Raw genomic sequence first — 57,671 nt, forward strand, 5'->3', positions numbered from 1 at the left:
GAGCCCGGTCGCGCGTCACGTCCACCAGAATGAATCCGCGGGATTTCGCTTCCACGTAACGGATATGCGGATTAACTACCGGAATCAGCACGCCAGCCACCTCGGCGGCCCCCTCCGGGAAGCCCGGACTGGTCACGGCCGGCGTCACAAACTCTGCCGCCAAGGGCTTGTCGAAAAGGTCGCCAAGAAGGGAGCCCGGATTACGGTAAATTTCATTGGCCCAGGAGGTATGGATATCACCGGTAAGGATCACCACGTTGTCGATAGCGTTATCGTCGATGTGATTGAGAATGGTCAACCGATCGGCTGCATACCCGTCCCACTGATCCATGTTGATGGCGGACAGATTGCCGCGAAGCTGCGCACTCCGCTCATCCAGACTGGGAATTTCCAAAATATTGAGCTGGGCGAACATTACCTGCTGACCGATAAAGCGCCAGTGGGCATCAGACTGGCTGAGCGCCTCCAGCAGAAAGTCCATTTGCTCGCTGCTGATCAGGTGACGGTCTTCATCATTGCGGGCGGGATCCAACGGCACCGTCAACTGGGCATCACGCCCCTCAAGACGGGTATCAAGCATGGTCAGATCAATCAGATCACCAAAACGGAACTGCCGGTAGATCACATTGTGATTACCCGGCTCGCGGGGACGAATCGGCAGCCATTCGAAATACGCCTGACGGGCAACCCCCTTTCGGGTTTCCCAGTCGCCTTCCGTCAGCGGCTGGTGGTTACTGGCACCATCGCGGTAACTGTTATCCGTGGACTCGTGATCATCCCAGACCGCAATCATCGGGAACTGCTGATGTACCGCCTGCAGATCTTCATCGGTTTTGTACTGGGCATGACGCAAGCGGTAATCCGACAGGCTGACCATCTCATGAGAAGGCTGCGGATCACGCTCGGGGAAGTCGCCGTATTCGCCGGCCCCATACTCATACACGTAATCACCCAGGTGCAGCACAAAATCCAGGTCACCCTGGTTGGCCACGGCCCGGTACACCGAGAAAAAGCCATAGGGAAAATTCGAACAGGAAACGACGGCAAAACGGGCGCGATCGATGAAATCTGCGGCGGCGGGAAAGGTGCGTGTCCGGCCCACCGCTGACTGCGTCTCCCCCACCTGAAACTGGTAGTAATACCAACGCCCGGCAGCCAGCCCGTCGGCATCAATTTTGACGCAGTAATCCGCATCCGCATTGGTAGTAGTCGTATACGAGGTGACAATCTGCTGCATGGCCGGATCACTGGCGACCTTCACCTCCACCGGCACCACCACGCCGGACTGGTCCGGGGTCACACGAGTCCACAGGATCACTCTGTCCGCCAGCGGGTCTCCAGAGGCCACGCCATGCAGAAACGTCACAGATGGCAACGCATCCGGACCGCCGGGCGGCTCAGGATCAGCAGGAACATTTGGCGCGGGATTATTGACCACCGGGGTGGAGGAGCTGCTTCCCCCGCCACAGCCTGCCAATGCCAGTGTGGTGCCAGCCCCGATAGCCTGCACAAGATTACGACGGATTCGATCCATGCCTTACCCCCTGAAAAGCTGTCATCAACAACAGCTTTCCAAGAGTAGGCAGGAAATTGCACGGCAACAGTGAGCCTTGGGTAGTAGCACTGTAGTGCTATGTAGCGACCTGTAACCGCCCAGTTAAACGTGACGAGGGCGTGACATACGCATGTTTAAACGATGGCAAACGCGCCCGGCAAATGCTGGCGAAGGGTCAACAGATTTTCTTCGCGCACGTCCATATCCCCAAAACAATTGGCCATGGTGCCGGCGTACTGCAAGCCGTCCTTTTCAATCGCTTCAGCCGTCAGCAACGCATGACTGATGCAACCCAGCTTCATGCCCACCACCTGAATCACCGGCAACGCCAACTCCTTGGCCAACCCTGACAACATTTCCCGATCATTCAGTGGGACCCGCCAGCCCCCGGCACCCTCGATGAGAATCAGATCGGCTTTGTGCGCATTCAGGGCCCCGCGCACATAACCTGCCAGTCTGGCCAGCGTCACCACCTTGCCTTCCTGCTGCGCGGCAATATGCGGCGCGATGGCTGCTTTGAGGGCGACGGGATTCACTGTCTCATAGGGAAGCTTCACCGAGCTGGCCGCCATTAACTGCAGCGCGTCTTCGTTCTGCCAGCCATCAGCAGTCGCTTCGCAGCCAGCCGCAATCGGCTTGAGACCGTAGCAACTCAGCCCCGCTTCACGGGCACGCTCCAGCAGGCGACAACTGACCCAGGTCTTGCCGACTTCAGTATCGGTGCCAGTGACGAAGAAGATGCCTTTCAGAGCGGGAAGGGGTGGTTTCTGGTTTTCCATGGGGCACCTTTAAATCAGCAGCTTCGTTGTCGTTGTTTTGTAGAAACAGAGCGGTTTACATGCGCTCTGAAATCTCTACCTCGCTGAGACGAGGATCGCCATGCAAGCATAGCTCCCACAGGGGCATCAGATCCTGCCTGTCGCCGAACTCGACGATTGGCAAGGCATTTCCATTAACCAAAAACCCGGGAACCATGTGAGGTTTTCCTATCCCACAAGCGTAGCTTGTAGCTTGTAGCTTGTAGCTTGTAGCTCAGATTTTTTCCGCTTCCAGAAACAGCACATTCCAGGTGAGCGGCAAGCCTTGCGCGGTTCTTTTCGTTTCGTATTCGGCCACCATTGCCTGCCAGGCATTCTTTCCCGTCAGGCCGGTGGCGCCACTGACATGGTCGGCACCGGTTGCCTTCAGGCGGCGGGCGATGGATTTGACGGAGTCGTAGTATTCCACCATCACCTGCTGCTGCAAATTCGCATCGGCAAAACCTGCCTTGAACGCCGCGTTTTGCCAGTCGTTGAATGTCGGCAATGCATTCACATGGGGGCGTTGGTTCACCGCCTGCCAGCTTTGCTGCAGTTCCTGCAACGAACCACCCAACGGCACCGCCAGCAGCACACGCCCAGCTGGCGCCAGCACCCGGGAAATTTCTTGCAACACGGCCTGCGGATCACACCACTGCAGGGCGAAGCAACTGAACACCAGCCCCTGACTGGCCTGCGCCAGCGGCAGCTGTTCCGCATCGGCACACAGAGGCTGATAGCGTTCATTCAGGCGGCCACGCACGGCCGCTTCTGCCAGCATGGCTGGAGACAGATCCACCGCCTGCCAGTGCACATCCGGCAGTGCCTGCTGCTGGGCCCGGGCAAAGGGCGCGGTGGCGCAGCCCAGGTCCAGCGCATGATTCACCGGCAACTGCGCCGGTAAGCGCTGCACCAGCGAGCGCCCCACGGCCAGCTGCAGGATCGCATGCTCATCGTAGCTGCGCGCGGCGCGGCTGAAGTGCTGGCCGACCAGCTGCTTGTCTGCTGTCGCTTGAATGCTCGCGCTCCTTGAAACAAGTCAGACGTCTGAGGTCGGACGTCTGACGACAATAATCAAACCGTCAAATCAGAATAGTTTTGTGTCCGGCGTCAGACATCCGACGTCAGAGCATATTCCCGCCAGAAGTCATAGATGGCCTGGGTAAAGGTGTCCGGTGCTGACAGGAACGGCACATGGGCCACCTGCTCGATCAACGCCGTGCGACCGGTATTGATCAAGGCCTCACAGGCCGCCATGGCGGCCGCAGGAACAATATGATCGTTTTCGCCAAACACCATCAGCACCGGCATTGGCAGCGTCGGCAACACCGCGCGCATATCCGCATCACGAAGAATATCCAGCCCGCCCCGCAAGGCTTTGGGCGCAGGCAATCCGCAGAAATAAAGAATCTCCTTGAGCCGCGCCGTATCGGCGCGCATGGCGGCACTGCCCTTGCAGTTGAGGGCCAGAAAACGCACCAGGGTGCCCTCCTGATCCTCAGCAAACATTTCCGCAAACTTGCCGAGAATTTCCGGCTTCATGGCGGTGTCCCAACCCTCTGTCGAGGTAAAACGAGGAGACGCCGCTACCGTAACCACCGACTGCACCCGCTGCGGCGCCTTGTCCGCCATGGCCAGCGCCACCAGCCCACCCAGCGACCAGCCCAGCACGTGGGCTTTCTCCGGCATAATCTCCAGCATCTGATCCGCCAGAAAATCGAGGGTGTAATCGGCCGCCGGCAGCGGGCTCTGGCCCATGCCGGGCAGATCCACTACCGTCACCCTGAACCGTTCCAGCAACGCCGGCACGATGTCATCAAAGACAATGGCGTGCAGCCCCCAGCCATGAATCAGGACGACATCCTGCGCCTCGGCATCCTCTACGCCAGTGGCCTTGTAGGTGTTGTGGTAGGGAATCAGCTTGGGCATTAAAGATCCTTTAGTCACGGGGCTGACGTCGGAAGTCTGACGGCAGAAGTAAAACAGGCTCGCCTTTTTGGGCGTCAGGCGTCCGACTTCCGACGTCCGACTTCATCAAGCGCTGCCAGCAACGCATCCACATCCGCCAGTTCATGGGCCGCAGACAGGGTCACGCGCAAACGCGCCTCGCCTTCCGGCACGGTGGGCGGGCGGATCGCGCTGATCAGAAAGCCTTTATCCCTGAGCGCAGCACTCAGCGCCATGGCATCGGCATCGCTGCCGATCAGGATCGGCTGGATCGGCGTCTGCGAGTCCATCAGCGTATAGCCCAGCTCACAGGCGCCGGCACGAAAACGCGTTACCAGCTCCGCCAGTTTTTCCCGGCGCCAGTGTTCCTGCTGTGATTTCTTCAGGCTGGTGAGCGTTGCCGCCGCCACTGCCGCCGGCATGGCGGTGGTATAAATAAAAGTGCGGGCGAATTGTATCAGGGTCTCGATCAGTTGCTGGCTTCCGGCGACAAAAGCACCGCCGGTACCCAGCCCCTTGCCCAGGGTGCCCATCAGAACCTGCACGCGATCATTCACGCCCTGGGAAAACAGTGACCCTCGCCCTCGCTCATCCAGTACGCCAATGCCATGGGCATCATCCACCATCAGCCAGGCATCATTGGTCTCGCACACATTCGCCAGCGCCGTCAGCGGTGCTTCGTCGCCATCCATGCTGAACACGCCATCGACCACTGCCAATTTGCGGCGCGCGTCGCTGCGCTGCAACAGGCGCGACAGTGCAGCGGGATCGTTGTGGGCGAAGCGACGAAAACGGGCGCCGCTGAGCAAGCCACCGTCGAGCAGGGACGCATGATTAAGCCGGTCTTCGAAGACGGCATCAGACTTGCCCAGCAGCGCAGACATCACACCCAGATTGGCCATATAGCCCGTGGAAAAAAGCAAAGCGCGTTCACGGCCGGTGTGCGCTGCCAGCGCCTCCTCCAGATCCTGATGGGGACGCTGATGACCACACACCAGATGAGAAGCACCGCTGCCCACCCCCCAGTCACTGGCGGCCTGCTGAAAGGCAGCAATCACCTCCGGGTCATTGGCCAGCCCCAGATAGTCGTTACTGCAGAAATTCAGGTAATCACGCCCTGCCAAGCGCGCAAAGCGACCACAGGGGCCGTCCATAACCAGCGGCTCGCGAAAGCGATGTTGCTGGCGGCGCTTTTCAAGATCGGCGGCGAGATCAAAGGTCATTGCGAAACCCGTAGGGCGGAAATTGGCGTCAGCCAATCTCCGCCGCGACGTAAGCGCCAATCAATGGCTGGAGAAAATGGATACCTGGCATGGTAATCAGCCACCGGTGGAGATCGGCTCACGCCGATTTCCACCCTGCGGAGAATCAATGCTCGGTAGCAGCAGGGCGGCCTGTGTCCTTGTCGAGCACGTGCTTCGCGGAACGTTTGTCCATGGCGTTATAAAAAAGGCCCGCTTCTTCCGCTTCCTGCTCGGCAACCTGCGCCTTGATGGCTTCTTCATGAGCTTCATCGGAAGCCTCATGACGGGGATCCAACGGATGGATGCCCAGGCGCTTGAACAACTGCTGGTCGTGGTTCGCTTCCGGGTTATCGGTGGTCAGCAAACGCTCGCCGTAGAAGATGGAGTTGGCGCCCGCCATGAAACACAGCGCCTGCGCTTCATCATTCATCTCCTGACGACCGGCAGACAGGCGTACATAGGATTCGGGCATCAGGATACGCGCCACCGCCACAGTGCGAACGAACTCGAACGGATCCAGATCATCCACATCCGCCAGCGGGGTACCTTCAATCTTCACCAGCATATTGATCGGCACAGACTCTGGGTGGTGTGGCAGATTGGCCAGTTGCTGCAGCAGGCCGACACGGTCATCACGCTGCTCGCCCATGCCAACAATGCCCCCACAACACACCTTCATGCCGGCATCACGGACATTGGCCAGGGTGCTCAGACGATCATTGTAGGTCCGCGTGGTAATCACCTTGCCGTAATACTCCGGCGAGGTGTCCAGGTTGTGGTTGTAGTAGTCCAGTCCGGCGTCCGCCAGCGCCTCGGCCTGGCCCTGATCCAGCATACCCAGGGTCATGCAGGTTTCCATGCCCAGCCCTTTCACCTGGCGGATCATGTCGAGCACAAACGGCATGTCACGGTCGCGGGGGCTGCGCCAGGCCGCCCCCATGCAGAAACGGGACGCCCCTTTGTCGCGGGCAGCTTTGGCTTCTTCCACCACGCGGGCGACTTCCAGCAGCTTTTCCTTTTCCAGCTCGGTGTTGTAGTGGCCGGACTGGGAGCAATACTTGCAGTCTTCCGGGCAAGCCCCGGTCTTGATCGACAGCAAGGTGCTGACCTGCACCGCATTCGGATCGAAATTGGCCCGATGGATAGCCGCTGCCTGGAACAACAAGTCATTGAACGGCAGAGCAAACAGGGCTTCGATCTCACTACGCTTCCAGTCATGGCGTACAGCCGTTTGCGACTCTGGCGTCTGGGTAATGCTGGCGGTGGCGGGCATGGTGTCTCTCCTGAACGGGAATCAACAGGCTAGGGAGCGACATGCCAGCTGTCAACTGGAAAGCCGCAACAAAAGTTTACTGCGGGTCATTTTTTAATCAATTCTATCCTTGCCTGCTATGCGGGAAGAAGAGCCGCACCCTGCTTTGCCCTCACTGCATGGTACTGCTGACGCCCTTACAGGGCCCGCTCTGCCGGTGCAGCCTGCCCATGCCTGGCGCGGACAACAGCCAGCCCCCGCCGCTGTGCGGTCGCTGTGTTCGCCGGCCACCCCCTTTTGCTGCCAGTCATTCCCCGCTGATCTACAGCCATCCCCTGGATCGCCTGATTCAACGCTACAAGCACCACGGAGACCTGGTTTGCGAAAACGCCCTGGAACAATTGTTGGCAGGCATGCCCTTACCCTGGCCGGACACCGACGTCCTCTGTGCCGTCCCCGCTCACTGGCGGCGCCGCTGGTGGCGCGGCTTTGACCAAAGCCAACGACTTGCCACCCGGCTCTCCCTCCTCTGGCAACGCCCCCTGCTGCCTGCGCTGTTACGCCAACATGCCACGGCAAGCCAGCAGGGGCTGAAACGCACACAGCGGGAACGCAACCTGCGCCGCGCCTTTCAATGCGTCACGCCCGTGACAGGACTCACCATCACGCTCATAGACGATGTCATGACCACCGGCAGTAGCGCCAGAGCCGCAAGCCGCACCCTGATTGACGCAGGCGCCCATCAGGTCCATGTCTGGACGCTGGCACGCACCCTCCCCCACAAGCACACCCTGGACGCTCACAATGGGTGAAACCCGCCCCCAGCCTAGGCATAATGTCGGCTTATTCATGGAGGGAATGGAATGAAAACAATAACAATCTTGCTTGCCGCCTTGCTGGTATTACCCCTGACAGCCCTTGCCGAAGACCGCTACAGCGGCGTCACCATGATTCGTGGCACCGTCATTTCGGTCGGCCGGGTCGACCCCACGGAAAACATCGATACCGGCTTCTTCGTCGATGCCAACTACAGCAGTGTGGCCATCAACGGCGGTATCGCCACCAAAAAATTCGGCGATTCGCCAATTCGCTCCGCGACCATTGACGGTACCTCTGCCGCAGACGGTGAACGGGTCAACAACGCCTATCTGGGCACAGGCTTCGGCCGCTTTATCCAGATCCAGTATGGCCATGGTAACCACGATGGTCTGATCCGCTACCGTTCCGATTTCAACTATCGCGATGTGGTGGATTTCTTCAGCGGCAGACGCACTCCCAAGGACCGCTTCACACTGGGTGACCGGCTGACCTTTACCATTGCCATTGAGCAGTACCTGGAAGACGAAGAAGAAATTTTCGACAACGCCACCTGGGGCATTGGCCTGCTGTTCTAGCCCCCCCTGCGAGCCGAGATGGAAATACACATTGCCCAGGGGCACAACCCGCCCCACAACATCCACGGCATCACGGTTGTGATTGATGTGATCCGTGCGTTCACCACCAGCCACCATGCTTTCCGCAAGGGGCTGCGTTGCATCTGGCCGGTGGCCAGTGCGGAACAGGCTTTTGCCCTGCGCGATGAGCATCTTCCGGATGCCCTGCTGGCCGGCGAAGTGGATGCCCTGCCCATCAAGGGCTTTGACTTCGGCAATTCCCCCTGGGAGATTGATCAGGCAGAGCTGGCCGGTCGGGAGATGATCATGCGTACCACCAACGGGGTCGCCGCCACATTACGTGCCCGCGACAGCCGGGAAGTGCTGGTGGCCAGCCTGGTCAATGCGGAAGCTACCGCCAACTACCTGCGCCAACAGAACCCGCCCACGGTGGTGCTGGTGGCCTCCCACCCCACCGGCGATGAAGACGTGGCCTGCGCCGAGTACATTCGCCATCTGCTGGGCGGAGAGGGCATCACCTACGAACAGGCACGGGATCGCACCCTGAACGCCCACGCCGCCCAGAAGTTTTTCAACGGCACCCACCCTCGCTTGCGGGCTGCCGACATTGAAGCCGCCGCCAGCACCGAGGGCCCTGACGCCTTGGTCATGCGCGTCCGCTTCGACCCCTTCCCCTGCATCACCGCTCATTAAGGAGCCTGCCCCGGGGCGTCAGACCACCAACGTCTGACGTCCGACTGCCCGCCCATTGATCCCGAACGTCAAGATTTCCGTCCGTTATGATCAATGCGGCGCCGGGAAAGATCTTGTTACTGTTGGGGCAACCTAAAACGGACAGGACATCCCCATGATTCAGTGGTCAGAACAACAACAGATGATCCAGAAAATGGTGCGCGACTTCGTGGAAAAGGAAGTGGTGCCGCAGCTGGATGACATCGAGTACAACGGCGTACCGCCCTACGACATCCTTCGCAAACTGATCAAGACGTTTGGCATGGATGTGATGGCCAAGCAGAGTTTTGACAAGCAACTGGCCCGGGAAAAAGCCATCGCCGCCGGCGACGCCGTAGACGACAAGAAAAAGAAAGAGGGCCCTTCCGCCATGGCCGGGGAAGAAGCGGCCATGCGCATGATCCCCATCATCGAAATCTGTCGCCATGCCCAGGGGCTGGTGACCGCCATGGGTGTTTCCATGGGCCTCGCCGGTGGCGCCATCATGAGCAAGGGCACCATTGAACAGAAAGAACGCTGGGCGCTACCGCTGCTGACACTGGAAAAAGTGGGTGCGTGGGCGATCTCTGAACCCAATGCCGGCTCCGACGCCTTCGGCCAGATGAAAACCGTGGCCCGCCGCGACGGCAATGGCGGTTACATCATCAATGGCAGCAAGACCTGGATCACCAACGGTCCCTTTGCCGACACCATCATCCTGATCTGCAAGCTCGACGAGGAAGGCGTGCCGGCCGAGCAACGCAAAATCGTTTCATTCATCCTCGACAGCGGTATGGAGGGTCTGGAACAGTCCAAGCCATTCAAGAAGATGGGCATTGGCTCCTCCCCCACCGGCGAGCTGTTCCTGTCCGACGTGAAAGTCGGAGCAGATCGTCTGCTTGGCGGCAGCGAAGACAGCTACGGCCGCAGCGGCGCCAAGGGCACGTTCATGCAGGAACGCGCCGGCGTTGCTGCCATGGCACTGGGCATGGTGGAGCGCGCCATGGAGCTGTCCGTCCAGTACGCCAACGACCGCAGCCAGTTCGGCCGTCCGATTGGCCAGAACCAGCTGATCCAGCTCAAGCTGGCCAAGATGGAAGTCGCCCGTACCAACCTGCAGAACATGGTATTCCGCTATATCGAGATGACCGCCGAAGGCAAGCAGATGACCCTGGCCGAAGCCTCTGCCATGAAACTCTATGCCGCCCAGACCGCCATGGAGGTCGCCACCGAGGCGGTACAGATTCATGGTGGCTACGGCTACATGCGAGAATCCCGTGTCGAGCAACTGATGCGCGACGCCAAGATCCTGCAGATTTATGCCGGGACCGACGAAATGCAGGTGATCGCTATCGCCCGGGACCTGTTAAGCCGAGCCTGACCTGCTGGCGCCCCACCTGTGGTGGCTGGGGCGCCTTCCAAAATGCAGAATCGCGCATATCCCTGCAGGTACAAGCGTACCCATATTGACCAAGGCGCCCAACCCTCTGGTTAATGTGGTCTTCATCACACTTTGTGATGCCTCTAAACTCACGCCTTCTTCGTAGTGGGCGCCAGACTTCTGGCCCAGGTGAGTGAGATGTTAGTACGCTATAGGGCTGATCGTGCCGCTGTTGCCCTGGTGTTGGCGGTCTTTTTCATTCAATGCATGCTGTTTTTCTTCAGCTCGGGCCTGACTACCTGGCTGGCGGTGCTCGCATTGATGCCGGTGCAAGTCTCTTGTGGCGCCATCTGCCACAACCATCATCACGTGAATACCTTCGTGAAGAAGCCCCTCAACCGCCTGTTTGAATGCATTCTCTACCTGCAAACGGGCACCAGCCCCCTGAGCTGGACCCTGCACCACAACATCGGGCACCACAAACTGTATCTGGACCCGGAGAATGATCCCTCTCCATGGCAAATGGCAGACGGCAGCCTGATGCCACGCTGGCGTTATGTGCTGGTCAACACACTACGCATCTACCCCGAAATCCATCAGATCGGGCAGCAGCACCCTCAGCTATATCAACGCTTTCTGCGATTGTTAGTGCTTGCCAACATCCCACTGATCGCCGCGTTGCTGTATGACCCGCGCAACGCCTTACTGGTCTTTGTGGTCCCCATGGTTTTCATGCTCTTCATGCTGCTGGACAATACCTACGGCCAACACGCAGGCACCGGTTTTGAAGACCATTTCCATGCCTCACGCAATGTGGAACTCAAACGCTACAACCTGCCCTCCTGGAATCTGGGCTATCACACCGCCCATCACATGCTGCCCGGGCTGCACTGGAGCCAGCTGCCCGAGCTGCATGAGCAGATCCGCCACCGGATTCCCGAGCACCTGATTACCGAGAACGTACTGCTACAGTGGGAGCCGGGGCGACAACAGCGCGGAGGACTATCCTCATGAATCGTCGCCACCTTCGGCTGCTACTCACCACTCTGCTGCTGGGCTTCGCGCCTCTCGCACAGGCCGCAGACTGCTACTATTACTGGGTTCATCAGTGCCTCAACGTGATCGATGCCAGCCAGCGCAAGATCGAGCAGTTTGTGCTGATTTCACCCGCGGTTAACTATCTGAACAGTGGCGACAAACAGTGCACCGACGCCGTGAGCGAGCGCCAACAACAACTGCAGGAAGCCTTGCTTGCCCCCTTTAACAAGGCCGCCAGCAAGATAGAGGCCTGTGACACACCACTGACCGACATCCCTGCGAGGGTGTACGACAACCCCCAAAAAGCGACCTGGCATTACAGCCGTAGCCGCCGGGAGTCACCGGGCAAGACCATTGTCCCATTGGCCGATCTGCCCGCACTGTAAGGCGCCACACTGCCACTGGCGGCATGCCGCCCCTGTTATGCTATGATCTTCAGGCTTTTTATCTTCGGGGCGAATAATGAAAATAATCAAAACTGCCGCGTTCCTGCTGTCTACCCTGACCGTAACGCTGCTGGCTGGCTGCCAGGGCATGCAGGGTGACCGTGAAGGGGATTACTACTTCTCACCGGCCGGCGCCTACATTCTTGACCTGAGCATCAATACCTTTCGGGGTGAAGTGGTGCTGGATGAACGCTGTGACCGTAACGGCGGCTCCGCCACCTTCTGGGATGGCAGCGGGCGACTGTTCCGGGTGGACTACCTGAACGTGCAGAACCACCCCATGATCCAGGCTCCGCGCTTCGCCTCGGATCTCACCCTGCTCAACCTGACACTGAACAGTTACCTGCGTGATGTGGTGGCCAAGGCACCGATGATCACCAGCGCCGAAGCGTCCTACCGGGAATTCATCGAAGATGCCGATCCCAAAGCGCTGTTCGCCATCATCGGGATAAACGTGGACGCCGCCCAGGTCAAGGACAGCGACGTGGAAAGCGGCACCTACTACTACGGTTTCCTGCTGTTCAAACGCGGTGACCTGATTTATGTCCTGCAGCACCGTCAACCGGTACTGATGCCCGAGAAAATGAAGGCGGTACTGCTGAATCTGGCCGCAGGAATGGAGATCCCGGGCCGGGTTCGCGATGACACCGACCTGGAAAAGCTGCGCCGCATCCTCAAGAAAATGGCGCCAGGCGGCACCGATGGCGACCCGGTTCGCCTGTGTGAGCCGGCCAATCCTGCCTGATTGATTACCCGCTGTGGATGCATGCACAATGAAACGTGCATGCATCCACGCAAGGTAATGACATTCCCATGAGCACAACCTCACTCAACAGGCAGCAATGTGACGCCTGCCGCGCTGACGCTCCCCAAGTGACCGAGCAGGAACGGGAAACGCTGTTCCCGCAGATCCCGGAGTGGATTCAGGTAGAAGAAGACGGCATCGAGAAACTGCAGCGGCATTTTCCGTTCAGGAATTTCGTACAGGCACTGGCCTTCAGTAACCGGGTCGGCGAACTGGCCGAGCAGGAAGGCCACCACCCAGCCATTCTCACGGAATACGGCAAGGTAACAGTGACCTGGTGGACCCACAAGATCCGTGGCCTGCACCGCAACGACTTTATCTGTGCCGCCAAGACAGACGCCCTGCTCAACGACTGACCGTTTGCGCCAGCCAGCTGAACTAAACGGTTTTCCGGCGCATCCCCCGGCTTTGTTAGCATCCCCGGTAACTGAGGAGAAACTGACATGGCCCTGACCGAAGAACAGAAAACCCTGATCAAAGCTGCCAGCGACAAGACCTTCCCGTTCGTGGAACGTTGCGAAGTGCAGACGCTGGAAGTCGACCGCGGCTACTGCAAGATGCTGATGCCGTTCAAGCCCAACATCAATCACGTGGGCATCATGTATGCCGGCGCTCTGTACACTATCGCCGAGCTACCCGGCGGCACCATCTACCTGACGTCCTTCGACACCAAGAAGTTCTATCCCATCGTCAAGGACATGTCGATCCGCTTCCGTCGCCCCGCGACCACCGACGTCACCGTGGAAGTGACCCTGAGCGAAGAAGAGATCCAGCGCATTGAAAGCACCACGGAAGAAGTGGGCAAATGCGACTTCGAATGGGATGTGGAACTAAAAGACGCCAACGGCGAGGTGGTTGCCATCTCCCACAACGTCTACCAAATGCGCAAGATTGGCGCGTAAGACGCATCAAGCTGCACGCAACAACGCAGGTGATCGCGCAAGCGACTCAAACAAAAGAGGCCGCGCCCAAATGCTGGACGCGGCCTCTTTTTTTAACTCACAGCTCACAGCTGATAGCTGATAGCTGATAGCTGATAGCTGATCATTCCACCTGCTCACAGAAACCTGACGGCCCCATGTTAACCGTCGTGGTGCATTTCCACTCGATTCCTCTGGGCCCCCGGCTATCTACCGGCCAGGTCGTCAGCTCGTGCCCCTCCAAACGCCCTGCCAGCTCCAGTTTGAGCATGCCCTCCTGCAACAAGTACGCCCGCTTCACCCGATCATCAATCAGCTGCTCCTGGGCAACTCCCAAATCAGACAGGCTTTGCGGCCAGCTCCCTGAGCTCAGGTAATACTCGGTCATATACATGCGCAGAGCGGAGACAGTCGAAAAACTCTGCGCCAACTCCGAGCGGTCACGGCTGGCACTGAATAGCTCCCAGGTTTTAGGATCGATACCCGGAGGGACCGGCGCGTTGTCCGGCACCGCCTTGGGCTGCGTCTGCGGCATGGGCACTCGGCGCGCCAGCACATCCACATCGGCACTGTATCGTGCCCGCAGAGAGCATCGCGAACCGCTCCAGCGCTGACCATCCAGTACCGGCGCCTCGCCCATCAGCTGGCTGCGATAGGCATCCTCAAGCAGCGATTCGCTGAGATCTTGCTCCCGGTAAGCCAGCTTGCGCTGCTGATAGGCATCCGTAGCAGCAATCACGCTCAGCAGACTGACCTGCAGCTCTTGCGTCATTTTTTCCAGCGCCCGGGCACAGACTTGCTGCTCGGTTTCCCCCTCTGCGGCACGCTCCACCTTGGCAAGCGCCAGAGACATGGACAACGCTGGAAGCGCCCAGCCCAGCAACAACACAACCATCAACAATCGCATGAGAATCCTTCCCCCTGAACAGCGGCAAGCTTCAAGCTACAACGCGAATCAAGGACCTGTCAGGGCTGGTACCGCCGGAGCCGCGCCGACACCATGGTCGCGACTCCAGTATTCAACACACATCAACCCTTCAAACGCGTTGCCGCTTGTAGCTTGGTTATTTCGTGCTGAACTCGTGCACAGCCTCAATGAATACACGCGCATGTTCAGGGTCCACTTGCGGGGTAATGCCGTGCCCCAGGTTAAAAATATGCCCCGGGTGATCGCCGAAGTCCGTGAGGATACGCTTTACTTCAGCACGAATGGCCTCTGGTGCCGCATACAATACTGCCGGATCCATATTGCCCTGCAGGGCCACCTTGTGACCGACACGGCGACGGGCTTCCCCAATATTGATGGTCCAGTCCAACCCCAGACCATCACAACCAGTCTCGGCCATGGACTCCAGCCACAGCCCGCCGTTTTTGGTAAACAGGATCACAGGAACCTTGCGGCCATCATGATCACGGATCAGCCCGTCGACAATCTGCTTCATGTACTTGAGCGAAAACTGCTGATACGCCTCGGCGGACAAAGCCCCACCCCAGGTATCAAAGATCTGTACTGCCTGGGCTCCGGCACGAATCTGCGCATTGAGGTAACCGGTAACGGACTGCGCCAGTTTGTCGAGCATCGCGTGTGCCAGCTCCGGCTGACTGTAAACCATGGCCTTGAGGTGGCGGAAATCCTTGCTGGAGCCGCCTTCCACCATGTAGGTGGCCAGGGTCCACGGGCTACCGGAAAAGCCGATCAACGGCACTCGGCCATTGAGCGCCCCTCGAATGGTGCTGACGGCCTTCATCACATAGCCGAGATCGGCCTCCGGGTCGGGAATCGGCAAGGCCGCCACATCTGCTTCGGTGCGCACCACCTTCTTGAACTTCGGCCCTTCACCCGTTTCAAAATAAAGCCCCAGCCCCATGGCATCCGGGATGGTAAGAATGTCGGAGAACAGGATCGCCGCGTCCAGCGGATAGCGCTCCAGCGGCTGCAAGGTAACCTCACAGGCAAGATCCGCGTTCATGCACAGATCCATGAACGACCCCGCATGCTCACGGCTGGCACGGTACTCCGGCAAATAACGTCCGGCCTGCCGCATCATCCAGATAGGGGTACGTTCAACATTCTCTCGGTTGAGTGCACGCAGGAAGAGATCATTCTGAAGTGGCGCAAAGCTGGTCATGCAATATCCTGAATCTGACTGGCACACGGTGTGCCGAACGAGTATGAATAGCGAACTTTACCTGATTGGCAACCAATACGCCCCCTCCCTGCACATACAGAAAGGCCCGCATTCGCGGGCCTTTCTGTCAGGATGGGCACATACCGGGATTACACATCCAGGTAGTCCAGAATCCCCTTGGCGGCTTCACGGCCTTCCCAGATGGCGGTCACCACAAGGTCAGAGCCACGCACCATATCCCCACCGGCAAAGATCTTCTCGTTGCTGGTCTGGAAGGGAAACTCCTGCTCTTCCGGCGCAGTCACGCGACCGGAATCATCGGTGTTGATACCTTTGTCAGCGAACCAGTCCGCCGGGCTGGGCCGGAAACCGAAGGCAATGATCACGGCATCCGCAGGCAGGATTTCCTCACTGCCCGGGATCGACTCGGGGCGGCGACGGCCATTGTTATCAGGTTCACCCAGCTTGGTTTCCACCACCTTGATGCCAACCACCTTACCGTCTTCACCCACCACTTCGATGGGCTGGCGGTTAAACAGGAACTGCACGCCCTCTTCCTTGGCGTTAACCACTTCCTTGCGGGAACCCGGCATGTTTTCTTCGTCACGACGGTAGGCACAGGTCACGGTGTCGGCGCCCTGACGAATGGAGGTCCGGTTACAGTCCATGGCGGTATCACCACCACCCAGCACCACCACCCGCTTGCCCTTCATGTCGATGAAGTCAGCGGCAGCCTTTTCCAGGCCCAGGTTACGGTTCACGTTGGAAATCAGGAACGGCAGCGCTTCGTGCACGCCATCCAGATCTTCACCCGGGAAACCGCCTTTCATGTAAGTGTAGGTGCCCATGCCCATGAACACGGCATCGTACTCGGCCAACAGCTCATCGATGCTGATGTCCTTGCCCACATCCACGCCCAGACGGAATTCCACACCCATGCCTTCAAAGACTTCACGGCGCTTGGCCATGACCGGCTTTTCCAGCTTGAACTCGGGGATACCGAACGTCAGCAGGCCACCAATTTCTTCATAACGATCGAAGACAACCGGTTTCACCCCGTTGCGGACCAGCACGTCAGCACAGCCGATCCCGGCCGGGCCCGCCCCGATAACCGCCACTTTCTTGTCAGTCCAGACGACCTTGGACATGTCCGGACGCCAGCCCATGGCCAACGCGGTATCGGTGATGTACTTCTCGGTAGCACCGATGGTCACCGCACCAAAGCCGTCATTGAGGGTACAGGCCCCTTCACACAGACGGTCCTGGGGGCACACACGACCACAGACTTCCGGCAGGGAGTTGGTCTGGTGACTCAACTCCACCGCTTCCATCAAATTCCCTTCGCTGATCAGTTTCAGCCAGTTGGGAATGTAGTTGTGTACCGGACACTTCCACTCACAGTAGGGGTTACCGCAATGCAGGCAGCGGTGCGCCTGATGCTCCACTTCCCGGGTTTCAAACGGGTAGTAGATTTCCTCGTACTTGTGCTTGCGGTCGTCAATGTCCTTTTTCTTGGGATCGTGCCGTGGCACATCCAGAAACTGGAAATTGTTGCTCAAACGTTCAGCCATGTTCTCCCCAACCTCCGTTATGCCGGATTGGCGCGCGTGGTGTTCAGCAGGCTGTCCAGGCTCGCGGCCTTGGGTTTCACCAGCCAGAACTTGCGGCTCATGGCATCAAAATTATCCAGAATGTACTGGCCCCATTCGCTGCCGGTCTCTTCAACATATTCGCTGATCACGCCGCGCAGATGGCTGCGGTGAGACTCGGTGGCTTCGGAACTGATGCGATGCAGTTCGATCAGTTCCGGGTTGATGCGGTCGAAGAAATCATTGTCCTCGTCCAGCACGAAGGCAAAGCCTCCGGTCATGCCGGCACCAAAGTTGTGGCCGGTCCGGCCAAGTACCGTGATGCACCCACCGGTCATGTATTCGCAGCAGTGATCGCCAGCGCCTTCTACCACCGCATGGGCTCCGGAGTTACGCACCCCGAAACGTTCACCGGCGGTACCAGCGGCAAACAGCTTGCCTCCGGTGGCACCGTACAGACAGGTGTTACCAATGATGGCCGTTTCCTGGCTCTTGAACGGGCTGCCCTGGGGCGGACGAATCACCAGCTTGCCGCCGGCCATGCCTTTGCCCACGTAGTCGTTGGCATCCCCTTCAATGTACATGTGCAGGCCGCCGGCGTTGAACACACCGAAGCTCTGCCCTGCTGTACCGGTGAAACGAACCTTGATCGGCGCGCTTTCCATGTCCAGGTTGCCATACTGCTTGGCGATGGCTCCAGAGACCCGGGCACCCACACTACGATCACAGTTGGTGATCGCGTAGTGGAAAGAACCACCGGACTTGTTGTCGATCGCCACCTGCATGTCATTGATCATGGTATCGCTGAGCAACGCCTTGTCGAACGGCTCGTTGCGATCCACCTGACAGTGGGTGGGCTTGTCTGCCGGCACCAGGTCGTTGCGCAGGATCGGAGTGAGATCCAGCTTGCCCTGACGCTCGGTTTCGCCTTCCAGCACTTTCAGCAGGTCGGTACGGCCGATCAGGTCCGGAATGCTCTTCACACCCAGCATGGCCAGCAGCTCACGAACTTCGCGCGCCACGAAGGTGAAGTAGTTGATCAACAGCTCAGGCGCACCGATGTAGTGCTCCTTACGCAGGTCTTCACGCTGGGTCGCCACGCCGGTGGCGCAGTTGTTCAGGTGACAGATCCGCAGGTACTTACAGCCGAGAACGACCATCGGCACGGTACCGAACCCGAAGGATTCCGCCCCCAGAATAGCCGCCTTGATCACGTCCAGACCGGTCTTCAGACCGCCATCGGTCTGCAGGCGGATCTTGTCGCGCAAATCATTGCCACGCAGCGCCTGATGCGCTTCTGCCAGCCCCAGCTCCCACGGAGAGCCCGCATAGCGGATAGAGGTCAACGGACTCGCAGCAGTACCGCCGTCATAGCCGGAGATGGTGATCAGGTCGGCATAAGCCTTGGCCACACCGGAGGCCACCGTGCCTACGCCGGGCTCGGATACCAGCTTCACAGAGACCTGGGCATCCGGGTTAACCTGCTTGAGATCAAAGATCAGCTGGGCCAGATCCTCAATGGAATAGATATCATGGTGCGGCGGCGGTGAAATCAGGGTGACACCGGGCACGGAATGACGCAGCCGCGCAATCAGGGTGTTCACCTTGCCGCCGGGCAACTGGCCGCCTTCACCGGGCTTGGCACCTTGGGCGACCTTGATCTGCAGCACTTCTGCATTCACCAGGTAGTGCGGGGTGACACCGAAGCGACCCGAGGCAATCTGCTTGATCTTGGAGACCCGCTCGGTACCGTAACGGGCCGGGTCTTCACCGCCCTCACCGGAATTGGAGCGCCCGCCAAGACGGTTCATGGCGGTTGCAATGGCTTCATGAGCCTCCGGGCTCAGAGCCCCCAGCGACATGCCCGCAGAGTCAAAGCGCAGCAGGATATTTTCCAGCGGCTCGACCTCATCCACGCTGATGGCATCCACATCATCACGCAAGGCGAACAGATCACGCAGGGTCGCTACCGGACGCTTGTTCACCAACTCCGCGTATTCGCGGTAAGCGTTCCAGTCGTTGTCCTGGGTGGCATGATGCAGAGCATGGATCACGTCCGGGTTGAAGGCGTGATATTCCTTGCCGTGGATAAACTTGAGAACACCGCCGGCATCAATCGGCTTACGCTGCTTCCAGGCATCTTTGACCAGATTCTTCTGGTCCGCCTCGAAGTCGACAAAGCCGGCACCCTGGATGCGGCTCGCCACACCCCGGAAGCACAGGTCCACCACCTCACGGTCAATACCTACCGCTTCAAACAGCTGGGCACCCCGGTAAGAGGTGATGGTGGAGATCCCCATTTTGGAGAGGATCTTCATCAGGCCCTTGTTGATACCCTTGCGGAAGTTCTTCTGCAGCTCTACCGCATCGCCCAGCAGCTCGCCGGAGCGCACCATGTCGGCGATAACGTCATAAGCCAGGTACGGATAGACCGCGGTGGCACCAAAGCCGAACAGCACGGCAAAGTGATGGGAATCGCGAGCCGTCGCGGTTTCCACAATAATGTTGGCGTCAGAGCGCAAACCTTTCTCGGTCAGAGAATGGTGAACGGCACCGGTGGCCATCAGCGCCGGGATGGTCAGGGTATCCTGGCCAATACCGTGATCGGTGAGCACCAGAATGACCTTGCCATCACGTACCGCTTTTTCCGCGGCGTCGCACAGATCCAGTACCGCCTGTTTCAGGCCGGCCTTGGGATCATAATGCAGGCTCAGTTTGGCGTGCTCATAGCCCGGACGCTGGATATTCAGCAGATTGGTGAACTTGGAGTGCGACAACACCGGCGTGGACAGAATTGCCCGGTCCGCATGGTCCGCCGTTTCCTCGAACACGTTCCGCTCAGCACCCACACAGGTTTCCAGGCTCATGACGATCGCTTCACGCAGCGGATCGATGGGCGGGTTGGTCACCTGGGCAAACTGCTGACGGAAATAGTCGTACAGCGGACGCTCACGCTTGGACAGCACCGCCATGGGCGTATCGTCCCCCATGGAACCTGTGGCTTCCTGCCCGGTTTCGGCAAGCGGACGCAGCACCTGATCACGCTCTTCAAAGCTGATCTGGAAGAATTTCTGATAGCTGAGCAGATCCTGCGGATCCACTTCGTCGGTGCGACCCACCTCGTGATCGTAGTCCGCCTCAATACGCAGGGCGTTACCCTTCAGCCAGTCACGGTAGGGGTGACGTACTTTCAACCGGTTATCGATATCCCGGGTATGCAGGACTTCACCGGTTTCCGTGTCCACAGCCAGTATCTGGCCCGGACCGACGCGGCCCTTGGCGACGACATCTTCCGGCTTGTAGCCGTAGACACCGATTTCAGAGGCCAGAGTGATGAAGCCGTTCTTGGTCACAACCCAACGCGCCGGACGCAGACCGTTACGGTCGAGCATACAGACCGCGTAGCGGCCATCGGTCATCACCAGACCCGCCGGGCCATCCCACGGCTCCATGTGCATGGAGTTATATTCGTAGAAGGCACGCAGGTCCGCGTCCATGGTTTCCACGTTCTGCCAGGCCGGCGGGATCATCATGCGCACGGCGCGGAACAGATCCATACCACCGGACAGCAGGATTTCCAGCATGTTATCCATGCTGGAAGAGTCAGAACCGGTACGGTTGACCAGCGGGCTCAGCTCTTCCAGCCCGGGCAACAGTTCGTTGGCGAACTTGCTTTCCCGCGCCAGCGCCCAGTTACGGTTACCCTGAACGGTGTTGATCTCACCGTTGTGAGCCAGGTAGCGGAATGGCTGCGCCAGCGGCCACTGCGGCAGGGTGTTGGTGGAGAAGCGCTGATGGAAGACCACGATGGCGGTTTCCATGGCCTCATCGCCCAGATCCGGGAAGAAGGCCGGCAGATCCACCGGCATCATCAGACCTTTATAGGAAATCACCGACGCCGACAGGGAGCAGACATAGAAATAGCCATCGCTCTCAATCGCTTTTTCGGCATGGCGACGGGCAAAGAACAGGCGACGGTTCAGCTCCTGCTCGGAGTTACCGTCTGCAGCGACCAGCACCTGCCAGAAACCCGGCAGAGAGGCGCGCGCCAGCTCACCCAGGCAGGCGTCATCCGTGGGCACTTCACGCCAGCCCAGCACCTTCACATCCTGCGCTTCAAGAGCAGCATCGATGGCGGCCTTCTGCTTGTCGGCCTCGGCGCTGTCAGGATGGGTAAACACCATCCCCACACCGTAGTTGTCCGGCAAGGCAATAGACGCATCCTGCGCAACCTTGCGGAAGAAAGAATCGGGTTTCTTGAGCAACAGACCGCAGCCGTCACCGGTTTTTCCATCGGCGTTAATACCGCCCCGGTGGGTCATACATGTCAGTGCTTCGATGGCGGTTTGCAAAAGCTCGTGGCTGGCGTTGCCTTCCATATGGGCAATCAGACCAAAACCACAGTTGTCCCGGAATTCTCCGGGCTCAGTGAGCCCCCGCACCAGCGTTGAGTTCTGCTGCATCAAAACCTTTCCTCTTGAAATTCAGAGACTTACAGAAGGCAAATGGCGTCAGGATAGTGGTGACGGCAAAAAAGGGATATGCATTCTACACATTGCGGGGTTGGGCGACAAATTGAACAGTCGCCCAACCCGCTTTTTTTCTTGAAACAGGACCTACAACTCGTTGCGAATGTCGGCCATCTTGCGGGGAAAAGGGCCAGCCTGGCGCAACTTTGCAGGCAACTCCGCCTTTGCGTCAAGCGCCGCCTGACGACTGGAATAATCCCCCGCCAGCACCAGCCAAACGGACTTTCCATTGCGGCGTGCCGCATAATAAGCCCCTTTTCGCGCCAGCTGGTCCAGCACACCGCGGGCATTGGCCTCTTGGCTTGTCACCGTAATCTGCAGAAACCAACGACTGTCATCCAGGGTCGCCAGCCAATCGGCCTGCCGATAACCCGACTCCCCCTCGGATGCCTTCGGCGCCGGCTTGCTGGCCGACATGGCCTCGGAGGCGGTCGCCTCAGCGGCGGGCTTGCTTTGCGACTCGGGCTTCGTCGCCTCGCCCTCATTATTCGCGGCTGGCGCCTGAGTGACCTGCATCTCCTTCTCTCTGGCCGCCGGCGACGACTGCATGACCGGATCGGAAACCGGCGTCAGCACCACACCACTTTCCGGGGCCGAGCGGACTCCTTCTTCACCAGCATCATTCAGGGGAGACTCGTCTGCTCCGCCGTCAGAGGCAGGATTGTCCAGATCCTCCAGCCGGGCCACCGGCTTCATGGTCGGCTGCAGCGGCTGCACCTGCGGCTCAGCTGCCACGGGCTCCCTTTCCGTTTCACCAACCGCTTCCGGCATGGGTAAGGCCAGATCCCGCCGCTCGGGCACCGGATCGACCTCATCGCTACCGGAGAAAACTGCCCACAGCAGCACCACGGCAACCAGAAGACCGCCCACTGCCACCAAATGCCGCCAGGGAGGAGCCGCACGGGTCGCACCTGCCTCTTCCTCTAACGGTTCGTCATACTCTTCGGCATCCTGTCCGGCCTCGGCGTCATCGAAATCGTCGCCCTCTTCCTGACGGGCAGCAAAACGCATGGAAGCCTCCTCCGGCACCTCCTCAACACTGCCAGCCCCAACTCCGACCGCACCGGACGTGGCAACCAACGGCGACTCGCCACTCTCGTGAAGTCGCGCCTTCAGCGCACCCAGATTCCCTGATACCGCCTCAGCATGCGCGCCCGACGCAGCATCATCCAGCTCCATACCGAGCACAAACCAGGCAAAATCCTGCACGTCTTCCGCTGCCAGCGCCGGAAGATCCAGTACATCATCAACAACAAAATCTGCGCCCTTGAGGCTTTCGGCAATACCGGGCAAGCCGCCGAACAGGTAACCCAGACGCGCACCCAGCTTTTGCTTGAGGGCCAGCATAGTGGCAACCGCAGCACTCTCCAGCTGCTCCGCGTTGTCGATAACAACAACAAGGCGCCCCTCAGCCAACGCCGCTTTCAGCACTTCAGGTAACGCTGCACGCTCGATATTGAAGTGCCGCAGCAACGCATCGATCACCGCATTGGCATCATGCTCGTCTGCGCCGTCCAGACGCACGACCTCCATGTCATCCAGCAAGGCCATGACTGCCTGCCCCAACAGGGTGGACACGCCGCTGCCTTCATCCCCCTCGAGCACAGCCACGGAACCCAGTCCGGCATGGGCCGTCAGTGCATCCAGAAAATCTCCACGGGATGCGCCACTGAAAAAACGGTCCTCATCAAACTCCACAGAATGCCTCCAGGGTTTCTTGCAGTGCGGCCGCCGGATAATCGGCAGTGACCACAGCATCGCCCAACGCCTTCATCAACACCAGGCGTAACTGGCCGTTATGCACCTTCTTGTCTAGTGCCATCAAATCCATAAATTGTGCGGCGGTCATACCCTTCGGCACCGCAACGGGCAGCCCCCAACTTTCCAGCAATGCCGTCAAGCGCGACTCCAGGCCTTCATCCAGCCAGCCAAGTCTGGCCGACATGCTCACTGCCATGACCATCCCGGCAGCCACAGCCTCACCATGCAGCCACTCGCTATAGCCGGTGGCCGTTTCCATGGCGTGGCCGAAAGTATGACCCAGGTTCAACAACGCGCGGTTACCCTGCTCGGTCTCATCATCGGCCACCACCTGAGCCTTGTTCTCGCAACTGCGGTAGATCGCCTCTGCCATCAGCTCTGAGTCTCTGGACAACAGTCGAGGGTTGTTGGTTTCCAGCCAGTCATAAAATTCCGGATCCCGAATCAGGCCATACTTCACCACTTCGGCATAACCCGCCGCCACCTCACGGGTCGGTAGCGTCTCAAGCACATCGGTATCAATCAATACCAACCGCGGCTGATGAAAGGCACCAATCATGTTCTTGCCACGCGGGTGATTCACCGCCGTCTTGCCACCCACGGACGAATCCACCTGGGCCAGCAATGTCGTGGGCACCTGAATGAAATCGACACCTCGCTGGTAGCACGCCGCCGCAAACCCGACCATGTCGCCGACCACGCCGCCACCCAGGGCAATCAGCGTCGTTGTGCGCGAATGGCGCTTCTCGAGCAACGCGTCAAATATGCTCTCCAGCGTCGCCAGTGTCTTGTACTTCTCCCCATCGGGCAGCACCAGGGTATCGCACTGGATTTGACTGAACTGTGACTGAAGCTTGTCCAGATAGAGCGGCGCAATGGTTTCGTTGGTGATGATCATCACCTGGTTGCCGCGAACTTGCTCAGCAAGCGGAAAAGTGTCGAGCAAGCCTTGCCCGATATGAATGGGATAACTACGTTCGGCCAGGGCCACCTGAAGTGTGCGCATCATGTCTCCGTGGTGAGAATCGCCGCAACCTGCAGAACGGCGCATGCTGAGCCAGCAAGCGCCCAATCAGTTACGTGGACTGGGGCACATTATCCTTGGCCGCGAGAGACCAAACAAGCAAGCACGTCATCCGCGACTTTCTTGAGGTTACCCGACGCCGTTGACACCACATGATGAGCCACCTTTCGATAGAGGGGATCGCGCTCGGCAAACAATGCTTCCAGCTTTGCCTGGGGGTCCGCTGTCTGCAACAGGGGGCGGTTTCGGTCATTACGGGTGCGAGCAAGCTGCACCTCAACCGGCGTCCACAGATAGACCACGCAACCCCGGTCATGCATCAGCGCCAGATTTTCCGGCGTCGTCACCACACCCCCTCCTGTCGCCAGCACGATGCCCGGCATGGCGGTCAGCTCATCAATGGCTTCGTGCTCACGACGACGGAAGCCGGACTCGCCTTCCACATCGAAAATCCAGGGGATATCTGCGCCGGTTTTCTCTTCGATCACCCGGTCAGAATCGTAGAAAGGACGTTCCAGTATCTGGGAAAGGTGTCGGCCCAGGGTGCTTTTACCTGCACCCATCGGGCCGACCAATATCAAGGAAGGAGTTGAATTATCTATCACCGACTCGCCAGCGCATCTTTCATCAACCGCGGCGTGATAAAGATCAGCAGCTCCTGCTTGGTATCACGGTTAACGGTCTTCTTGAACAGGTTTCCGATCCACGGCAGATCACCCAGGAAGGGGGTCTTGGTCACTGCGTTGATCTTTTCCTGCTGGAAGATACCACCAAGCACGACGGTTTCGCCATCATTGACCAGCACCGAAGTCTCAACCCGGTTGGTATCAATTGCAGCAGAGCCATCCGAGCTGAAAGAATCATTGTTCACCTTCAGCGTCATGATGATATTGCCATCAGGGGTAATGTGAGGGGTCACTTCAAGTCGCAACTCAGCTTCCACAAAATCGATGGACGTTGCACCGGAGGAAGTTGCCACTTCAAAGGGAACTTGCTGACCGGAGGCGATAACGGCAGGCTGCTGATCTGCGGTCAGCACCTTTGGCGTCGCCACCAGCTCACCATGCCCTTCGGCTTCCAGAGCAGAAAGCTCAAGCTCGATCAGACCGGAAGCCAGAGAGGTAAAGCCAACTGCAAAGCGTGATGCATCAGCAGAATCCACACCCAGATCAACGATCAGGTCATCGCCATTCTCAAGGCTTTCCATCTCGAAGTCATCAGGACCGAAATCAACATCATCGGGGTCCAGCGCGGTGTTACCGCCAAAGATCGTTGCATCCACATTACTCTGATGGAGGTCGCGAATGGACTGAAGCCGACCTGACACGCCATAGGTACGCTTGTCCTGGAGCATACTCTCGCCATCGAAGCCCAAACCACCCCAACGCACACCAAATTCATCGGTAATATCATTGGTAGCTACCACAACGCGAGCCTCAATCAGCACCTGCTGCACAGGAATATCCAGCTGCTCGATCAGCTCCCCAATTTCCTGAAGCTTCGCAGAGGTATCCTGAATAATCAGCGTATTGGTTCGCTGATCAACCACCACCGAGCCACGGGAAGACAGCAGAGCCTCACCCTTGCCTCCAGCATTGGAAATCAAGGCTTTCAACTCGGTCGCATTAGCATAGTTAATGTTGATGTACTGCGTGCGAAGCGGCGCCAGTGCCTCGATTTTCTTCTGACTTTCCAGCTCCAGCTGCTCACGGGCTGCAATTTCGTCCGCTGGAGCAACCAAGAGCACGTTACCTACCTGGCGCTTATCCAGCCCTTTTGTCTTCAGGATGAGTTCCAGCGCCTGGTCCCAGGGCACATTCTGTAAACGCAGGGTGATACGACCGCTTACTGTGTCTGACGCCACAAGGTTCAGGCCAGTAAAATCAGCTATCAGCTGGAGAACAGAGCGAACCTCAATATCCTGAAAGTTCAGCGACAACTTCTCGCCAGTATATTCAAACGCATCTTTCTTTTTCCGCTCAGCTTCAGTGCGACTAATCGGCTTCACATTGATGCTAAACTCATTATCCGCCTGATAGGCCATATACTCCCAAGTACCAGTCGGCTCGATTTCAATAATCGTGCTGCCATCGGTGGTCTTGGTGTCCACCATTCTTACCGGCGTAGCAAAATCGGTTACATCCAGCTTGCGCAGCAAATCATTGGGCACACCAGCCCCCACAAAACGCGCAACAATACGACCCCCTTCTTCCTGGACATCCACAGGAATCGTTGCTTTGGACAATGTCACAATGACTCGTCCTTCACCGTCTGTTCCGCGACGGAAATCCACCCCAGTCACAGAAGCCTCACCGGCTGCGCCGGATGCGGATGCCTGGCCAGTTTGCGCTCGGTCCCCACCCAACATCACAACCAGCGTGTCACCCTCTACTTCCGTGGTGTAACCAGTCAGCGAATCGAGATTAAAAATCAGACGGGTTCGATCTTTGGCCTCAACGATCGTGACACTGCGTGCATTGCCCGCACCCAGATTCTGACGCTTGCCGGTGATAGAGGTATCCGCACCAACCAAATCCAGCGCAATCCGTGCGGGCTGCTCAATACTGTAGCCCTTCACTTCCGGAACGCCACCTTCAAACTTTAGGCGCACCTCCATGGCATCACCGGACAGCGCATTGGCTTCGATAGATTTCAGGGTGTCCGCACCTGCAAGAGAAGCAAGGGTAGACAAAGCCCCGACCGCCAGTACTCCTGCCAGACGCCGGGACGCGTATTTTTTTGTTTTCAACATTGTATTTTTCATAACTGGATCCCCAGCGGCTGTTATTCGGAAAGCGTGACGTTGCTGGCTCGCTCCACCCAGCCATCACGCCCATCCGGAACGATTTCAATCAAACTTACCCTGGCCTCGGTAACTTCCCGGACCCGACCAAAGTTTTTCCCCATGTGACTCCCCGGCCTCACGCGCGACACAGCTCCAGAAGGATCTGCAATTAGCGCCTGCAACGTTTCACCCGGGCGATTGATGGTACCCACCATTTTCAATGAATCCAGCGGGAAGCGTTCCAGGTACTCCTTGGGACGCCCCATGTCAGGCTCAACCTTACGGCCATCCGGCACCACAATCAGCTGCTGGTCCACCGGCGGACTAAACGGAGAGCGAAGCTTATGCGCCGCATACGCGTAGGACGCAACGGGCTTGAACTCCGGCGGCGGCTCGATCCGGCCACGCGGGCGGGCCTTGATCTCCTGGAGCCGCGCATCCAGCTCACCCAGATTTGCCCCTGAACCACACCCCGTCAAACCTGACAGAGCAATGAAAATCACTGGTATTGCCAAAATCTGTTTCATCACACGCCCCCGTTATTTCTTCTTGCCAGTGGCCGACGCACCAACCGAGGCATCTCTGGAAGAGTAGCGGTAGGTCTTGGCGGTGATATCCATTTTCAGCAACCCGAGAGCCACTAGCTCTGGCTTGTTTTCTGGCGGACGACTAATAGTGAAATCATGCAAGGTTACAATCCGGGGCAATGCCGCCACCCCGGAAACAAAAGAACCAAAGCCATGAAAATCGCCAATCACCTCAATATCAATGGGCAGCTCGGCATAAAACTCCTTTTCCACCTCGCCCTGCAATGCAATGTTTTCAAACTCGAGACCGCTACCCAATCCGGTATGCGTAATGTCCTCAAGCAAGCCAGGCACTTCGGTGTCGATGGGCAGCTGCTTCAGGAGAGCACCAAAGGTCTGCTCCATCTCGGCAAGCTGCTTGCGAAATTGTTCAAGGTTATGGGCCTCGAACGCCTTCTTCTCGTAGGCCTGCAGCAAACTCGCCTCTTCCCGCTGCTGCGACTCAAGCACCCCTCCCAGATCCTTGATTGAGAAGAAGTACCCCAAAGCCAACACCGCGATCAGCACCAACAACGCAGCCACCACCTTCACTGGCGTCGGCCACCCCCCAACATTCTCGAAATCCAGACTGTTGAGCTCATCCATGAGCTCACGCAAATCCATATTTTTCAGCTCAGAGGCTTTCATTGTTTTTCTTCCTCATCCTGGCTGTTCGCGGAGGCCTGTTTGACCGTCAACTTGAAACTATTGGCTTCAGAACCATCCTCCAGAGCAGTCACATTCTGCAGCGTCGCTTCCTGGAACCAGTCTGACTCGTCCAGATTGCGCATCAGACGTGAAATACGGTTATTACTTTCTGCGACACCTGCAATCGTGTAGGTCTCACCGACACGCTTGATCTGGTTATAAAACACTCCATCAGGCAAGGTCTTTACCAGCTGGTCAAAGACATAGACGATCGCGGGCCGGTTACCTTGCAACCCCTGGATCACTTCCATTCTCGCCACCAACTCATCACGCCGCGCCTTCAGCTCCTTGATTTCCTTGATCTTGGAATCAAGCTCGGCGGACTTTGCTTCAATATGACTGTTGCGCGCACGCTGATCAGCAATTTGCTGGTTAACACTGGACTGCCAGAACCAGAACAAGGCAAAACCGATGACCGCCGCGATCACCAGCATGACGATAAATTCCTGCTGTTGCTGCTTGCGGCGCTCTTCACGCCACGGCAGGAGGTTAATTGTTGTTGTCATTGGTCAAAGCTCCTCAGGGCCAAGCCACAGGCGATCATCAGCGCCGGTGCATCATTGGCAATGGCAGAGGCACTTACCTTGTTCGCCAGCGCCATATCACTGAACGGATTGGCCACGGAACAGCTGGCCCCCACCTTTTCCTGAATCAGGTCATCCAGATCCGGAATCGATGCCGACCCCCCGGCCAGCAGGATATAGTCCACCTCGTTAAACTGGGTAGAACCATAAAAGAACTGCAGTGAACGATTCACCTGCTGCACCACCGCATCCTTGAACGGCTGCAGCACTTCACTTTCATAATCGTCGGGAAGCTCACCGGTCTTCTTGGCAAGGCCAGCCTCTTCCATGGAGATGCCGTAGCGACGCTGAATTTCCTCAGTCAGTTGCTTGCCACCGAACAGCTGCTCGCGGGTATACACGCTACGGCCCTGATGGAACACATTGAGCGTGGTCATGGTCGCGCCGATGTCAAAAACGGCGACGGTTTCCAGCTCATCGGCATTCGGCAGGGTAGGCAGCACCAGCTGGTAGGCACGCTCCATGGCGTAGGCCTCCACATCCACGACCTTGGCCTGCAGCCCACCGATTTCGAGGGCATCAGTACGCATTTCCACGTTCTCGGTGCGGGACGCCGCCACCAGAACCTCAACACGCTCATCGTTGCCTTCTACCGGCCCCACGACCTGAAAGTCCATGCGGACCTCATCCATGGGATAGGGAATATATTGATCGGCCTCGGATTTAAGCTGGGCTTCGAGCTCATCCTCGTTCAGGCTGGCATCCTGCTCGATCAGCTTGGTAATCACCGCAGAGCCAGACACCGCCACCGCCGCGGTTTTTACCCCCGGGCGCGCACGACTGACCAGGCGGGCAATCGCATCGCCCACCCCTTCCACATCGGTGATGTTCTTTTCGACAACCGCGTTGGCCGGCAGGGGTTCAACCCCGTAGCTTTCGACCTTGTAGCGGCCCCCGGATTTGGACAGTTCCAGCAGTTTGACTGCGGTAGAACTGATGTCGATCCCCAGTAGTGTCTGGGCCTTTTTTCTGAGGAAAGGCAGCACTGTCGTCGTCCCGTCTGGTTATTATTGAAGTGTTTTTTCTTGCTAAAGATACACTTACAGGTTTTTTATGTCGAATTACTTTAGGAGTTAGTAATAGCAGAACAGATATTAGATCACAACAACCTTTCCACCATATAATGACCCACTTCACGGGCCAGCTAGGCCCTTCTTCTGATCCCAGCCTGTAGTTGTCGAAAACATGCGTTTACCCCCCTGGATCCGATACCTGCTCCTTCTCCTCACCGCCGGCACCGGTGGAGGCCTGTTGATACTGGCCGCCAGCTACCTGTATCTGGCCCCCCAACTGCCCCCGGCCAGCCAGATTCGCGAGGTGGAATACCAGATTCCTCTGCGGATATACAGCCATGACATGAAGCTTGTTGCAGAATATGGCGAAAAACGGCGCCAACCAGTGACCTTTGATGAACTGCCGCAACCACTGGTACAGGCCGTACTGGCGGCAGAGGATGAGCGCTTCTTCAGCCATAACGGGGTAGACATGAAGGGGCTGTTACGCGCTGCAGTGGAACTGGCCCGCTACCGTGAGATCCGCTCCGGCGGCTCTACCATCACCATGCAGGTCGCGCGTAACTTCTTCCTCGGCCGCGAGCAGCGCTTCTTGCGCAAGTTCAATGAGATCGTACTGGCGATACAGATCGAGCGGGTACTCAGCAAGGAAGAGATTCTGGAGCTGTACCTGAACAAGATCTACCTGGGTCACCGCGCCTACGGCGCCCAGGCCGCGTCCCAGGTTTACTACGGCAAGGATATCGGTGAACTGAATGTAGCCCAGATGGCCATGATTGCCGGGCTACCCAAGGCCCCCTCTGCCTACAACCCCATCACCAACCCGGAACGGGCTCTGGTGAGGCGCAACTGGATCCTGTTCCGGATGGAAGAAACCGGCGCTATCAGCCACGAAGAACGGCTGGCGGCCCAGCAGCAGCCCGTATCGGCCCGCTTCCATGCCGCCCAACCAGAGGTCGAAGGCGCCTATTTCGCCGAAATGATCCGTCTTCAGGCCATGGACCTGGTGGATGCCGATATCTACACCGATGGCATCCGCATCATTACCACCCTGGATAGCGCCAAGCAGACCGCCGCCGTACACGCCCTGCGCGACGGACTCCACAGCTATGATGAGCGGCATGGCTACCGCGGACCGGTGGCCCAGATAGACACATCCGCGCTGCCTTCACTCCCCGCCATGCAGCGCAAGGACCAGGAAACACCGCCTGAAGAAGCTGACGCCGGCCAACCCCTCGAAGAAGACAAAGCCGAACTGGAAAAGACCATCACCGGACTGGACCCCAGCGTCGCCGCCTGGGCCAAACTGCTGCAGAAACACCACCGGGTGGGCCCATTGCGCCCAGCCATCGTCACCGCCGTCAACGGACAACAGGCGGATGTGCTGTTCAGTGATGGCAAGCGGGCAGAGCTGCAGTGGGAGGACATCCAGTGGGCCCGCCGCTATATCAGCGACAAGTACGTTGGCAACGAAATCAGCAAGGCAAGCCAGGCCATGGCTACCGGGGACATCATCTACGTCCGTCCCGCAGGCAACGATGACGACCGCCGCTGGCGACTTGCCCAGGTCCCTCGCGCCCAGTCAGCACTGGTTTCCCTTGATCCCCAGACCGGTGCGATCGAAGCCCTGCAGGGCGGCTACAGCTTCAGCGCATCCAATTTCAACCGGGCCGTCCAAAGCAAACGCCAGGCAGGCTCGGTCTTCAAGCCCTTCATTTATACCTCCGCCATGGAGAACGGCTTTACACCAGCGTCCATCATCAACGACGCCCCAGTCGTGTTCGACGATGACAAACTGGAAACTGCCTGGCGGCCCACTGGCGCCAGCGGCAAGTTCTATGGGCCCACCCGCATGCGCGAAGCGCTGTACCGTTCGCTGAATCTGGTGTCCATCCGCATACTGCGCCAGATCGGCATCAGCCAGGCCATGGGCACCCTCAAGCGTTTCGGCCTCCCCACCGACACCTTTCAGCGAGATCTGTCACTGGCACTGGGCAGTGCCAGCGTCACCCCCATGGAAATCGCTACCGCCTACAGCATCTTTGCAAATGGTGGTTACCGGGTGCCTGCCTGGGGTATCCAGCGCATCGAGCGCGAAGATGGCGAAATACTCTGGCAAGCACCAAAGGTGATTCGCTGCGAAAGCCCCTGTACCCCCCCTGCAGACACCAGCAGCAACCCGGACAGCCAGCCCGCCCCACTGATGGCTCCACGGGTTTTGGATGAGCGGGTCGCCTGGCTCATGAACTCCATGCTGCAGGACGTGGTGCGTCGAGGTACCGGCCACCAGGCCAACCGTCTGGGCCGTCGGGACCTCGCGGGCAAAACCGGTACCACCAACGATCAGATGGACGCCTGGTTCTCCGGCTATTCTCCCGATCTTGTTGCCACCGTATGGGTTGGCTTCGACAATCCCGCCAACCTCGGCTGGGGGGAATACGGTGGCAAGGCCGCACTGCCCATCTGGATGGACTACATGGGACCCGCCCTGGAGGGCGTAGCCGACCATCAGCTGGAGCAACCCTCCGGTATTGCCACCGTGCGCATCAACCCGGACAACGGCCTGCTGGCCCGCCCCGAAAACCCGGATGCCATCAAGGAATACTTCATCGAAACCCAGGTGCCGGATCTGGAGCCCCCTCTGGCCCCCGCCGGCGGACATCGCGCTCCGGAACAGATCTTCTGATCAGCGCCCATAAAAAAACCGCCCATAACGGGCGGTTTTTTTATGGCTCGCAGACCCTGCTTACAACGCCGGAAAAATCTCATCCAGTGAATTGAGCGGGTAGTGCGACGGGTACCCTTTACGGGCCACACCGCAATCGACGGCGGCACGAGCCACCGCAGCTGACACTTTGCCAAGCAAGCGCGGGTCATTGGGTTTCGGAATGATGTAATCCGCACCGAAGGTCAGCGGCTCGCCGCCATAGGCGTCCAGCACCTCTTGCGGGGGCGCCGTGCGCACCAGCTCGGCAATGGCATGCACCGCAGCGATCTTCATCTCTTCCGTGATAGACGTCGAGCGGACATCCAGCGCACCGCGGAACATGTACGGGAAACACAGCACATTGTTCACCTGGTTCGGGAAGTCAGAGCGGCCAGTGGCCACAATGGCGTCAGGGCGAGCCGCCTTGGCCACTTCCGGGCGGATCTCCGGATCCGGGTTTGCCAGGGCAAAAATGATCGGCTTCTCGGCCATCTTCTTCACCATCTCAGGGCTAAGCGTATCCGGACCGGACACACCGATGAACACATCAGCCCCTTCAATGGCATCATCCAGCGTGCGCTTGTCGGTATCGTTGGCCAGCGCCGCCTTGTACTGGTTCAGGTCATCGCGACGGCTGTGAATAACGCCCTTGCGGTCCAGCACCAGGATGTTCTCCTTGCGGGCACCCATCTCGATCAACAAACGCACAGAGGCAACACCGGCAGCCCCGGCGCCAACACAAACCACCTTGATGTCTTCGATACGCTTTTTCTGGATTTCCAGGGCATTGATCAAGCCGGCTCCCACGACAATGGCAGTACCATGCTGATCATCATGAAATACCGGCACATCGCACTGCTCTTTCAGGATGCGCTCAATCTCGAAACACTCCGGGGCCCGGATATCTTCCAGATTGATCCCGCCGAAAGTGCGATGGATGCGCACCACCGTATCGATGAACGCCTGAGAATCCTCAGCATCCACCTCGATATCGAACACGTCGATACCGGCAAACAGTTTGAACAGGATGCCCTTGCCTTCCATCACCGGCTTGGACGCCAGCGCCCCCAGATTACCGAGACCGAGGATAGCGGTACCATCACTGATCACCGCAACCAGATTGCCTTTGGACGTAAAACGGTAGGCCAGCTCCGGCTCCCGCGCGATTTCACGCACCGGCTCGGCCACCCCGGGGCTGTAGGCCAGGCTCAGGTCACGGCTGGTTGCCGCTGGCTTGGTCACTTCAACACTGATTTTCCCGGGTCTCGGCTTGGCATGATATTCCAAAGCCGCCGTTTTCAAATCCTCGGACATGGTGGTCTCCGCTGGTCCCTTTGAGGGATATACACTGTGTTCGCAAGGTCAAAAAAGCAAAAAGCACCCGGCAGGGTGCTTTTGGCAAGTCTTAAAAGGGTTGTTCGCTCTCGCGATCAGTCCTTTTTGCTGCGCATCATGCCGAAGCGCTGCTTGAACTTGTCGATCTGGCCGCCGCTGTCAGCCTGCTTCTGCTTGCCAGTATAGAAAGGATGGCAGGCGGAGCAAACGTCGAGGGACATGTCACCACCACGGGTGGAACGGCTCTCGATCACGTTGCCACAGCTACAGGAGTAGGTGGCTGCCTGGTATTCGGGATGAATCTCTGGTTTCATTGCTGAGCTCCAATCTGTGTCGCTACCTGCCTCTACGACAGGCACCACACGGCTTGCGTCTGGGAAAAAGAAGGCGAATCATAACAGCTTGATTCCAATCCGCAAGCGCCATTATGCCCCGCTATGGGGGCTGCAGGCTCAGGAAACTCCGTGTCGACCAAACCCGTGCTGCAAATTGCCCTGCCAGTCCCCCTGCCTGGCTGCTACGACTATCTGTATTCCGGCTCACCGGCGCCGGCACAGGGCACCCGCGTCCAGGTCCCGTTTGGGCGCCGCACCCTGGTCGGCGTAGTGCATGGCCAGACCCAAAGCGATTATCCCAAACTCAAGGCCGTCAGCGCGGTTCTCGACGACACCCCGGTCTTCACCGCAGAACTTTATGCCCTTTGTGAACGGGCCGCCCGCTATTACCATCACCCGCTGGGCGAGGTGCTCAATTACGCCCTGCCCGCCCTGCTACGCCAGGGCGGCGATGCCCAGCCCAGCCAGGAAAAACGCTGGCGGCTCACCGAACGCGGCACCCATGTCAGCGACGAACAGGTCAGCCGAGCCCCCCGCCAGCACCAGGCCCTGCAAGTATTGCGCGAACACCCCAAAGGCCTGAGCAGCGCCATGCTCAACGCCCTCGACGTGGCCTCCCCGGCCCTTAACGCCCTGCGCGACAAGGGCTGGGCCGAACACTTCGTGGTCGAAAACGGCCCCGGCATCAGCAAGGAGGTACTGGCCGAGCCGCCACTGGCCGCCAACGGAGAGCAACAGCAAGCCATTAATGCCATTCAGGATGCAGAGGGCTTTACCCCCTTCCTGCTCGATGGAGTCACCGGCAGCGGCAAAACCGAAGTCTACCTGCAGGCCATGGCGCCCCAATTGGCCGCCGGCAAGCAGGTACTGGTGCTGGTACCCGAAATCGGCCTGACCCCGCAAACCGTGCAGCGCTTCCGGCAACGCTTTGCCGTGCCTGTCACCACGTTGCACTCCGGCCTCACCGACCGGGAGCGACTGGATAACTGGCTGGCGGCCCGGGACGGCAAGGCACGCATCATCATCGGCACCCGTTCGGCCATCTTCACGCCGCTGGCGAATCCCGGCCTGATCATTGTCGACGAGGCCCATGACAGTTCCCTGAAGCAGCAGGACGGTTTCCGCTACCACGCACGCGACCTGGCCACCTGGCGAGCCCAGACCCTGAACATCCCGGTATTGCTCGGCAGCGCCACCCCGGCACTGGAAACCCTGCAGCTGGCACGCGACCAGCGCTTCCACTGGCTGAAACTGTCGCGCCGGGCCACCGAGCAACAGCGCCCCGGCATCGAAATTCTGGACGCCACCCTCGCGCCTCCCAATCAGCCTCTGCTCCCCCTGTCACTGCAAGCCATCAAGCAGTGCGTGGACAACGGCAACCAGGCTCTGGTGTTTATTAACCGCCGAGGCTATGCCCCCATGATCCTGTGCCAGGATTGCGGCTGGCAGGCTGAGTGCAAACGGTGCGACAGCTTTCTCACCTGGCACCGGGCCGAAAACAACCTGCGCTGTCACCACTGCGACAGCCAGCAGCGCGTACCATCACGCTGCCCCAGCTGTGGTTCCAGCGCCATCCATGAAGCCGGTAGCGGCACCGAAAAGCTCACCGAGCTGCTGGAACAGTCCCTGCCGGTGCCGGTGATCCGCATCGACCGCGATGCCACCCGCCGCAAGGGGGAACTGGACAGCAAACTCAAGACCATCCGCCAGGGCGACCCGGCCGTGCTGGTCGGCACCCAAATGCTCGCCAAGGGGCACCATTTCCCGAAGCTGGCACTGGTAGCGATTCTGGATATGGACGCCGGTTTCCTGAGCGCCGATTTTCGCGGCCCCGAGCAAGCCGCCCAACTGTTGTTACAAGTTGCAGGGCGCAGTGGCCGCGAAGGTCAGGGCCGGGTATTGCTCCAGACCCGCCACCCGGACCATCACTTACTGCAGCTGGCCGCCAGCGGTGACTACCCGGCCCTGGCCAGCGCCCTGCTCGAAGAGCGGCGCATGGCCGCCTTGCCTCCTTTCGGCCATCTGGCCCTGTTCCGCTGCGAAGCCATGACGCTGGGCAAGGCCATGGCATTCCTTCAGGAGCTCGCCCAGCAACCGGTCGCCGACGGCGTGAATGTGCTCGGCCCGGTCCCCGCCCCCATGGAAAAACGGGCCGGCCGCTACCGAGCCCAATTGCTGCTGCAGGCCAGCCAGCGGGCGCCCCTGCATCAAACCCTGGAGCGCCTGCTGGACGCCGCCCGCCAATCACCACAGTCACGCCAGTGCCGCTGGCATGTGGATGTCGACCCCATCGACATGCTGTAAAAGTGGCTTTATCAGGGCGTGTCGCGGATGCGCGGGCATGAGATTTGAACTGGCACCCGACCTCGGATTGGCCGGCATGACGCCCCCTCTTGGCGGAGAGAAACGGCAAAAGCGCCCGGGTGCTGGCAGCTTTTCGACTCGGCGCTCCCTTTATCCTCTGTGGTAAAAAAACAGCCCGACCCATGCGTCAACCGCCCTTTTCCCGTACAATCGCCGGCCAGTCAAACGGCCCCGACGGACCCCATGAAAGAACGCCTGATTTCCCTGATTGAAACCGCTCTCGACACCCTGATCGCCGAGGGCACGCTGCCTGCCGACGCCAAGCGCCCGGTGCAAATCGACCGCACCAAGGACAAGAGCCATGGCGATTTCGCCACCAACATCGCGCTGATGCTGGCCAAACCCGCCGGCATGAAGCCACGCGACCTGGCCGACAAGCTGATTGCCGCCCTGCCGCAGGACAGCGCCATTGCCAAGACCGAGATTGCCGGGCCCGGCTTTATCAACTTCTTTCAGGCCAGCGACTGGCTCACCAGCCTGCTGGATCAGGCGTTGGCAGATGCCCATCTGTCCGTGCCCCGCCCACAACAGATCCAGACCGTAGTGGTGGACTACTCCTCCCCGAACCTGGCCAAGGAAATGCACGTGGGGCACCTGCGGTCGTCCATCATCGGCGACGCGGTCGTACGAACGCTGGAATTCCTGGGTCACAATGTGGTTCGCCAGAACCACGTGGGCGACTGGGGGACCCAGTTCGGCATGCTGCTCGCCTATCTGGAAGAGCAGAAGGACGAAGAGAGCGCCGCCGAACTGTCCAGCGAATTGAGCGACCTGGAAGGCTTCTACCGTGCCGCCAAACAGCGCTTCGACGAATCGGAGGCGTTCGCCACCCGGGCCCGTGGCCTGGTGGTCAAGCTGCAGGCCCATGACCCGGAATGTCTGAAACTGTGGGGCGAGTTCAACGCCATTTCCCTGAGTCACTGTCAGGCCGTTTATGACCGCCTCGGCGTCAGCCTGACCGCAGACGATGTACGCGGCGAAAGTGCCTACAACGACGACTTGCCACAAGTGGTCTCGGACCTGGCCAGCAAGGGCCTGCTCAGTGAAGACCAGGGCGCCCAATGCGTCTTCATGGACGAATACAAGAACAAGGAAGGCGACCCGCTGCCCGTCATCGTGCAAAAAGCCGACGGCGGCTACCTGTACGCCACCACCGACCTGGCCGCCCTGCGCTACCGCGCCGACACCCTTGGCGCTGACCGCATGCTCTACTTTGTCGACCAGCGTCAGGCCCTGCACTTCCAGCAAATGTTCAGCCTCTCCAAGCTGGCGGGCTTTGTGCCGGAAAGCACCGACCTGTCGCACATGGGCTTTGGCACCATGAATGGCCCGGATGGACGCCCCTTCAAGACCCGCGACGGCGGCACCGTAAAACTGATCGACCTGCTCAACGAGGCCGAAGAGCGTGCCTACGCGCTGGTGAAGGAAAAGAACCCGGAACTGGCAGACAGTGAGCTGCGCACCATCGCCCGTGCGGTCGGCATCGGCGCGGTTAAGTATGCGGACCTGTCCAAGAACCGCAGCAGCGACTACATCTTCAATTTTGACCAGATGCTCAGCTTCGAGGGCAACACCGCCCCTTACTTGTTGTACGCCTACACCCGGGTCGCCAGCATCTTCCGCAAGGCAGGCCTGAACATGGCCGATGTCAACGGAGCCTTCCTGCTTCAGGAAGACGCCGAACAAGCGCTGGCCGCGCGGCTGGTGCAGTTTGGTGAAGTTCTGCAAAGTGTGGCCGACAAGGGCTTGCCCAACCTGCTGTGCCTGTACCTGTACGAGCTCGCCGGGCTGTTCTCCAGCTTCTACGAGCACTGCCCGATCCTCAACAGCGAGGACGCGGCCCTGAAACAGAGCCGGCTCAAGCTGGCCGCCCTGACAGCCCGCACCCTGAAACAGGGCATGGAACTGCTGGGCCTGTCGCCACTCGAACGCATGTAACCCTGACCGCCAGGCTGGCAAGAACCAGGAAGGATCATGGCAAAGAACACAAAACGCGGGGCCAGCCGTAGCCCCACTCGCAAGAAAAAAACCCAACGCCAGGTGCCCGGCTGGGTATGGCTATTCACGGGACTGATGGTGGGTCTGTTTGGCGCCTTCCTGTTTCACCTGGGCAAAACCCAGATGGCGCAGGGCGACGACACGCCCACCATCGTCAATACCGACAAGCCCAAAGACAAGCCTGCCGCAAAGAAGGAAGAACCGAAAAGCGACGAGCCCCCGCAATTCGACTTCTATGCTGTCCTGCCCAAGATGGAAGTGATCGTTCCACAAAACGAAACGGACACCAGTACCCGTCAGTCCAGCACCGACAACAAACCCAAACAAAACAACAGTCAGCCAAAGCCTGATGCGGGCACCCGCAACAGTGATGAAAAATACCTGTTGCAGGCGGGCAGCTTCCGCCGCAACGAGGACGCCGACCGCCGCCGCGCCGAGCTGATCCTCAAAGGTTTCGAGGCCTCCATCCAGTCCGTAAACCTGGATAGCGGCGACAGCTGGCACCGGGTCATGATCGGTCCCTACAACAACCTCAACGCCATGCACCGCGCCCAGGACCAACTGGCCAGCAACGGCATCGAAACCCTGCCGATCAAGATGAAAAAATAGACGCCGGCACCCGCAGGCGGAAGACAATAGGGCAGGAACGGTCATCCGGCCGCGACAGCCCAAGCCCGGCGCTTCATTCGCGGTGGAACCACCGCTCCCACAGCTTGGCCTGCAGCGGGAAACGTGACCTCTGTCGGAGCTTGCCTGCAAGCGATAGCCTCCAATCAATCCCCCTTGCTTGCAGGCAAGCTCCCACAACAACACCCCAGCCAACGCCAGGTGCGCGACCTCCAACCTATCAGCCCACACCCAGACCAACCCGCGCTACTATTCACTGTTAACTGTTAACTATTCACTCCCTTTGAAGCTTGAATCCCCGCCCGCCAGCCCCACATCAACAGAATCACTATGAAAGGAGCTTAACGTGACCACTATCGTATCCGTACGCCGCGGCAACAGCGTTGTCATCGGCGGTGACGGCCAGGTGTCACTGGGTAACACCGTCATGAAAGGGAATGCCCGCAAGGTACGCCACCTTTTTCACGGCAAGGTCATTGCCGGTTTTGCCGGGGGTACCGCCGACGCCTTTACCCTGTTCGAACGCTTTGAAGCGCAACTGGAAAAACACCAGGGCCACCTGGTCCGGGCCGCCGTGGAGCTGGCCAAGGACTGGCGCACCGACCGCGCCCTGCGACGACTGGAAGCCCTGCTGGCCGTCGCCGACAAGGAAGCCTCCTTGATCATTACCGGTAACGGCGATGTGATCGAACCGGAAAATGACCTGATTGCCATCGGCTCGGGCGGCCCCTTTGCCCAGGCCGCAGCCACCGGGCTGTTACAGAATACCGAGCTGGGTGCACGCGAAATTGTGGAAAAAAGCCTGACCATTGCCGGCGATATCTGCGTGTTCACCAACCAACAGAAAACCATTGAAGAACTGAACTGGTAACCCGATGCCTAACCTGACTCCCCGCGAAATTGTTCAGGAACTGAACAAACACATTGTCGGCCAGGAACCGGCCAAGAAATCCGTTGCCCTGGCCCTGCGCAATCGCTGGCGGCGCATGCAGCTGCCCGCCGAAATGCGCGCCGAAGTCGCCCCCAAGAACATTCTGATGATCGGCCCCACCGGCGTCGGCAAGACCGAAATTGCCCGCCGCCTGGCCAAGCTGGCCAACGCCCCCTTCCTGAAGGTGGAAGCCACCAAGTTCACGGAAGTGGGCTACGTGGGGCGCGATGTGGAATCCATCATCCGTGACCTGGTAGAAATGGCCATCAAGATGCTGCGCGAGCAGGAAATTGCCCGTGTCGGCAGTCAGGCTGACGATGCCGCCGAAGACCGCATCCTCGATGCGCTGTTGCCCACCGCCAGAGGCGCAGAGGAAGACAGCAAAACCGACAACAGTACCCGCCAGATCTTCCGCAAAAAGCTGCGTGAAGGCGAACTGGACGACAAGGAAATCGAGATCGACGTGGCGGCCAATCCGGCAGGGGTGGAAATCATGGCCCCGCCCGGCATGGAAGAAATGACCAGCCAGCTGCAACAGATGTTTTCCAAAATGGGCGGCAGCGGCCGGCGCAAGACACAAAAACTCCGTGTGCGCGAAGCCTACCGCCTGATCCGTGACGAAGAGGCCGCCCGTTTCGTCAATGAAGACGAGCTGAAAGTGAAAGCCATCGACGTGGTGGAAAACAGCGGCATCGTGTTCATCGATGAAATCGATAAAGTGGCCAAACGCGGAGAAGGCGGCGGCACCGATGTGTCCCGTGAAGGCGTGCAACGCGATTTGCTGCCCCTGATCGAAGGCTGCACTGTGTCCACCAAATACGGCATGGTGAAGACCGATCACGTACTGTTTATCGCCTCCGGTGCGTTCCATCTGGCCAAACCCAGCGACCTGATCCCGGAGCTGCAAGGCCGGCTGCCGATCCGCGTCGAACTCAGCGCCCTGAGCCCGGAAGATTTCCAGCGCATCCTCACCGAGCCCAAGTGTTCGCTCACTGAACAGTACAAGGCGCTGCTGGACACCGAAGGCCTGAAGCTGGAGATCACCGAGGACTGTATCCGCCGCATTGCAGAAGTGGCCTGGCAGGTTAACGAACGCACCGAAAACATTGGCGCCCGCCGCCTGCACACGGTACTCGAGAAACTGCTGGAAGAAATCAGCTTCGACGCTGATTCGCTGTCCACCCAGTACCATGACAAGCCTCTGGTGCTGGATGCCGAAGCGGTAGACCGTTACCTCGGAGAGCTGGCAGACGACGAAGACCTGAGCCGGTATATCCTGTAAACGGCTGAAGTCTGACGACGGACGTCTGACGCTATCACCCTGCGTCAGACGTCTGGCTTCCGACGCAGGACCGCTTTCCTGCTATTATCCCCGCCGGAGGAAAAACCATGACCGCCGGCGAACAGCTTCAACACTATCTCGAGCGCTTCTTTGCCTTGCGCCAGCACGGCGACGACGCCCTTTTTTTGGCCCGTCTGCGCCGCCTTCAAGAGTGGCAAGGCGAGCGACTCAAGCATACCCATGCGCACCTGCTCGACGATCCCGTTACCGCCGAGGGCATTCAGTTTTTACTGGACGATGTCTACGGAGGTCGCGAACTGCTGCCGGTTGCCCGGGAGATTCGCCGCGCCTTGCCCAAGGCCATGAAGTTGCTGCCTGAAAAGGTCATGGCCACCTCTGCCGCCGCACTGGAGGCCGCCATTCTGACCCAGGAACTGGACGAAGCCGTCACCCAAACGCTGGGAGAGGCACTGGATCAACCGCTCACGGAAATGACCTACCTCAAGGGCTTCCGCCAGGACCACCATCACAATGACCGCCTGCGGCAAGTGCAGCTGGTGGCCGAACTGGGCCACAGGCTGGATCGCTACATTCGCTCACGCATGCTCCATGCCACTTTTCGTATGGTGCGCAAGCCAGTCCATGCGGCGGGCTTTTCGAACCTGTATGATTTCATGGATCGCAGTTTCCGGGTGATGAAACCGGTACCCAGTGTGGGCCTGCTGCTGGAGCAGCTTGCCGCCCGCGAAGAAGCCATTATGCAAAAGGTCTATGCCGGCCACCCCACGCCTTTCGAGAATTGATATGTCCGACGACAACAAGGTCACACACTTCGGCTACCAGCAGGTACCGTGGCAGGAAAAACAGCAAAAGGTGGCCGGCGTATTCCGCTCGGTAGCGGGAAAATACGATGTGATGAACGACCTGATTTCCATGGGCAGTCATCGCATTCTCAAGCGCATGACCATCGAATTGGCCGGCATTCGCCCTGGCCACAAGGTGCTGGACCTGGCCGGCGGCACTGGTGATCTGGCCATCAAATTTTCCCGCCTGGTCGGCGAAACCGGTCAGGTTGTGCTGGCCGACATCAACGACGCCATGCTCGAGGTTGGCCGTGATCGACTGTTCGACGCAGGCTGCAGCCACAACACCCAGGTCGCCCAGGTGAATGGCGAGTGCCTCCCCTTTGAGGACAACACCTTCCATTGCATCACCATCGCCTTCGGCCTGCGCAATATCACTGACAAGGACGCCGCCCTGCGCTCCATGCTGCGGGTGCTCAAACCCGGCGGCCGCTTGCTGGTGCTGGAGTTTTCCACCCCCACCAACAAGACCCTGGCCAAGGCCTACGACGCCTATTCTTTTGCGGTCTGGCCGCGGCTCGGCAAACTGATCGTCAACGACGCCGACAGCTACCAGTATCTAGCCGAATCCATTCGCATGCATCCGGATCAGGACACCCTGCAAGGCATGATGGATAACGCCGGTTTTGCCCGTACCGAGTATTTCAACATGCTGGGCGGCATCGTGGCACTGCACAGAGGATTCAAGTTCTGATGAGTCTGAAAGACCAGTCACGCTCCCCGGGCCTGATTTCCACCACTGCCCTGGCCACCGTTGAGCGCGCCATCAACACGGCGCTGCGTTCCGACCCGGTGACAGCAGACAAACTGGCCGTGCATGCCGGGCGCCTGGTGGCGGTAGACGTCACCCTGCCACCTCTGGCGATCTACGCCCTGATCGTGGAAGACGGCGTGGAGCTATACCACCGCAGCGATGCCACCCCGGACGTGGCGGTTAAAGGCAGCCCCATGGATCTGGCCGCTCTGTTGCTGGAATGGAAAACCCGGCCCGGCGCCATCGCCGGGCCGGTGGACATCTCAGGCAACCGCGAACTGCTGCTGGAACTGCAACAGCTGGCCCGTGAGCTGCACATCGACTGGGGCGCCGTACTGGAACCGATTACCGGCTCTGAGCTGGCCCAGCAGCTGGATTACGGCGCCCGGCGCCTGTTCGGCTGGGCCAGACAGGCCGCCGGACGACTGGCAGAACAACTGGGCGATTACGTGGGCAACGAATCCGGCCTCACCCCGTCCCGCCGCGAGGTGTATGAATTTGGCCAGGATGTGGACGACCTGCGCCTGGACGTGGACCGCCTTGAGGCCCGCATCCAGCGACTCAACGCCGACCAGAACAGGGACGCCAACCACTGATGCCCCCCATTACCCGCATCCTCATGGTCACCCATGTGGTGTGCCGCTACCGACTGATTGCCCTGTTACCGGCCCATCCGCTACGGACCCTGCTGCTGACATTGTCGTTTCTGGTTCCCTCCAGCTGGGCGGGTACCGGCAAGCTCAGTGAAGGGGAGCGCCTGCAAAAGGCACTGGAACGCCTTGGCCCCATTTTCATCAAGTTTGGCCAGCTGCTCGCCACTCGCCAGGACATGTTGCCGCCTGAATGGACCGCAGCACTGGCGCGGCTTCAGGATCAGGTGGCCCCCTTCGATGGGGAACAGGCCCGAGATCTGGTCGAAGCGAGCCTGCCACTGCCCTTTGATGAGGTGTTCGCACAGTTCGACACCACCCCCATGGCCGCCGCGTCGGTGGCCCAGGTGCACGCCGCTACATTGAAGAACGGCCAGCAAGTAGTCGCCAAGGTCTTGCGGCCCACCATTCGCCCGGTGGTCCAGCGCGACCTGAAGGTCATGGCCTTTGGCGCCCGCTGGCTGGAGCGACTGTGGCGCGATGCCCGTTACTTCCGCCCGGTGCGTGTGGTAGAAGACTACCGCGACATCATTCTTGGTGAACTGGATCTCAGTGCCGAGGCCCGCAACAGCGAAGCCATGCGCCGTCACTTCCTGTTCAGTCCGCTGCTCTACATGCCCGCCATTCACCTGGAGCTGTCCAGCCCCACGGTGATCATCATGGACCGCATCAACGGCATCCCGGTCAATGATATCGAACGCATCAAAGCCGCCGGCATTGATCCGAAAGTGCTGGCTGAACGCGGCGTGGAAATCTTTTTCGCCCAGGTTTTCCGCTTCAACCTGTTCCATGCCGATATGCACCCGGGCAACATCTTCGTTAACCCGGAACACCCGGAATCCCCACAATACATGGCCATCGATGCCGCCATTGCCGGGCGCCTGTCGAAAGAAGACCTGAATGTGCTGGGGCGCATGGTGCTGGCCGTCATGCGCGAGGACTACAGCGCCCTGGTGGACGCGGTCATTCGTGCCGGCTGGAACCAGGCGCCCATTGACCGGCCCCGCTTCGAACGGGCCGTCATCGATCTGGTAGAACCGGTGCGCTCGGCCCAGCTGGACCAGCTGGAGTTCGCCCCGCTGGTGATGAAACTGTTCGATCTGGCTCGTCGCTACCACATCGAAATGCCGGTGCAGTACATCCTGTTGATGAAGACCCTGGTGCATATCGAAGGGCTCGGCCGCAGTATCTACCCGCAACTGGACATCTGGAACACGGGCCGCCCGCTACTGGAAGCCTGGATGCTGGCCGAATACGGCCCCGGCGCCACCCTCAAGAAACTGCAGAATCGCCTGCCGGAATGGACCGCCCAGTTACCGGACATGCCTGATCTGCTGCGTGACGGGCTGGAGACCTTGCGTGACCTGCCTTACCAGCAGGATCGCCTTGAGGCGCGCCTCGAACAGCAGCTGGTGCGCCACCGCCACAAACTGCTGGCCGGTCTCGCCGGTCTTGGCTGTGCCGGGGCCGCCCTGTGGCTGGCCAATCCCTACAGCTGGCCATTGTCGGCCGCAGCTCTGGTACTGGTGAGCTGGGGCTGGCGACGCTAGACTGTCGTCAGCAATGATCACTGCGCCTGACGAGGTCCCGATAAAGACACACGTCAGGCCATAACGAAGCACAGACTATGTCAGATATTCTCAGCCAGCTGCACGACGTTCTGGAATCCCGCAAGGGCGCCGACCCGGACAGCTCCTATGTGGCCAGCCTGTATGCCAAGGGCCTCAACAAGATTCTCGAGAAAGTGGGCGAAGAAGCGGTAGAGACCCTCCTCGCCGCCCGCGACGCCGAAGTCAGTGGCGACAACCAGGCCCTGATCAGCGAAACCGCCGACCTGTGGTTTCACAGTCTGGTCATGCTGGCCAAGCTGGGCGAACACCCTGACAAGGTACTGGCCGAGCTGGAGCGCCGTTTCGGCCTGTCCGGCCACGACGAAAAAGCCGCCCGCGGCAACAAGCACTGAGCACAACCAAACAACCATTAAAAGAATCACTAAAAGCGTGTCCCGTGGCGTGCTAGCGTTACAGGGACAACATTTCTGGAGTAAAGCATCATGTTTTCCGGCATCAGCATCTGGCAGTTACTGATCCTCCTCGCCATCGTCGTCCTGTTGTTCGGCACCAAGAAACTGCGCAACATGGGTGGCGATCTGGGTGGCGCCGTGAAGGGCTTCAAGAACGCCATGAAAGACGGCGAAGAAGAGCAGGACCAGAAACGCCTGGCTGAAAACGAAAAAACCCAGGCAGATCAAAAAACCGAAAAGGACAAGGATCAGGCCTGACCTGAAGCGAGGCGTCCATGTTCGATATCGGTTTTACCGAACTCGCCCTGATCTTCGTGATCGGACTGGTAGTGCTCGGCCCGGAACGCCTGCCCACCGTGGCCCGCACCCTGGGCCACTGGATGGGGCGTGCCCGTTCCACCTTCAATAATCTGAAGAATGAACTGGAACGCGAAGCCGTGACCCTGGACATGCGCGAGCGCATGGAAAAACAGATGCGGCAGATGGGGCTGGACGAAGACAGCATTCGTGAAGCCAAAGAAAGCCTGCTGAGCCCGGAACAGATCCACAAGGCGCGCCAACCTGCCAGCAAGGAAAACCGCATCCACCCTGATCCTCCCCAGGATGAAGACCAAGGCCAGGAACCACCCCGCAATGACTGACGCCAGTAACGATCCCGGCCAACCCCTGATCGCGCATCTGCTGGAATTACGTAACCGTCTGCTCAAAGCCATGGCAGTCGTGTTCGTGATTTTCCTCTGTCTGTTCTACTTTTCCCGCGAGCTCTACACCCTGGTGGCAAAGCCCCTCATGGATGCCATGCCGGACGGCACCAGCATGATTGCTACCGGTGTCGCCGCGCCGTTTCTGGCGCCGTTCAAACTGACACTCTACCTCAGTGTGTTCGCTGCCATGCCGTTCATTCTGCATCAGGGGTGGGCGTTTATTGCTCCCGGGCTATACAAGCACGAAAAGAAACTGGCGATTCCGCTTCTGGGCAGCAGCATCCTGCTGTTCTACGCTGGCGCCGCCTTTGCGTATTTCGTGGTCTTCCCGCTGATGTTCCAGTTCTTTACCGCCATCGCGCCGGAAGGCGTGGCCGTAACCACCGACATCAGCAGTTATCTGGACTTCGTGCTGGCCTTGTTCCTGGCATTCGGCCTGGCCTTCGAACTGCCCATTGCCATTGTGCTGCTGGTCGCCACCGGCGCCACCACGGTGGAAAAACTGGCCAAGGCCCGCGCCTATGTGGTGGTGGGCTGTTTCGTACTGGGCATGCTGCTGACCCCACCCGATGTGATCAGCCAGACCTTGCTGGCCATTCCCATGTGGTTCCTGTTCGAGATGGGCCTGCTCGCGGCAAGACTGGTAGAAAAACGTCCTGCCTAGTCCTAACAATGCCTTTGCCTGACCCGGAATGCGCCGCCACCAAGCGTAGCGAAGGAACGGCCCGAAGGGTGAGCGGAGCGAATAACCGACGCTCCTACGGCAAGCAGGGAGATTAATCAGGCTTTTCCCTCAAATCTGCTAAGAACCCCAAAAAAGGTTCATTGCGGGTTTCCGGGAAAGTCCAATTTAATCCCCGCCCTTGCCGTAGGAGCGTCGCTGGCGGCGCGATCCCAGACCAGGAAACAAAAGCACTTTCACAACAGAGGGCACAGCGTTCACTGAGGAAGGCGGTTTTCCTCTGTTGGCCCTTTCACCCTCTGCAGTAAATCAGTCTTTAACCACGCGGGTTATCGCGCCGCGAGCGACGCTCCTACAGCAAGGGGGCTTTTCTGTAAACGATTCCCCGCTAATCCGCGATGAACCAAAAAAAAGGGCCGGCAAATGCCGGCCCCTTCTATACTTCTGGAAGCGGGTCTAATCAGTCTTCCTTGGCTTCCTTCATGGACAGCTTGATACGGCCACGCTGATCCACGTCGAGGACTTTCACCTTGATGATGTCACCCTCGTTCACGTAGTCGGTCACCTTCTCCACACGCTCTTCAGCAATCTGGGAGATGTGCAGCAGACCTTCCGTGCCCGGCATGATGGCAACGAAAGCACCGAAATCAACCACACGGGTGACCTTGCCTTCGTAGATCACGCCCACTTCAGCTTCAGCGGTGATCTCTTCAACACGACGTACCGCTTCATCCGCTTTTTCACGGGTTTCACCGTAGATCTTCACGCTGCCATCGTCTTCGATATCGATGGTACAGCCGGTTTCCTCGGTGAGGGCACGGATGGTCGCACCACCTTTACCGATCACGTCACGGATCTTGTCCGGATTGATCTTCAGGGTCAGTAGGGTCGGTGCATTCTCGGATACCTGGGTACGGGACGCGCCGATGGCCTTGGACATTTCACCAAGGATATGGAGACGACCGGCGTTAGCCTGTTCCAGCGCCTTCTCCATGATCTCTTCGGTGATCCCTTCGATCTTGATATCCATCTGCAGGGCAGTCACACCGCGTGCGGTACCGGCCACCTTGAAGTCCATGTCGCCCAGGTGATCTTCGTCACCGAGGATGTCAGACAGTACCGCGAAACGGCCGTCTTCTTCCTTCACCAGACCCATGGCGATACCCGCCACCGGTGCAGTCAGGGGAACACCGGCATCCATCAGTGCCATGGAAGTGCCACACACGGACGCCATGGAAGAGGAACCGTTGGATTCGGTGATCTCGGAGACCACACGAATGGTGTAGGGGAAGTCCTGCACGGTGGGCAGTACTGCCTGCACACCACGACGGGCCAGGCGACCGTGACCGATCTCACGACGCTTCGGAGAACCGATCATGCCGGTCTCGCCCACGCAGTAAGGAGGGAAGTTGTAATGCAGCATGAAGTGATCCTGACGGGATCCTTCCAGCGCGTCGATGAACTGGGCATCACGCATACCGCCCAGGGTCGCCGCCACGATGGCCTGCGTCTCGCCACGGGTGAACAGTGCAGAACCGTGGGTCTTGGCCAGATTGCCGACCTGACAGTCGATGGCGCGCACCGCATCCAGGGCACGGCCGTCGATACGCGGCTTGCCGGACACAACCGCTTCACGCACCACGTTTTTCTCGATCTTGCCGAACAGCTCTTTCACTTCGCCCGCTTCTGGCGCGCCTTCTTCACCGGTAGCGAATTCGGCCACACAAGCGTCACGCAGCTCGCCGACTTTGGCGTAGCGGGCCATTTTCTCGGTAATCGTGTAGGCCTCGGCCAGGCCAGCCTCGAACTTGGCCTTGATGGCATCTTTCAGCTCGGTGTTTACGGCCGGAGCAGTCCACTCCCAGGCAGGGGTGCCCACTTCGGCAGCGAACTCGCGAATGCCCTGGATGACCGGCTGCATTTCCATGTGGCCGAACAGTACTGCACCCAGCATCTGGTCTTCAGACAGCTCTTTGGCTTCGGATTCCACCATCAGTACGGCGGGCTCGGTACCCGCAACCACCAGATCCAGAGCGGATTCGGCCAGCTCTGCGTAGCTCGGGTTGAGGATGTACATGCCATCCTTGAAGCCGACGCGGGCCGCACCGATGGGGCCACTGAACGGGATACCGGAGATTGCCAGGGCCGCAGAGGTACCAATCATGGCAGCGATGTCTGGATCGTTTTCCTTGTCCACGGACATCACGGTCGCCACGACCTGCACTTCATTCATGAAGCCATTGGGAAACAGCGGGCGGATCGGACGGTCGATCAGGCGGCAGGTGAGGGTTTCTTTCTCACTCGGGCGACCTTCACGCTTCAGGAAACCACCGGGGATACGGCCGGCGGCGTAGGTCTTTTCCTGGTAATTCACGGTCAGCGGGAAGAAGTTCTTGCTGGGGTCGGCTTCTTTCTTGCCCACCACGGTGACCAGCACTTCGGTGGCACCGATGCGTACCATGACAGCGGCAGTGGCCTGGCGGGCGATTTGCCCGGTTTCCAGGATGACCGTGTCACGGCCGAACTGAATCTCTTTGGTGATTTTATTGAACATATCTCGTCTCTTCTCTCTTCACGACAATCTTCGAGGCCCATGCCTCTGACAACATCTTCTTTCGCTCGCGCATCATAACCCGCCAGCCCGCAGGGCGGAAATCGGCGTGAGCCGATCCTCGCCAAAAACATCGCTTGCCAGCAAGCGACCGCAGGGGGGAGGGAATTGTGTCCCTCCAGAAACAACAAAAGCCCGGCGGAGCCGAGCTTCTGTTGCGGTTACCCGATCTGCACAGCCTGTTAGCGACGCAGACCCAGCTTTTCGATCAGCTGGAGGTAACGAGTGCGGTCTTTCTTGGCCAGGTAGTCCAGCAGCTTACGACGCTGGTTTACCATGCGGATCAGGCCGCGACGGCTGTGGTGATCCTTCTTGTGGTCCTTGAAGTGACCCTGCAGGCCATTGATGTTGGCGGTCAGCAGTGCAACCTGCACTTCCGGAGAACCGGTATCGCCTTCTTTCTGGCCGTGCTCTTTCAGGATTTCCGCTTTCTGTTCTACGGTCAAAGCCATGGTTTTGCTCCAATATGCACAATGAATGTCACGGTCAGCCATGCATATTTATAGCTGCCGTCGGGTTTTCCAAGCCGGTTACCGCAAGGGCAACTCAGTTTGAAACCAGTCGACGCGGCGCAATTCGCCCGTCTTCCAGCACCTCACCGACGCCCAAAAACTCGCCGCTGGATGCCTTGTAAACACTGACCCAGCCGTCCACCGGACGGTCTGAGGCCATCACTGGCTGACCCTGCTGAATGTAATAGGCAGCATTGTCACCCAGTTCAACGCGCGGCCAGTCTGCCACGCTGGTTGATAAAGGCAAGAGCAGTTCGTCGATTGCCTCGAACCCGCCCTCGGCCTTGATATTGCCCAGTTGCTCCAGGGTCAGCATCTTTTCCGCCGGATAGGGCCCCGCCGACAAGCGGTGCAGAACGGTGACATGGCCGCCACAGCCCAGCTTGTCTCCGGTGTCTTCCACCAGCGAACGCACGTAAGTGCCCTTGGAACAGTCCACCTCAAATTCCAGCTCATCGCCTTCGATCCGCAGAATCCGGATGTCATAAATGGTCACCGCGCGAGGCTTGCGCTCCACGGTCTTGCCTTCCCGCGCCAGCTTGTAGAGGGGAACCCCCTCATGCTTGATCGCCGAATACATGCTGGGAATCTGCTCGATATCCCCCATGAAAGACATCAGCGCATCTTCGATATCCGCTGCAGAGGCCGTGACCTCAGTGGTCTTCACCACCTCACCATCGGCATCACCGGTTTCCGTGGTGACACCCAGTTTGGCCGTGACCCGGTAGCTCTTGTCGGATTCCAGCAGGAACTGGCTGAATTTGGTCGCCTCGCCAAAACAGATTGGCAGCATACCGGTGGCCAGGGGATCCAGGCTGCCAGTGTGGCCCGCCTTGGCGGCAGCGAACATCTTCTTCGCCATCTGCAGAGCACCGTTACTGCTCACGCCGGTCACTTTATCCAACAACAAAATGCCGCTGATATTGCGGCCACGGGGACGACGTTTTGCCACCGGAGTGCTCCGTTAATCCTGCTCGGGTTCGTCGTTGTCCGGACGCAACTCCCGGTCTTCCGCGCGGACATCGTCAATCAGACGAGACATCTTCGCGGCGTTTTCCGGGGTCATGTCATAGTGGAAACGCAACTTGGGGGTGGTGCGGGTATTCAGGCTCTGAGCCAGGCTACTGCGCAGAAAGCCACTGGCCTTTTCCAGCACCTTCTCAGCTTCTGCCCCTTCTTCTTCACCTTTGCCCAGCAACGTGAAGTAGACATCGGCAAAAGACAGGTCCCGGGAGACCGTCACATCCTGCACGGTCGCCAGGTTCACCCGCGGGTCTTTGACTTCAAACTGCAGCAACCGGGACAGCTCACGCTGGATCTGGTCCGCGATACGGTCGGTGCGGTTAAACCCCTGCGGGCGACGATGACGACTCATGGCAGTTGCGGCCGGGCACGCCCCTTACAGGGAGCGCGCCACCTCCTTCACTTCGAAGACCTCGATCTTGTCGCCTTCCTTCACGTCGTTGTAGCTCTTCACGGCAATACCACATTCCATGCCGTTGCGAACTTCCGGCACGTCGTCCTTGAAACGACGCAGGGATTCCAGCTCGCCTTCGAAGATCACCACATCGTCGCGCAGAACGCGGATCGGGCGGTTTCGGTACAGGGTACCTTCGATCACCATACAACCGGCCACGGCACCGAACTTGGAAGAACGGAACACGTCGCGGACCTGGGCAGTACCCAGAATCTCTTCGCGTTTCTCCGGTGCCAGCAAGCCGCTCATGGCCTGCTTCACATCGTCGATCAGCTCATAGATCACGCTGTAGTAACGCAGGTCGATACCTTCCTGCTCACACAGCTTCTTGGCCTTGGAATCGGCACGAACATTGAAGCCCAGCAGTACCGCTTCACTGGTCATGGCCAGGTTTACATCGGATTCGTTGATCGCACCCACGCCGGCAGCAACCAGGTTCACCTTCACTTCGTCGGTGCCCAGATCATGGAGGGCACCCTGCAGTGCTTCCAGAGAACCACGAACATCCGTCTTGAGGACGATGTTCACGGTGCTGGCTTCGGCGCCACCCATGTTGGCAAACAGGTTTTCCAGTTTGGAAGCCTGCTGACGCTTGAGCTTCACATCGCGGTCGCGCTCCTGACGGAACTCGGCCACTTCACGGGCCTTGCGCTCGTCGGACACCACCTGAACCTGTTCACCCGCTTCCGGTGCACCGTCCAGACCCAGCACTTCCACCGGAATGGAAGGACCGGCACTCTTGATGGGTTGGCCATTCTCATCAGCCATGGCACGGACGCGGCCGAAGTGGGCCCCCGCCAGCAGCATGTCGCCGATATTCAGTTGACCGGCCTGCACCAGGATAGAGGCCACGGTACCGCGACCTTTCTCAATACGGGATTCGATCACTACACCGGTCGCCGGGCCAGTGGCAGAGGCCTCCAGCTCAAGCAGTTCGGATTGCAGCTGGATGGCATCCAGCAGCTCATCAACACCCTCACCGGTATGGGCAGAGACGTTAATGAACTGGTAGTCACCGCCCCACTCTTCCGGGATCACGTCCTTGGCCGCCAGCTCGTTCTTCACACGATCCGGATCAGCCTGTTCCTTGTCGATCTTGTTGACCGCAATGATGATCGGCGCACCAGACGCTTTCGCGTGGTTGACTGCTTCTTCGGTCTGCGGCATGACACCGTCATCCGCCGCCACCACGATGATGACGATATCCGTAGCCTTGGCACCACGGGCACGCATGGCCGTAAAGGCGGCGTGACCCGGGGTATCCAGGAAGGTAATCATGCCCTTCTCGTGGTCCACGTGGTACGCACCGATATGCTGGGTAATACCACCCGCCTCACCGGCCGCTACCTTGGCCTTACGAATGTAATCCAGCAGAGAGGTCTTGCCGTGGTCAACGTGGCCCATAATGGTCACGACCGGCGCGCGCTGAGACAGCTCGGCACCGTCACGGTTAACCATGGTTGCCAGGTGATCTTCCAGTACCTCTTCTTCACCCTTGCCGGCAACGGCCTTGTGGCCCATTTCTTCTACCAGCAGGATGGCGGTTTCCTGGTCGATATGTTGATTCACGGTGGCCATTTCGCCCATCTTCATCAAGGACTTGATCAGTTCCTTGGACTTGATGTTCAAGCGTTGGGCGAGATCGCCTACGGTAATGGTTTCCGGGACTTCAACTTCCAGAATCTTTTTCTCCGTCGGGGCTTTGAATCCGTGCGCCTTGTTCATGGAGCTCTTCATCTGACCATGAGCAACACCGGCAGCCTTCGGCTTGCGACGACGACGACGGGACTGACGCTCTTCACGCTGATAGCTGGCCTCCTGGGCCGCCACCACGATGGAAGAACCATCGTCCACTTCCTCTTCTTTCTTCTCGGGCTGGTCGCCACGCTGCTCCAGTTCGGCAGCGATGCGGGCCGCTTCTTCAGCGGTGCGACGGGCAGCCTCTTCCTCGGCCTTTTTACGGGCTTCGGATTCTTGCTTACGCTTGGCTTCTTCTGCCTCACGCTGCTTTTTCTCTTCCTCTTCGCGCTTGGCCTTTTCTTCCGGCGTTTCTTCTTTGGCCGGTTTCTTGGCTGCTGCAGTCTTCGGCACAGCAACGCGCTTGGCCTTCTCTTCCGCTGCTTTTTCTTCAGCTGCCTTGCGGTCAACTTCTGCAGCGGCCTTGGCCTCTTCCTCTTTCTTGCGGGCGACTTCTTCTTCCGCCTGACGCTTGGCAGCTTCTTCTGCCTCGCGTTTTTCCTGTTCGGCCTTCAATGCAGCCTCTTCAGCCGCTTTGCGCTCGGCTTCCTCGCGGGCTTCCGCTTCCAGCACTTCACGCTTCACGTAGGTGCGTTTCTTGCGCACTTCCACGTTTACGGTCTTGGCTTTACCCGCCGCACCGGTGGTCTTGATGGTACTGGTGGACTTGCGCTTGAGGGTGATTTTCTTGCCCTCAGGTTCCGCGGCACCATGAGACTTGCGCAGATGCGCCAGCAGCTGCTGCTTCTGTTCACCGGAGACCTCTTCGCTGGCGTCCCCATGAGGCAAGCCCGCTTCCTTCATTTGAGAAAGCAATTTCTCAACGGGCATACCTACGGTTTCGGCCAGTTTCTTTACGGTCGTTTCTGCCATGTCAGCAACACTCTCCTGTCCGCTCTATGGTGCCTGCACTGCCTCAGCCGGAAAAATACGGCTGTTATTCCCCGTCTTCGTTCTCGAACCAGGGAGCCCGGGCGGTCATGATCAGTTGCGCAGCGCGCTCCTCATCCAGGCCTTCAATTTCGAGCAGGTCATCCACCGCCTGTTCGGCGAGATCTTCCATCGTGACGATGCCACGGGAAGCCAGTTCCACAGCCAACTCACGGTCCATACCTTCCATACTCAGAAGGTCGTCCGCAGGCTCGGCTTGTTCAAATTTCTCTTCAGATACCAGTGCCTTGGTCAGCAGGGCATCTTTGGCACGCTGGCGAAGGGCTTCGACGATATCCTCGTCAAACCCGTCAATAGCGAGCATCTCTTCTTCCGGCACATAGGCCACCTCTTCCAGCGTGGAAAAGCCTTCTTCCACGAGCACGCCGGCGATATCTTCGTCCACGTCCAGCTCGTTCATAAAGGTTTCCAGCGCCTGAGCAGCTTCTTCCTGCTGCTTGTTCTCGGCGTCGTCCAGCGTCATCACGTTCAGTTCCCAGCCAGTCAGCTCGGAAGCAAGACGGATGTTCTGGCCACTACGGCCGATGGCCTGTGCCAGCGCGGATTCATCTTCCACCGCGATATCCATGGCGTGGCTTTCTTCGTCCATCACAATGGACGCCACTTCCGCCGGCTGCATGGCATTGATGACCAGCTGTGCCGGGTTGTCGTCCCACAGGACGATATCGATACGCTCACCAGCCAACTCGTTGGAGACCGCCTGAACACGCGCACCGCGCATACCCACACAGGCGCCCACCGGGTCGATCCGCTGATCGTTGGTCTTCACCGCAATCTTGGCGCGAGAACCCGGATCGCGGGCAGCGCCCTTGATCTCAATCAGCTCTTCACCGATTTCCGGCACTTCGATTTTGAACAGCTCGATCAGCATTTCCGGGCAGGCACGGCTGGCAAACAGCTGCGGACCACGGTTTTCTTCGTTCACACCCAGCAAGTAGGCGCGAATGCGATCGTTCTGACGCACCGCTTCACGGGGAATCATGTGCTCACGCGTAATCAGCGCTTCTGCGTTACCGCCCAGGTCCAACACGATGGAATCACGGTTGGCCTTCTTCACGGTGCCGCTGACCAGATCACCAATACGGTCACGATATTCTTCAATGATCTGGCGACGCTCGGCTTCACGGACCTTCTGAACAATCACCTGCTTGGCAGTCTGGGCCGCAATACGACCGAATGCTTCGGACTCGATCTCTTCTTCCCAGGTGTCGCCGATCTGCAGGGAGGTATCCTGCTCGTGGGCTTCATCCAGCGTCAGCTGCTTGCCGAATTCATACAGATCTTCGTCGGGCACCACATGCCAGACACGGAAGGTGCGGGAATCGCCGGAAACACGGTCGATGTCCACACGGATTTCCACGTCTTCTTCCTTAAAACGCTTCTTGGTTGCCGCCGCGAGAGCCAGTTCAATAGCCTCGAAAATTACATCGCGGCTAACGCCCTTCTCGTTTGAAACGGTTTCCGCTACCAGCAGGATCTCTTTGTTCATGGCCAGGCCTTTACAAAGACAAGGTTCTCTCAGGCTTAATCGAAGCGCGGCTGAAGCCGGGCACGATCAACCTGACCGTAAGGAATACGCAGGGTTTCGCCATCCAGCTCCACCACCAGCGTTTCGCCATCCACAGCCACAATGGCTGCGGTCAATTTGCGCTTGCCTGCCACCGGTGCCAGCAGCTTGAGCTGGACATCTTCACCGATGTAGTCGGCATATTGCGCAAGTTCAAACATGGGACGATCCATGCCCGGAGAGGACACTTCCAGGTTGTACTCCCCGGAAATTGGATCTTCCACATCCAGCACGCCGCTGATCTCGTGACTCACCGCCGCACAGTTATCTACCGTAATGCCGTCTTCATGATCGATAAACACACGCACAACAGCCCCGCGCCCCTGGATGTATTCCACACCCCAAAGCACGAAGCCGAGATCTTCCACTACCGGTGCAAATAGCGCCGTTAACTGTTCTACGCGTTTCGACATGCCTTTTCCGACATTACTCCCGAAGAAATGGTTGCTTCAGGTACAAACAAAAAATGGGCCTGGGGACATCACCGACGACTGCAGGACAACACGCAACCGACCGCACATCCACCGCCCATTCCACTGTCGCGGATAACAAAAAGCCCCTGCTAGAGGGGCTTTTTGTCCGCTTTGAATCAGCCGAAGCTGATCCTTCTAAGTGGTAGCGGGGGCAGGATTTGAACCTACGACCTTCGGGTTATGAGCCCGACGAGCTACCAGACTGCTCCACCCCGCAATAAACCTTGTGCCCTTTAAAGCCCGATGCACCAGGGCTCTGGTTCAGTATTCTGAACCCGTGATCTGCTGCGCCTGTGGACGCTGCAAATCACCTCAAAACCGAGCGCAAATACTACTTATGGAGCGCTACGCTGTCAAGGAGACTTCGTGAAAAAAGTATTTATTTTTCGAAGCCTTAGCATCAGGAAAAGCCGCTTAACCTGATGCTTTCTTGACCAGATGGAGACATTGAAATTCAGTGCCACCCACCTTTCCCAAATTGGTGCCGAAGGCCGGACTTGAACCGGCACGAGCGAAGCTCACTACCCCCTCAAGATAGCGTGTCTACCAATTCCACCACTTCGGCAAAGAACGCTTAACTTACTGCGCCGGCTGAGGCACCTCAGCCGGGGACGCGGATTCTACATCAGCTTGTGGCTGTTCTGAAACTTCTTTTTCAGAATTCTCACCAGCAACCGCAGGAACCTCTGTCGCCGCTGCAGGCACTTCCGCCTGATCCGCCGGCGCAGGGACATCCGCCTGCTCTTCGATAGTTTCCAGCTCAGGCAGATAGGTACGCGCCCCTTCTGCCTCCTGGCGTGCCATCCAGGCCAACACCAGGCTGGTCACGAAGAACACCACCGCCAACACGGCAGTAGCCCGTGTCAGGAAATTGGCTGAACCCGCGCTGCCAAACACAGTCTGGGAGCCA

51 protein-coding genes and 2 tRNA genes (2 of these 53 cut by a window edge) are annotated in these 57,671 nt (G+C 58.9%); 23 read left to right on the top strand and 30 right to left on the bottom strand.

Features of this window, described 5'->3' with window-relative positions; genetic code table 11:
* From A15D_RS04080 to bioB, 6 genes are all read right to left on the bottom strand, one after another.
* Positions 1–1,534, bottom strand: partial view of an alkaline phosphatase gene (locus tag A15D_RS04080; RefSeq protein ID WP_102790880.1) — the 5' portion only. Its footprint begins 218 nt before the window's first position; only the first 1,534 of its 1,752 coding nucleotides appear in the window; it begins with the start codon at positions 1,532–1,534; the stop codon falls past the left edge of the window.
* A gap of 155 nt (positions 1,535–1,689) precedes the next feature.
* A complete protein-coding gene (gene bioD / locus A15D_RS04085; RefSeq protein ID WP_022985267.1) occupies positions 1,690–2,334 on the bottom strand; it encodes a dethiobiotin synthase in 645 nt (214 codons plus the stop codon).
* A gap of 253 nt (positions 2,335–2,587) precedes the next feature.
* Positions 2,588–3,370, bottom strand: a complete 783-nt coding sequence (bioC, locus tag A15D_RS04090; protein ID WP_102790881.1) for a malonyl-ACP O-methyltransferase BioC — start codon at positions 3,368–3,370, stop codon at positions 2,588–2,590.
* 92 nt (positions 3,371–3,462) lie between these two features.
* Positions 3,463–4,281 carry a pimeloyl-ACP methyl ester esterase BioH gene (bioH, locus tag A15D_RS04095; RefSeq protein ID WP_102790882.1) on the bottom strand — a complete coding sequence of 273 codons (819 nt, stop codon included), beginning with the start codon at positions 4,279–4,281 and terminating at the stop codon, positions 3,463–3,465.
* A 74-nt stretch (positions 4,282–4,355) separates the two neighbouring features.
* Positions 4,356–5,522 carry an 8-amino-7-oxononanoate synthase gene (bioF, locus tag A15D_RS04100; protein WP_102790883.1) on the bottom strand — a complete coding sequence of 389 codons (1,167 nt, stop codon included), beginning with the start codon at positions 5,520–5,522 and terminating at the stop codon, positions 4,356–4,358.
* Between the two features lie 145 nt (positions 5,523–5,667).
* Positions 5,668–6,816: a biotin synthase BioB gene (bioB, locus tag A15D_RS04105; RefSeq protein WP_102790884.1), complete on the bottom strand. Its 1,149-nt coding sequence runs from the start codon at positions 6,814–6,816 to the stop codon at positions 5,668–5,670.
* A 209-nt stretch (positions 6,817–7,025) separates the two neighbouring features.
* Here bioB and A15D_RS04110 point away from each other — a divergent pair, with 209 nt between their 5' ends.
* The 9 genes from A15D_RS04110 (at position 7,026) to A15D_RS04150 (ending at position 13,472) form a co-directional block, all read left to right on the top strand.
* Positions 7,026–7,607 carry a ComF family protein gene (locus A15D_RS04110; protein ID WP_233192060.1) on the top strand — a complete coding sequence of 194 codons (582 nt, stop codon included), beginning with the start codon at positions 7,026–7,028 and terminating at the stop codon, positions 7,605–7,607.
* Positions 7,608–7,658: 51 nt separating this feature from the next.
* Positions 7,659–8,189 (top strand): hypothetical protein, encoded by a 531-nt coding sequence (locus A15D_RS04115; protein ID WP_102790886.1) that lies wholly within the window; start codon positions 7,659–7,661, stop codon positions 8,187–8,189.
* 18 nt (positions 8,190–8,207) lie between these two features.
* Entirely contained in the window at positions 8,208–8,882 is a 675-nt protein-coding gene (locus A15D_RS04120) for a 2-phosphosulfolactate phosphatase (RefSeq protein WP_102790887.1), read from the top strand.
* A 154-nt stretch (positions 8,883–9,036) separates the two neighbouring features.
* Positions 9,037–10,281, top strand: coding sequence for an acyl-CoA dehydrogenase family protein (locus A15D_RS04125; protein WP_102790888.1), 1,245 nt, complete (start codon positions 9,037–9,039; stop codon positions 10,279–10,281).
* Positions 10,282–10,479: 198 nt separating this feature from the next.
* Positions 10,480–11,295, top strand: coding sequence for a fatty acid desaturase (locus A15D_RS04130; protein WP_102790889.1), 816 nt, complete (start codon positions 10,480–10,482; stop codon positions 11,293–11,295).
* Positions 11,292–11,705, top strand: a complete 414-nt coding sequence (locus tag A15D_RS04135; RefSeq protein WP_102790890.1) for a hypothetical protein — start codon at positions 11,292–11,294, stop codon at positions 11,703–11,705. Before A15D_RS04130 ends, A15D_RS04135 begins: the two co-directional genes overlap by 4 nt.
* A 76-nt stretch (positions 11,706–11,781) precedes the next feature.
* On the top strand, positions 11,782–12,510 hold the full coding sequence (locus tag A15D_RS04140; RefSeq protein ID WP_102790891.1) for a hypothetical protein: 729 nt from the start codon (positions 11,782–11,784) through the stop codon (positions 12,508–12,510).
* A 68-nt stretch (positions 12,511–12,578) separates the two neighbouring features.
* The gene (locus A15D_RS04145) at positions 12,579–12,926 is read left to right on the top strand and encodes a 4a-hydroxytetrahydrobiopterin dehydratase (RefSeq protein WP_102790892.1); all 348 of its coding nucleotides are present in this window, start codon (positions 12,579–12,581) and stop codon (positions 12,924–12,926) included.
* An 87-nt stretch (positions 12,927–13,013) separates the two neighbouring features.
* The gene (locus tag A15D_RS04150; protein ID WP_102790893.1) at positions 13,014–13,472 is read left to right on the top strand and encodes a YiiD C-terminal domain-containing protein; all 459 of its coding nucleotides are present in this window, start codon (positions 13,014–13,016) and stop codon (positions 13,470–13,472) included.
* 142 nt (positions 13,473–13,614) lie between these two features.
* Here A15D_RS04150 and A15D_RS04155 read toward each other — a convergent pair whose 3' ends face one another.
* From A15D_RS04155 to A15D_RS04210, 12 genes are all read right to left on the bottom strand, one after another.
* Entirely contained in the window at positions 13,615–14,397 is a 783-nt protein-coding gene (locus A15D_RS04155; protein ID WP_102790894.1) for a pilin, read from the bottom strand.
* Positions 14,398–14,554: 157 nt separating this feature from the next.
* Positions 14,555–15,619: a uroporphyrinogen decarboxylase gene (hemE, locus tag A15D_RS04160; RefSeq protein WP_102790895.1), complete on the bottom strand. Its 1,065-nt coding sequence runs from the start codon at positions 15,617–15,619 to the stop codon at positions 14,555–14,557.
* A gap of 149 nt (positions 15,620–15,768) precedes the next feature.
* Positions 15,769–17,190 carry an FAD-dependent oxidoreductase gene (locus A15D_RS04165; RefSeq protein ID WP_022985283.1) on the bottom strand — a complete coding sequence of 474 codons (1,422 nt, stop codon included), beginning with the start codon at positions 17,188–17,190 and terminating at the stop codon, positions 15,769–15,771.
* Between the two features lie 17 nt (positions 17,191–17,207).
* Positions 17,208–21,671: a glutamate synthase large subunit gene (gene gltB, locus A15D_RS04170; protein WP_022985284.1), complete on the bottom strand. Its 4,464-nt coding sequence runs from the start codon at positions 21,669–21,671 to the stop codon at positions 17,208–17,210.
* A 153-nt stretch (positions 21,672–21,824) separates the two neighbouring features.
* Entirely contained in the window at positions 21,825–23,435 is a 1,611-nt protein-coding gene (locus A15D_RS04175) for an SPOR domain-containing protein (RefSeq protein ID WP_102790896.1), read from the bottom strand.
* Entirely contained in the window at positions 23,425–24,504 is a 1,080-nt protein-coding gene (gene aroB, locus A15D_RS04180; RefSeq protein ID WP_102790897.1) for a 3-dehydroquinate synthase, read from the bottom strand. The genes A15D_RS04175 and aroB overlap by 11 nt, the downstream gene beginning before the upstream one ends.
* A gap of 89 nt (positions 24,505–24,593) precedes the next feature.
* A complete protein-coding gene (gene aroK, locus A15D_RS04185) occupies positions 24,594–25,127 on the bottom strand; it encodes a shikimate kinase AroK (RefSeq protein WP_369825815.1) in 534 nt (177 codons plus the stop codon).
* Positions 25,124–27,274 (bottom strand): type IV pilus secretin PilQ family protein, encoded by a 2,151-nt coding sequence (gene pilQ, locus A15D_RS04190; protein ID WP_102790936.1) that lies wholly within the window; start codon positions 27,272–27,274, stop codon positions 25,124–25,126. Before pilQ ends, aroK begins: the two co-directional genes overlap by 4 nt.
* Positions 27,275–27,306: 32 nt before the next feature.
* Positions 27,307–27,834 (bottom strand): pilus assembly protein PilP, encoded by a 528-nt coding sequence (locus tag A15D_RS04195; RefSeq protein WP_102790899.1) that lies wholly within the window; start codon positions 27,832–27,834, stop codon positions 27,307–27,309.
* Between the two features lie 12 nt (positions 27,835–27,846).
* Positions 27,847–28,521 carry a type 4a pilus biogenesis protein PilO gene (locus A15D_RS04200; protein WP_102790900.1) on the bottom strand — a complete coding sequence of 225 codons (675 nt, stop codon included), beginning with the start codon at positions 28,519–28,521 and terminating at the stop codon, positions 27,847–27,849.
* On the bottom strand, positions 28,518–29,087 hold the full coding sequence (locus A15D_RS04205) for a PilN domain-containing protein (RefSeq protein WP_102790901.1): 570 nt from the start codon (positions 29,085–29,087) through the stop codon (positions 28,518–28,520). The genes A15D_RS04200 and A15D_RS04205 overlap by 4 nt, the downstream gene beginning before the upstream one ends.
* Positions 29,084–30,151, bottom strand: coding sequence for a pilus assembly protein PilM (locus A15D_RS04210; protein ID WP_102790902.1), 1,068 nt, complete (start codon positions 30,149–30,151; stop codon positions 29,084–29,086). Before A15D_RS04210 ends, A15D_RS04205 begins: the two co-directional genes overlap by 4 nt.
* 199 nt (positions 30,152–30,350) lie before the next feature.
* Between A15D_RS04210 and A15D_RS04215 the strand changes: the two genes are divergently transcribed.
* Complete coding sequence (locus A15D_RS04215; protein WP_102790903.1) at positions 30,351–32,864, top strand: penicillin-binding protein 1A; 2,514 nt, start codon at positions 30,351–30,353, stop codon at positions 32,862–32,864.
* Between the two features lie 60 nt (positions 32,865–32,924).
* On the opposite strand, the gene A15D_RS04220 is transcribed toward A15D_RS04215, so the two are convergent.
* On the bottom strand, positions 32,925–34,199 hold the full coding sequence (locus A15D_RS04220) for a malic enzyme-like NAD(P)-binding protein (RefSeq protein ID WP_102790904.1): 1,275 nt from the start codon (positions 34,197–34,199) through the stop codon (positions 32,925–32,927).
* A gap of 116 nt (positions 34,200–34,315) precedes the next feature.
* Positions 34,316–34,534: a 50S ribosomal protein L31 gene (rpmE, locus tag A15D_RS04225; protein WP_102790905.1), complete on the bottom strand. Its 219-nt coding sequence runs from the start codon at positions 34,532–34,534 to the stop codon at positions 34,316–34,318.
* 150 nt (positions 34,535–34,684) lie between these two features.
* Between rpmE and A15D_RS04230 the strand changes: the two genes are divergently transcribed.
* The 13 genes from A15D_RS04230 to tatC all read left to right on the top strand — a co-directional run bounded on the left by A15D_RS04230 (position 34,685) and on the right by tatC (position 47,415).
* Complete coding sequence (locus tag A15D_RS04230) at positions 34,685–36,859, top strand: primosomal protein N' (protein WP_102790906.1); 2,175 nt, start codon at positions 34,685–34,687, stop codon at positions 36,857–36,859.
* Between the two features lie 243 nt (positions 36,860–37,102).
* Positions 37,103–38,857 carry an arginine--tRNA ligase gene (gene argS / locus A15D_RS04235; RefSeq protein ID WP_102790907.1) on the top strand — a complete coding sequence of 585 codons (1,755 nt, stop codon included), beginning with the start codon at positions 37,103–37,105 and terminating at the stop codon, positions 38,855–38,857.
* Positions 38,858–38,893: 36 nt separating this feature from the next.
* Positions 38,894–39,526 (top strand): SPOR domain-containing protein, encoded by a 633-nt coding sequence (locus A15D_RS04240; protein ID WP_102790908.1) that lies wholly within the window; start codon positions 38,894–38,896, stop codon positions 39,524–39,526.
* A gap of 364 nt (positions 39,527–39,890) precedes the next feature.
* Complete coding sequence (hslV, locus tag A15D_RS04245; RefSeq protein ID WP_102790909.1) at positions 39,891–40,415, top strand: ATP-dependent protease subunit HslV; 525 nt, start codon at positions 39,891–39,893, stop codon at positions 40,413–40,415.
* A 4-nt stretch (positions 40,416–40,419) separates the two neighbouring features.
* Positions 40,420–41,757, top strand: a complete 1,338-nt coding sequence (gene hslU, locus A15D_RS04250; protein WP_102790910.1) for an ATP-dependent protease ATPase subunit HslU — start codon at positions 40,420–40,422, stop codon at positions 41,755–41,757.
* 107 nt (positions 41,758–41,864) lie between these two features.
* A complete protein-coding gene (locus tag A15D_RS04255) occupies positions 41,865–42,560 on the top strand; it encodes a hypothetical protein (protein WP_102790911.1) in 696 nt (231 codons plus the stop codon).
* Position 42,561: 1 nt separating this feature from the next.
* Positions 42,562–43,314 carry a bifunctional demethylmenaquinone methyltransferase/2-methoxy-6-polyprenyl-1,4-benzoquinol methylase UbiE gene (gene ubiE, locus A15D_RS04260; protein WP_022985302.1) on the top strand — a complete coding sequence of 251 codons (753 nt, stop codon included), beginning with the start codon at positions 42,562–42,564 and terminating at the stop codon, positions 43,312–43,314.
* Complete coding sequence (locus A15D_RS04265) at positions 43,314–43,970, top strand: SCP2 domain-containing protein (RefSeq protein ID WP_022985303.1); 657 nt, start codon at positions 43,314–43,316, stop codon at positions 43,968–43,970. The genes ubiE and A15D_RS04265 overlap by 1 nt, the downstream gene beginning before the upstream one ends.
* Positions 43,970–45,574, top strand: coding sequence for an AarF/UbiB family protein (locus tag A15D_RS04270; protein ID WP_022985304.1), 1,605 nt, complete (start codon positions 43,970–43,972; stop codon positions 45,572–45,574). Before A15D_RS04265 ends, A15D_RS04270 begins: the two co-directional genes overlap by 1 nt.
* Before the next feature lie 77 nt (positions 45,575–45,651).
* Positions 45,652–45,987 carry a phosphoribosyl-ATP diphosphatase gene (locus A15D_RS04275; RefSeq protein WP_022985305.1) on the top strand — a complete coding sequence of 112 codons (336 nt, stop codon included), beginning with the start codon at positions 45,652–45,654 and terminating at the stop codon, positions 45,985–45,987.
* Between the two features lie 90 nt (positions 45,988–46,077).
* Complete coding sequence (gene tatA, locus A15D_RS04280; RefSeq protein WP_022985306.1) at positions 46,078–46,305, top strand: Sec-independent protein translocase subunit TatA; 228 nt, start codon at positions 46,078–46,080, stop codon at positions 46,303–46,305.
* Between the two features lie 17 nt (positions 46,306–46,322).
* The gene (tatB, locus tag A15D_RS04285; protein ID WP_022985307.1) at positions 46,323–46,688 is read left to right on the top strand and encodes a Sec-independent protein translocase protein TatB; all 366 of its coding nucleotides are present in this window, start codon (positions 46,323–46,325) and stop codon (positions 46,686–46,688) included.
* Positions 46,681–47,415 carry a twin-arginine translocase subunit TatC gene (tatC, locus tag A15D_RS04290; protein ID WP_102790912.1) on the top strand — a complete coding sequence of 245 codons (735 nt, stop codon included), beginning with the start codon at positions 46,681–46,683 and terminating at the stop codon, positions 47,413–47,415. The genes tatB and tatC overlap by 8 nt, the downstream gene beginning before the upstream one ends.
* A gap of 478 nt (positions 47,416–47,893) precedes the next feature.
* Here tatC and pnp read toward each other — a convergent pair whose 3' ends face one another.
* The 10 genes from pnp to secG form a co-directional block, all read right to left on the bottom strand.
* Complete coding sequence (gene pnp, locus A15D_RS04295; RefSeq protein ID WP_022985309.1) at positions 47,894–49,987, bottom strand: polyribonucleotide nucleotidyltransferase; 2,094 nt, start codon at positions 49,985–49,987, stop codon at positions 47,894–47,896.
* A 239-nt stretch (positions 49,988–50,226) separates the two neighbouring features.
* Positions 50,227–50,496, bottom strand: a complete 270-nt coding sequence (gene rpsO / locus A15D_RS04300; protein WP_022985310.1) for a 30S ribosomal protein S15 — start codon at positions 50,494–50,496, stop codon at positions 50,227–50,229.
* A 94-nt stretch (positions 50,497–50,590) separates the two neighbouring features.
* Entirely contained in the window at positions 50,591–51,508 is a 918-nt protein-coding gene (truB, locus tag A15D_RS04305) for a tRNA pseudouridine(55) synthase TruB (RefSeq protein WP_022985311.1), read from the bottom strand.
* Positions 51,509–51,520: 12 nt separating this feature from the next.
* The gene (rbfA, locus tag A15D_RS04310; protein ID WP_022985312.1) at positions 51,521–51,931 is read right to left on the bottom strand and encodes a 30S ribosome-binding factor RbfA; all 411 of its coding nucleotides are present in this window, start codon (positions 51,929–51,931) and stop codon (positions 51,521–51,523) included.
* 24 nt (positions 51,932–51,955) lie between these two features.
* The gene (gene infB, locus A15D_RS04315) at positions 51,956–54,643 is read right to left on the bottom strand and encodes a translation initiation factor IF-2 (protein ID WP_022985313.1); all 2,688 of its coding nucleotides are present in this window, start codon (positions 54,641–54,643) and stop codon (positions 51,956–51,958) included.
* A 64-nt stretch (positions 54,644–54,707) separates the two neighbouring features.
* Positions 54,708–56,210, bottom strand: coding sequence for a transcription termination factor NusA (nusA, locus tag A15D_RS04320; protein WP_022985314.1), 1,503 nt, complete (start codon positions 56,208–56,210; stop codon positions 54,708–54,710).
* Between the two features lie 35 nt (positions 56,211–56,245).
* Positions 56,246–56,701 (bottom strand): ribosome maturation factor RimP, encoded by a 456-nt coding sequence (gene rimP, locus A15D_RS04325; protein ID WP_102790913.1) that lies wholly within the window; start codon positions 56,699–56,701, stop codon positions 56,246–56,248.
* 200 nt (positions 56,702–56,901) lie between these two features.
* Positions 56,902–56,978 (bottom strand) — tRNA-Met (locus tag A15D_RS04330).
* Positions 56,979–57,240: 262 nt separating this feature from the next.
* Positions 57,241–57,326 (bottom strand) — tRNA-Leu (locus A15D_RS04335).
* 14 nt (positions 57,327–57,340) lie between these two features.
* A protein-coding gene (gene secG, locus A15D_RS04340; protein WP_102790914.1) for a preprotein translocase subunit SecG crosses the window boundary here: on the bottom strand, positions 57,341–57,671 show its 3' portion. It continues 110 nt past the right edge of the window; 331 of the gene's 441 nt are visible here — the last part of the coding sequence; the start codon falls outside the window, past its right edge; it ends in the stop codon at positions 57,341–57,343.

This window comes from Alcanivorax sp. MD8A (assembly GCF_002888555.1).
Lineage (GTDB): Bacteria > Pseudomonadota > Gammaproteobacteria > Pseudomonadales > Alcanivoracaceae > Alcanivorax.

Bases quoted from the DNA above. Each gene is read 5' to 3' on its own strand.
- A15D_RS04125 (WP_102790888.1), top strand. From the start codon at position 9,037: ATGATTCAGTGGTCAGAACAACAACAGATGATCCAGAAAATGGTGCGC.
- A15D_RS04255 (WP_102790911.1), top strand. From the start codon at position 41,865: ATGACCGCCGGCGAACAGCTTCAACACTATCTCGAGCGCTTCTTTGCC.
- hslU (WP_102790910.1), top strand. From the start codon at position 40,420: ATGCCTAACCTGACTCCCCGCGAAATTGTTCAGGAACTGAACAAACAC.
- A15D_RS04165 (WP_022985283.1), bottom strand. From the start codon at position 17,190: ATGGCTGAACGTTTGAGCAACAATTTCCAGTTTCTGGATGTGCCACGG.
- pilQ (WP_102790936.1), bottom strand. From the start codon at position 27,274: ATGTTGAAAACAAAAAAATACGCGTCCCGGCGTCTGGCAGGAGTACTG.
- bioF (WP_102790883.1), bottom strand. From the start codon at position 5,522: ATGACCTTTGATCTCGCCGCCGATCTTGAAAAGCGCCGCCAGCAACAT.
- A15D_RS04195 (WP_102790899.1), bottom strand. From the start codon at position 27,834: ATGAAACAGATTTTGGCAATACCAGTGATTTTCATTGCTCTGTCAGGT.
- A15D_RS04130 (WP_102790889.1), top strand. From the start codon at position 10,480: ATGTTAGTACGCTATAGGGCTGATCGTGCCGCTGTTGCCCTGGTGTTG.
- pnp (WP_022985309.1), bottom strand. From the start codon at position 49,987: ATGTTCAATAAAATCACCAAAGAGATTCAGTTCGGCCGTGACACGGTC.
- A15D_RS04205 (WP_102790901.1), bottom strand. From the start codon at position 29,087: ATGACAACAACAATTAACCTCCTGCCGTGGCGTGAAGAGCGCCGCAAG.
- A15D_RS04200 (WP_102790900.1), bottom strand. From the start codon at position 28,521: ATGAAAGCCTCTGAGCTGAAAAATATGGATTTGCGTGAGCTCATGGAT.
- rpmE (WP_102790905.1), bottom strand. From the start codon at position 34,534: ATGAAACCAGAGATTCATCCCGAATACCAGGCAGCCACCTACTCCTGT.
- bioD (WP_022985267.1), bottom strand. From the start codon at position 2,334: ATGGAAAACCAGAAACCACCCCTTCCCGCTCTGAAAGGCATCTTCTTC.
- A15D_RS04215 (WP_102790903.1), top strand. From the start codon at position 30,351: ATGCGTTTACCCCCCTGGATCCGATACCTGCTCCTTCTCCTCACCGCC.
- A15D_RS04145 (WP_102790892.1), top strand. From the start codon at position 12,579: ATGAGCACAACCTCACTCAACAGGCAGCAATGTGACGCCTGCCGCGCT.
- aroB (WP_102790897.1), bottom strand. From the start codon at position 24,504: ATGCGCACACTTCAGGTGGCCCTGGCCGAACGTAGTTATCCCATTCAT.
- A15D_RS04265 (WP_022985303.1), top strand. From the start codon at position 43,314: ATGAGTCTGAAAGACCAGTCACGCTCCCCGGGCCTGATTTCCACCACT.
- A15D_RS04110 (WP_233192060.1), top strand. From the start codon at position 7,026: ATGCCTGGCGCGGACAACAGCCAGCCCCCGCCGCTGTGCGGTCGCTGT.
- infB (WP_022985313.1), bottom strand. From the start codon at position 54,643: ATGGCAGAAACGACCGTAAAGAAACTGGCCGAAACCGTAGGTATGCCC.
- A15D_RS04270 (WP_022985304.1), top strand. From the start codon at position 43,970: ATGCCCCCCATTACCCGCATCCTCATGGTCACCCATGTGGTGTGCCGC.
- A15D_RS04150 (WP_102790893.1), top strand. From the start codon at position 13,014: ATGGCCCTGACCGAAGAACAGAAAACCCTGATCAAAGCTGCCAGCGAC.
- A15D_RS04240 (WP_102790908.1), top strand. From the start codon at position 38,894: ATGGCAAAGAACACAAAACGCGGGGCCAGCCGTAGCCCCACTCGCAAG.
- argS (WP_102790907.1), top strand. From the start codon at position 37,103: ATGAAAGAACGCCTGATTTCCCTGATTGAAACCGCTCTCGACACCCTG.
- bioH (WP_102790882.1), bottom strand. From the start codon at position 4,281: ATGCCCAAGCTGATTCCCTACCACAACACCTACAAGGCCACTGGCGTA.
- gltB (WP_022985284.1), bottom strand. From the start codon at position 21,671: ATGCAGCAGAACTCAACGCTGGTGCGGGGGCTCACTGAGCCCGGAGAA.
- A15D_RS04115 (WP_102790886.1), top strand. From the start codon at position 7,659: ATGAAAACAATAACAATCTTGCTTGCCGCCTTGCTGGTATTACCCCTG.
- A15D_RS04275 (WP_022985305.1), top strand. From the start codon at position 45,652: ATGTCAGATATTCTCAGCCAGCTGCACGACGTTCTGGAATCCCGCAAG.
- tatA (WP_022985306.1), top strand. From the start codon at position 46,078: ATGTTTTCCGGCATCAGCATCTGGCAGTTACTGATCCTCCTCGCCATC.
- A15D_RS04140 (WP_102790891.1), top strand. From the start codon at position 11,782: ATGAAAATAATCAAAACTGCCGCGTTCCTGCTGTCTACCCTGACCGTA.
- ubiE (WP_022985302.1), top strand. From the start codon at position 42,562: ATGTCCGACGACAACAAGGTCACACACTTCGGCTACCAGCAGGTACCG.
- rpsO (WP_022985310.1), bottom strand. From the start codon at position 50,496: ATGGCTTTGACCGTAGAACAGAAAGCGGAAATCCTGAAAGAGCACGGC.
- rimP (WP_102790913.1), bottom strand. From the start codon at position 56,701: ATGTCGAAACGCGTAGAACAGTTAACGGCGCTATTTGCACCGGTAGTG.
- A15D_RS04135 (WP_102790890.1), top strand. From the start codon at position 11,292: ATGAATCGTCGCCACCTTCGGCTGCTACTCACCACTCTGCTGCTGGGC.
- A15D_RS04120 (WP_102790887.1), top strand. From the start codon at position 8,208: ATGGAAATACACATTGCCCAGGGGCACAACCCGCCCCACAACATCCAC.
- A15D_RS04155 (WP_102790894.1), bottom strand. From the start codon at position 14,397: ATGCGATTGTTGATGGTTGTGTTGTTGCTGGGCTGGGCGCTTCCAGCG.
- tatB (WP_022985307.1), top strand. From the start codon at position 46,323: ATGTTCGATATCGGTTTTACCGAACTCGCCCTGATCTTCGTGATCGGA.
- tatC (WP_102790912.1), top strand. From the start codon at position 46,681: ATGACTGACGCCAGTAACGATCCCGGCCAACCCCTGATCGCGCATCTG.
- A15D_RS04220 (WP_102790904.1), bottom strand. From the start codon at position 34,199: ATGTCCGAGGATTTGAAAACGGCGGCTTTGGAATATCATGCCAAGCCG.
- bioB (WP_102790884.1), bottom strand. From the start codon at position 6,816: ATGCCCGCCACCGCCAGCATTACCCAGACGCCAGAGTCGCAAACGGCT.
- nusA (WP_022985314.1), bottom strand. From the start codon at position 56,210: ATGAACAAAGAGATCCTGCTGGTAGCGGAAACCGTTTCAAACGAGAAG.
- rbfA (WP_022985312.1), bottom strand. From the start codon at position 51,931: ATGAGTCGTCATCGTCGCCCGCAGGGGTTTAACCGCACCGACCGTATC.
- hemE (WP_102790895.1), bottom strand. From the start codon at position 15,619: ATGACCAGCTTTGCGCCACTTCAGAATGATCTCTTCCTGCGTGCACTC.